At 67.9% G+C, this 55,142-nt stretch carries 54 protein-coding genes (1 of these 54 running past the window's edge); 18 read left to right on the top strand and 36 right to left on the bottom strand.

All coding sequences use genetic code 11. The features are described from left to right. Window positions 1–870 carry the 5' portion of an MFS transporter gene (locus tag DCO49_RS03605; RefSeq protein WP_165835668.1) on the bottom strand. The gene continues 288 nt to the left of window position 1, outside the view, so 870 of the gene's 1,158 nt are visible here — the first part of the coding sequence; the start codon lies at window positions 868–870; its stop codon lies off the left edge, out of view. Window positions 871–1,777: 907 nt separating this feature from the next. On the opposite strand from DCO49_RS03605, the gene DCO49_RS03600 reads away from it, so the two are divergent. Together DCO49_RS03600 and DCO49_RS03595 are read left to right on the top strand one after the other, a co-directional pair. Then, window positions 1,778–2,044: a hypothetical protein gene (locus tag DCO49_RS03600; protein WP_079224744.1), complete on the top strand. Its 267-nt coding sequence runs from the start codon at window positions 1,778–1,780 to the stop codon at window positions 2,042–2,044. 120 nt (window positions 2,045–2,164) lie between these two features. Further along, window positions 2,165–2,854, top strand: a complete 690-nt coding sequence (locus tag DCO49_RS03595) for a L,D-transpeptidase (protein WP_116862857.1) — start codon at window positions 2,165–2,167, stop codon at window positions 2,852–2,854. A gap of 78 nt (window positions 2,855–2,932) precedes the next feature. Here the strand turns inward: DCO49_RS03595 and DCO49_RS03590 are convergent, their stop codons facing one another. The 3 genes from DCO49_RS03590 to DCO49_RS03580 all read right to left on the bottom strand — a co-directional run bounded on the left by DCO49_RS03590 (window position 2,933) and on the right by DCO49_RS03580 (window position 5,596). After that, window positions 2,933–3,712, bottom strand: a complete 780-nt coding sequence (locus DCO49_RS03590; protein ID WP_116862847.1) for an SDR family oxidoreductase — start codon at window positions 3,710–3,712, stop codon at window positions 2,933–2,935. A 103-nt stretch (window positions 3,713–3,815) separates the two neighbouring features. Beyond that, entirely contained in the window at window positions 3,816–4,685 is an 870-nt protein-coding gene (locus DCO49_RS03585) for a methylenetetrahydrofolate reductase (protein ID WP_116862846.1), read from the bottom strand. Continuing rightward, window positions 4,685–5,596, bottom strand: a complete 912-nt coding sequence (locus DCO49_RS03580) for a LysR family transcriptional regulator (RefSeq protein WP_116862845.1) — start codon at window positions 5,594–5,596, stop codon at window positions 4,685–4,687. The genes DCO49_RS03585 and DCO49_RS03580 overlap by 1 nt, the downstream gene beginning before the upstream one ends. A gap of 75 nt (window positions 5,597–5,671) precedes the next feature. Between DCO49_RS03580 and msuE the strand changes: the two genes are divergently transcribed. Genes msuE through DCO49_RS03565 form a run of 3 tightly spaced genes read left to right on the top strand, consistent with a single transcriptional unit; the run spans window position 5,672 to window position 8,331 of the window. Further along, window positions 5,672–6,262: an FMN reductase gene (msuE, locus tag DCO49_RS03575; RefSeq protein ID WP_116862844.1), complete on the top strand. Its 591-nt coding sequence runs from the start codon at window positions 5,672–5,674 to the stop codon at window positions 6,260–6,262. A 17-nt stretch (window positions 6,263–6,279) separates the two neighbouring features. Beyond that, window positions 6,280–7,257 (top strand): DUF1852 domain-containing protein, encoded by a 978-nt coding sequence (locus DCO49_RS03570; protein ID WP_108767300.1) that lies wholly within the window; start codon window positions 6,280–6,282, stop codon window positions 7,255–7,257. 42 nt (window positions 7,258–7,299) lie between these two features. Continuing rightward, a complete protein-coding gene (locus tag DCO49_RS03565) occupies window positions 7,300–8,331 on the top strand; it encodes a methionine synthase (RefSeq protein WP_116862843.1) in 1,032 nt (343 codons plus the stop codon). A gap of 110 nt (window positions 8,332–8,441) precedes the next feature. On the opposite strand, the gene DCO49_RS03560 is transcribed toward DCO49_RS03565, so the two are convergent. Both DCO49_RS03560 and DCO49_RS03555 read right to left on the bottom strand, forming a co-directional pair. Further along, window positions 8,442–11,435 carry a TonB-dependent receptor gene (locus tag DCO49_RS03560; RefSeq protein WP_116862842.1) on the bottom strand — a complete coding sequence of 998 codons (2,994 nt, stop codon included), beginning with the start codon at window positions 11,433–11,435 and terminating at the stop codon, window positions 8,442–8,444. Between the two features lie 180 nt (window positions 11,436–11,615). Beyond that, a complete protein-coding gene (locus DCO49_RS03555) occupies window positions 11,616–14,267 on the bottom strand; it encodes an excinuclease ABC subunit UvrA (protein WP_116862841.1) in 2,652 nt (883 codons plus the stop codon). A 124-nt stretch (window positions 14,268–14,391) separates the two neighbouring features. Here DCO49_RS03555 and DCO49_RS03550 point away from each other — a divergent pair, with 124 nt between their 5' ends. Both DCO49_RS03550 and DCO49_RS03540 read left to right on the top strand, forming a co-directional pair. Next, the gene (locus tag DCO49_RS03550; protein ID WP_116862840.1) at window positions 14,392–14,634 is read left to right on the top strand and encodes a hypothetical protein; all 243 of its coding nucleotides are present in this window, start codon (window positions 14,392–14,394) and stop codon (window positions 14,632–14,634) included. Window positions 14,635–15,615: 981 nt separating this feature from the next. Then, window positions 15,616–15,975, top strand: coding sequence for a hypothetical protein (locus DCO49_RS03540; RefSeq protein WP_116862838.1), 360 nt, complete (start codon window positions 15,616–15,618; stop codon window positions 15,973–15,975). Between the two features lie 48 nt (window positions 15,976–16,023). Here the strand turns inward: DCO49_RS03540 and DCO49_RS03535 are convergent, their stop codons facing one another. The 6 genes from DCO49_RS03535 to DCO49_RS03510 form a co-directional block, all read right to left on the bottom strand. After that, window positions 16,024–16,695 carry an Ivy family c-type lysozyme inhibitor gene (locus tag DCO49_RS03535; RefSeq protein ID WP_116862837.1) on the bottom strand — a complete coding sequence of 224 codons (672 nt, stop codon included), beginning with the start codon at window positions 16,693–16,695 and terminating at the stop codon, window positions 16,024–16,026. A 134-nt stretch (window positions 16,696–16,829) separates the two neighbouring features. Next, on the bottom strand, window positions 16,830–17,855 hold the full coding sequence (locus DCO49_RS03530; RefSeq protein ID WP_116862836.1) for an NAD(P)H-dependent glycerol-3-phosphate dehydrogenase: 1,026 nt from the start codon (window positions 17,853–17,855) through the stop codon (window positions 16,830–16,832). A gap of 20 nt (window positions 17,856–17,875) precedes the next feature. Next, complete coding sequence (secB, locus tag DCO49_RS03525) at window positions 17,876–18,394, bottom strand: protein-export chaperone SecB (protein WP_116862835.1); 519 nt, start codon at window positions 18,392–18,394, stop codon at window positions 17,876–17,878. A 99-nt stretch (window positions 18,395–18,493) separates the two neighbouring features. Next, a complete protein-coding gene (locus DCO49_RS03520) occupies window positions 18,494–18,931 on the bottom strand; it encodes a rhodanese-like domain-containing protein (RefSeq protein WP_116862834.1) in 438 nt (145 codons plus the stop codon). 57 nt (window positions 18,932–18,988) lie between these two features. Continuing rightward, window positions 18,989–19,420 carry a hypothetical protein gene (locus DCO49_RS03515; RefSeq protein WP_108767289.1) on the bottom strand — a complete coding sequence of 144 codons (432 nt, stop codon included), beginning with the start codon at window positions 19,418–19,420 and terminating at the stop codon, window positions 18,989–18,991. Window positions 19,421–19,452: 32 nt separating this feature from the next. Next, the gene (locus tag DCO49_RS03510; RefSeq protein ID WP_116862833.1) at window positions 19,453–19,920 is read right to left on the bottom strand and encodes a YiiD C-terminal domain-containing protein; all 468 of its coding nucleotides are present in this window, start codon (window positions 19,918–19,920) and stop codon (window positions 19,453–19,455) included. A gap of 34 nt (window positions 19,921–19,954) precedes the next feature. On the opposite strand from DCO49_RS03510, the gene DCO49_RS03505 reads away from it, so the two are divergent. From DCO49_RS03505 to DCO49_RS03495, 3 genes are all read left to right on the top strand, one after another. Further along, window positions 19,955–20,743 (top strand): uroporphyrinogen-III synthase, encoded by a 789-nt coding sequence (locus DCO49_RS03505; RefSeq protein WP_116862832.1) that lies wholly within the window; start codon window positions 19,955–19,957, stop codon window positions 20,741–20,743. A 103-nt stretch (window positions 20,744–20,846) separates the two neighbouring features. Further along, a complete protein-coding gene (locus DCO49_RS03500) occupies window positions 20,847–21,824 on the top strand; it encodes a uroporphyrinogen-III C-methyltransferase (protein ID WP_116862831.1) in 978 nt (325 codons plus the stop codon). Window positions 21,825–21,830: 6 nt separating this feature from the next. Then, window positions 21,831–23,126 carry a heme biosynthesis HemY N-terminal domain-containing protein gene (locus DCO49_RS03495; protein WP_116862830.1) on the top strand — a complete coding sequence of 432 codons (1,296 nt, stop codon included), beginning with the start codon at window positions 21,831–21,833 and terminating at the stop codon, window positions 23,124–23,126. Between the two features lie 87 nt (window positions 23,127–23,213). Here DCO49_RS03495 and DCO49_RS03490 read toward each other — a convergent pair whose 3' ends face one another. Further along, complete coding sequence (locus tag DCO49_RS03490) at window positions 23,214–24,509, bottom strand: acetyl-CoA C-acetyltransferase (protein ID WP_116862829.1); 1,296 nt, start codon at window positions 24,507–24,509, stop codon at window positions 23,214–23,216. A 93-nt stretch (window positions 24,510–24,602) separates the two neighbouring features. Between DCO49_RS03490 and DCO49_RS03485 the strand changes: the two genes are divergently transcribed. Further along, window positions 24,603–25,490, top strand: a complete 888-nt coding sequence (locus DCO49_RS03485) for a hypothetical protein (RefSeq protein ID WP_116862828.1) — start codon at window positions 24,603–24,605, stop codon at window positions 25,488–25,490. Between the two features lie 105 nt (window positions 25,491–25,595). Here the strand turns inward: DCO49_RS03485 and DCO49_RS03480 are convergent, their stop codons facing one another. The 4 genes from DCO49_RS03480 to DCO49_RS03465 all read right to left on the bottom strand — a co-directional run bounded on the left by DCO49_RS03480 (window position 25,596) and on the right by DCO49_RS03465 (window position 29,423). Beyond that, the gene (locus tag DCO49_RS03480; protein WP_116862827.1) at window positions 25,596–26,225 is read right to left on the bottom strand and encodes a superoxide dismutase family protein; all 630 of its coding nucleotides are present in this window, start codon (window positions 26,223–26,225) and stop codon (window positions 25,596–25,598) included. A 31-nt stretch (window positions 26,226–26,256) separates the two neighbouring features. Beyond that, entirely contained in the window at window positions 26,257–26,826 is a 570-nt protein-coding gene (locus tag DCO49_RS03475; RefSeq protein ID WP_116862826.1) for a superoxide dismutase family protein, read from the bottom strand. Between the two features lie 94 nt (window positions 26,827–26,920). Further along, complete coding sequence (gene ntrC, locus DCO49_RS03470) at window positions 26,921–28,369, bottom strand: nitrogen regulation protein NR(I) (RefSeq protein ID WP_116862825.1); 1,449 nt, start codon at window positions 28,367–28,369, stop codon at window positions 26,921–26,923. Then, window positions 28,362–29,423, bottom strand: a complete 1,062-nt coding sequence (locus tag DCO49_RS03465; protein WP_116862824.1) for an ATP-binding protein — start codon at window positions 29,421–29,423, stop codon at window positions 28,362–28,364. Before DCO49_RS03465 ends, ntrC begins: the two co-directional genes overlap by 8 nt. Window positions 29,424–29,562: 139 nt before the next feature. Here DCO49_RS03465 and DCO49_RS03460 point away from each other — a divergent pair, with 139 nt between their 5' ends. Together DCO49_RS03460 and DCO49_RS03455 are read left to right on the top strand one after the other, a co-directional pair. After that, entirely contained in the window at window positions 29,563–29,844 is a 282-nt protein-coding gene (locus DCO49_RS03460) for a type II toxin-antitoxin system RelE/ParE family toxin (protein WP_116862823.1), read from the top strand. Between the two features lie 13 nt (window positions 29,845–29,857). Next, a complete protein-coding gene (locus DCO49_RS03455; RefSeq protein ID WP_108767277.1) occupies window positions 29,858–30,154 on the top strand; it encodes a HigA family addiction module antitoxin in 297 nt (98 codons plus the stop codon). A 90-nt stretch (window positions 30,155–30,244) separates the two neighbouring features. On the opposite strand, the gene DCO49_RS03450 is transcribed toward DCO49_RS03455, so the two are convergent. The 7 genes from DCO49_RS03450 to glnA form a co-directional block, all read right to left on the bottom strand. After that, the gene (locus tag DCO49_RS03450; protein WP_116862822.1) at window positions 30,245–32,290 is read right to left on the bottom strand and encodes a TonB-dependent receptor; all 2,046 of its coding nucleotides are present in this window, start codon (window positions 32,288–32,290) and stop codon (window positions 30,245–30,247) included. A gap of 175 nt (window positions 32,291–32,465) precedes the next feature. After that, a complete protein-coding gene (locus tag DCO49_RS03445) occupies window positions 32,466–32,759 on the bottom strand; it encodes a hypothetical protein (RefSeq protein WP_116862821.1) in 294 nt (97 codons plus the stop codon). Window positions 32,760–32,867: 108 nt separating this feature from the next. After that, entirely contained in the window at window positions 32,868–34,019 is a 1,152-nt protein-coding gene (locus tag DCO49_RS03440) for an MltA domain-containing protein (protein ID WP_116862820.1), read from the bottom strand. A gap of 123 nt (window positions 34,020–34,142) precedes the next feature. Then, window positions 34,143–34,889 (bottom strand): N-acetylmuramoyl-L-alanine amidase, encoded by a 747-nt coding sequence (locus DCO49_RS03435; protein WP_116862819.1) that lies wholly within the window; start codon window positions 34,887–34,889, stop codon window positions 34,143–34,145. Between the two features lie 156 nt (window positions 34,890–35,045). Next, window positions 35,046–36,473: an ammonium transporter gene (gene amt / locus DCO49_RS03430; protein WP_108767272.1), complete on the bottom strand. Its 1,428-nt coding sequence runs from the start codon at window positions 36,471–36,473 to the stop codon at window positions 35,046–35,048. Window positions 36,474–36,495: 22 nt separating this feature from the next. Then, window positions 36,496–36,834, bottom strand: a complete 339-nt coding sequence (locus tag DCO49_RS03425; RefSeq protein WP_004134334.1) for a P-II family nitrogen regulator — start codon at window positions 36,832–36,834, stop codon at window positions 36,496–36,498. Between the two features lie 321 nt (window positions 36,835–37,155). Beyond that, window positions 37,156–38,565 carry a type I glutamate--ammonia ligase gene (gene glnA / locus DCO49_RS03420; protein ID WP_057498133.1) on the bottom strand — a complete coding sequence of 470 codons (1,410 nt, stop codon included), beginning with the start codon at window positions 38,563–38,565 and terminating at the stop codon, window positions 37,156–37,158. 223 nt (window positions 38,566–38,788) lie between these two features. On the opposite strand from glnA, the gene DCO49_RS03415 reads away from it, so the two are divergent. The 4 genes from DCO49_RS03415 to DCO49_RS20440 all read left to right on the top strand — a co-directional run bounded on the left by DCO49_RS03415 (window position 38,789) and on the right by DCO49_RS20440 (window position 41,260). Continuing rightward, the gene (locus DCO49_RS03415; protein WP_108767270.1) at window positions 38,789–39,583 is read left to right on the top strand and encodes an undecaprenyl-diphosphate phosphatase; all 795 of its coding nucleotides are present in this window, start codon (window positions 38,789–38,791) and stop codon (window positions 39,581–39,583) included. Window positions 39,584–39,657: 74 nt separating this feature from the next. Next, window positions 39,658–40,482, top strand: a complete 825-nt coding sequence (locus DCO49_RS03410) for an META and DUF4377 domain-containing protein (RefSeq protein ID WP_116862818.1) — start codon at window positions 39,658–39,660, stop codon at window positions 40,480–40,482. A 245-nt stretch (window positions 40,483–40,727) separates the two neighbouring features. Further along, the gene (locus DCO49_RS20445) at window positions 40,728–40,985 is read left to right on the top strand and encodes an NADPH-dependent FMN reductase (RefSeq protein ID WP_243402642.1); all 258 of its coding nucleotides are present in this window, start codon (window positions 40,728–40,730) and stop codon (window positions 40,983–40,985) included. Further along, a complete protein-coding gene (locus tag DCO49_RS20440; RefSeq protein WP_243402641.1) occupies window positions 40,961–41,260 on the top strand; it encodes an NAD(P)H-dependent oxidoreductase in 300 nt (99 codons plus the stop codon). Before DCO49_RS20445 ends, DCO49_RS20440 begins: the two co-directional genes overlap by 25 nt. 156 nt (window positions 41,261–41,416) lie before the next feature. Here DCO49_RS20440 and DCO49_RS03400 read toward each other — a convergent pair whose 3' ends face one another. From DCO49_RS03400 to DCO49_RS03345, 12 genes are all read right to left on the bottom strand, one after another. Then, window positions 41,417–42,025 (bottom strand): YbhB/YbcL family Raf kinase inhibitor-like protein, encoded by a 609-nt coding sequence (locus DCO49_RS03400; protein ID WP_116862817.1) that lies wholly within the window; start codon window positions 42,023–42,025, stop codon window positions 41,417–41,419. An 11-nt stretch (window positions 42,026–42,036) separates the two neighbouring features. Continuing rightward, complete coding sequence (locus DCO49_RS03395; RefSeq protein ID WP_116862816.1) at window positions 42,037–44,109, bottom strand: tetratricopeptide repeat protein; 2,073 nt, start codon at window positions 44,107–44,109, stop codon at window positions 42,037–42,039. A gap of 56 nt (window positions 44,110–44,165) precedes the next feature. After that, a complete protein-coding gene (locus DCO49_RS03390; protein WP_207776454.1) occupies window positions 44,166–45,155 on the bottom strand; it encodes an alpha/beta fold hydrolase in 990 nt (329 codons plus the stop codon). A gap of 52 nt (window positions 45,156–45,207) precedes the next feature. Beyond that, entirely contained in the window at window positions 45,208–45,999 is a 792-nt protein-coding gene (locus DCO49_RS03385; protein WP_116862814.1) for a lysophospholipid acyltransferase family protein, read from the bottom strand. Window positions 46,000–46,204: 205 nt separating this feature from the next. Then, window positions 46,205–47,038, bottom strand: coding sequence for an MBL fold metallo-hydrolase (locus DCO49_RS03380; protein WP_116862813.1), 834 nt, complete (start codon window positions 47,036–47,038; stop codon window positions 46,205–46,207). Further along, entirely contained in the window at window positions 47,025–48,032 is a 1,008-nt protein-coding gene (locus DCO49_RS03375) for an NAD(P)-dependent oxidoreductase (RefSeq protein WP_116862812.1), read from the bottom strand. Before DCO49_RS03375 ends, DCO49_RS03380 begins: the two co-directional genes overlap by 14 nt. Next, window positions 48,032–49,051, bottom strand: a complete 1,020-nt coding sequence (locus tag DCO49_RS03370) for a 3-oxoacyl-[acyl-carrier-protein] synthase III C-terminal domain-containing protein (protein ID WP_116862811.1) — start codon at window positions 49,049–49,051, stop codon at window positions 48,032–48,034. Before DCO49_RS03370 ends, DCO49_RS03375 begins: the two co-directional genes overlap by 1 nt. A gap of 5 nt (window positions 49,052–49,056) precedes the next feature. After that, window positions 49,057–49,491, bottom strand: coding sequence for a hotdog fold thioesterase (locus tag DCO49_RS03365; RefSeq protein ID WP_108767261.1), 435 nt, complete (start codon window positions 49,489–49,491; stop codon window positions 49,057–49,059). A gap of 10 nt (window positions 49,492–49,501) precedes the next feature. Continuing rightward, on the bottom strand, window positions 49,502–51,583 hold the full coding sequence (locus DCO49_RS03360) for a phospholipase D family protein (protein ID WP_116862810.1): 2,082 nt from the start codon (window positions 51,581–51,583) through the stop codon (window positions 49,502–49,504). Next, window positions 51,580–52,071 (bottom strand): YceI family protein, encoded by a 492-nt coding sequence (locus tag DCO49_RS03355; RefSeq protein WP_243402644.1) that lies wholly within the window; start codon window positions 52,069–52,071, stop codon window positions 51,580–51,582. Before DCO49_RS03355 ends, DCO49_RS03360 begins: the two co-directional genes overlap by 4 nt. Window positions 52,072–52,213: 142 nt before the next feature. Beyond that, entirely contained in the window at window positions 52,214–52,690 is a 477-nt protein-coding gene (locus tag DCO49_RS03350) for a histidine phosphatase family protein (protein WP_079224644.1), read from the bottom strand. A 49-nt stretch (window positions 52,691–52,739) separates the two neighbouring features. Continuing rightward, on the bottom strand, window positions 52,740–53,369 hold the full coding sequence (locus tag DCO49_RS03345; RefSeq protein WP_116862808.1) for a ParA family protein: 630 nt from the start codon (window positions 53,367–53,369) through the stop codon (window positions 52,740–52,742). A gap of 123 nt (window positions 53,370–53,492) precedes the next feature. Here DCO49_RS03345 and DCO49_RS03340 point away from each other — a divergent pair, with 123 nt between their 5' ends. After that, window positions 53,493–54,977 (top strand): AAA family ATPase, encoded by a 1,485-nt coding sequence (locus DCO49_RS03340; protein WP_116862807.1) that lies wholly within the window; start codon window positions 53,493–53,495, stop codon window positions 54,975–54,977. Window positions 54,978–55,142 lie beyond the last annotated feature (165 nt).

Below are 55,142 nucleotides of genomic sequence, written 5' to 3'. Positions count from 1 at the left end.
CCACGGGGCATACATCGGTGCCACGCCGATCAGCACGTAGGTCAGTGCGGTGGCTGCCAGGAACAGCGCCAGCAGCACGCGGCGGTCACGGAAGCGCGGGGCCAGCCAGGAGACGAGGAAGCCACCGGCCACTTCGGACAGGCTCAGTGCCGCCAGCATGAAGCCGGCCTCGTTGGCGCGCACGCCGGCTTCCATCATGTACGGCGCGATCCAAGCCAAGCACAGCGTGTAGCAGCTGCTGGACACGCAGAACAGTGCGACCAGCAACCAGGTGCGGCCATGCTGCCAGGGCCGGAATGCGGAGGGCGTGGCTGCCTTGGCGGAGGTGCCGGTGGAAGGCGCATCGGCATGGCCGCTGTTGGGCAGCCACAGCGCGATGCCGGCGATGGCCAGCACCGCCCAGAACGCCATCGTGCCCTGCCAGTCCAGCCAGTGCAGCAGGGCCGACGCGCTGGCGGCGGCCAGTGCCGCGCCGCCCATGATCATGCTCACGTACAGGCCCATCAGCAGGTCGACGCGGTGCGGGAAGCGGGTCTTGATGTAGCCGGGAATGAGCGACTGCACGATGCCGATGCCCAGGCCGGCGGCAACGCTGGAGCCCATCAGCCACAGCGGCTCGTGCGAGGCCAGCTTGGCCAGCGCCGACGCCGCGGTGAGCGCGAGGCCGATGGCCACGCCGCGCCGATAGCCCATGCGATAGACCAGGCCGCCGGCCATGGCGATCAGGCCCATGGCCATCATCGGCAGGCTGGTGAGCCAGCCGATCTGTTCGAAGCTCATGCCATTGCTGGCACGGATGGAATCGGTGAGCAGGCTGACCACGGCCAGCACCGGGCGCAGGTTGAGGCCGACCAGCAGAAGGGCCAGCACCGGGATCAACCCGGGACGCGAAGTTGCAGGTGAATTCATGTATTACGGCCGCAGGCATGCGGCCGGCTTTCCTTGTTCGATCTTTACGGGGGCCCGGCTGGCGGCGCCTGGCCGGGCAAGGTTTCGCTGCGATTGGCCGCAGATGCGTCCTCTTTCGAGGAAGGAACGCGCGCGGGCGCACGATCGGCATCTGGCGGGTGGCCATCGGCGCGCATGATAGCAAACGTGGCGTGCAGGCCTTTCCGCCAAGGGCGTGGGCAGGAATACGAAAGGCTGTGCTGGAAAAACGGGCGCCATCGAGCCCGTGCAGGAGCACCTGGCAGGGCAGCCACTGCCCGCGGATTTCCCCTGCGGTTACCGGCTTTGCGCTTGCGCTCTACTTCGTCCTTCGCGCTCTGCGGCGCAGAGGCATCCGCACGGCCGCTGCTGTCGTGCTCCCTGCCTTGGTATTCGCCATGCTGGCAGCGCCGGTGCATCCTGCACGGACCGGCACTGTTCATGCAGCTATGGGCCTGGATTGCGTGCTTGCGATACGTTCGAAGCGCTGCCCCGACGCGCCCGGCATCGTCTTTGCACGACGCATCGTGAGTTGATGCCGCAACACCCTGAGCAGTGGATCAGGCTACCAGCGGCCTCCGCTCGCCACAAATGCGCAATCGCTTTTCTGCGCGCACGGCGCGATGCGCCCGCGCGTTTAACTGACACCGCACAACGAACACTGCGCTCATTCAGGGGTGGCAGCAGCTAGCGCATGCCCGGCTCAGACAGCTGAATTCGCGGGAAATCGAACATGACTGCGCACTCTTCACAGTGTCTGCACGTCCGCGAACTGCAGCTGAAAAGGCATTCATGGAACTAACAAAAAGCCCGCTATATTCCAGACTCCCCAGACGAAGGAGGGAATGCAATGACCCTTTCCACGCAGCACCTGAAGATCGCTCGTCCCCTCGGCGTGGCAATTCTTGCCCTCAGCCTCGGCGCGTGCGCCAGCTACAAAGAAGACTTCGCGAAGGTCAACACGCGTCTCGACGCGCTTGACGTGAAGGTCCAGGGCGCGGCGCAGAGCGCCGAGTCCGCCAACCAGTCCGCACAGCAGGCCAACCAGCGTCTCGACCAGATCGAAGGTCGCGTCCAGCAGCTCGAATCGGCCCCCCGGCGTACTCCGCGCGGCTAAGCTGAACCGGGAACCAGTGGTCTCCCCCGGCCACTGGTTCCCTTGAGTCACCGTATTCATTCGAGGAACCGTGCCATTCGTACGCACTCATCCCCCGCAATCCGCACCGCCTGCGTCGCGCTGACCGTTGCGCTGGCACTGGCCGGTACCGGCGTGGCCAGCGCCAAGGGCGCCAAGGATGCCGCTACGCAACCCACCGCTGCCGTCGATGAACTGCCGGAAGGACAGGAAGTGTCCGAGACGGTGATCGAACTCGCAGGCTGGGTGGTCGCAAGCAAGGACAGCGAAGGCTATCCGTTCGCGATCATGGACAAGGCCGCCGCACAGGTGCTGATCTTCGGCAGTGACGGCAAGCTGCGTGGCGCGGCACCGGCGCTGTTTGGTTCGGCAAAGGGCGATCATTCCGCACCGAACGTTGCCAAGGTCGCGCTGAGCGCGATTCCCGGCCACGACCGCACGACCCCCGCCGGCCGCTTCATTGGTGGCTACGGCCCGTCCGACGACGCCGGCCGCGTGTTGTGGGTGGACTACGATTCGGCAGTCTCGATGCACCCGCTGCCGCCAGGTACGCCGAAGGAAAAGCGCGCCGAACGACTGGCAACGCCGACCCCGGATGACAACCGCGTCACCCACGGCTGCATCAACGTCAGCGCCAATTTCTACGAGCAGGTCGTCCAGTCCACGTTCCAGAAGGGCGGCGTGTTCTACGTGCTGCCGGACAAGGATTCGCTGGAGAAGACCTTCCCCGCGTTCGCGCAGAGCCGTGCCGAACACAGCGACGAGAAGGGTTCGCGCTCAGCAAGCAAGTAAGGCCCGCCCGATCCGCGTTGCAGCGTTGCCATGGCGAACCGCAGTCCGCCATGGCACGCACGTCCAGGCTTGGCTGATTCAGACCTGACTGAAGCCGCCGTCGATCACCAGCTCATCGCAGGTCATGAAGCTGGCCGCCGACGACGCAAGGAACACCACGCCCCCCCCGATTTCTTCCGGCTTGCCGAGGCGGCCGATCGGGTGCGCCTTGTTCTGTGCCTGGATGGCCGCTTCGCGCGATTCCACGCCCCCCAGTTCCACATAGCGGTCCATGATCGCGCCCAGCATCGGCGTATCGATGCCACCGGGGTGCACCGAGTTCACCCGGATGTTGTAACCCAGCGCAGCGAATTCGGCGCCCATGCACTTGCTCAGCATGCGGATGGCCGCCTTGCTGGTGCAGTACGCCGCGTTGAAGGCCGCACCGCGCAGGCCACCCACGCTGGAAATGTTGATGACCGATGCGCCGGTGGCGTGTGCTTTGCCGCCCAGCTTCAGCAGCTCCAGCAGCACCTGGGTGCCGATGATGGCCGAATCGACGTTGATGGCGTTGACCTTGTGGAACAGGCTGAGGGTGGTGTCCTCGAAGCGTTCGACGATGGAATAGCCGGCATTGTTGACCAGCACGTCCAGGCGCCCGTAGCGCTCGTGCAGCAGCGCTTCGACCGCGCGCCAATCCGCTTCGCTGGTGACGTCGTGCTTGAGGTAGGCCGCCGCGCCTTCGATCTCCGCGCTGTCGCGCAGGTCGGTGGCGATGACCGTTGCGCCGGCCGCGTGCAGGGCCTTGACGATTTCGCGGCCGATGCCGCCTGCCGCACCGGTGACCACGGCGATGGTTTCGGGAAGGGTGATGCTCATCTGCGCTGTGTTCCTTGCAATGAAAACGTCCGCCCACGAGCAGGCGGATTCGCCTTCACTTATAGCGCTTCAACTGCGTAACCTCGATGAATCCTGCGCGGTCTCAGCGCTGCTGCGAACCGGCGCACCGCCGATACTGCGCCACCCAGTCCAGTGACGGCGCAATGCCACCGAACGGGAACAGGTGCGGGCTTACCTGACCGTGTGCCTCGGTCAGTCCACCCACCAGGCGATCCACGAACACATCGGGCCCGGCGGTGCCCAGCAGCCGGCCGATCGAGATCCCGTAGCGCGCCAGCATCGAGACGCTGGCACCCACGCCGCACATCGCCGCATAGCGCAGCAGCCGGGTGACGCTGGCCGGCCCGGGCACGCCCACCAGCACCGGGTGGTCGATGCCGCGCGCACGCAGCGCATCCAGCCAGGCCAGCACGATGTCGGCATCGAAGGCGAACTGAGTGATGATCTTCGGCGCCATGCCGCGCGCTTCGATGGCCTGGCATTTGCGTTCCAGTGCCTGCCAGCGCCCGGCAGCGTCCATTACCGGATGGCCTTCGGGGTGCCCGCCCACGGCAACCACCTTGATGCCCGCATCTTCCAGCAGGCCCGTCTCGATGATCGCCGTACTGTCTGCAAACGGACCGGCGGGCGTGGCCAGGTCACCGGCGATCAGCAGGCACTGCTCGACACCGGCCTCGCCCGCCGCGCGGGTGATGAACTGCTCCAGCGCCGCCCGCGAACCGATCCGCCGCGCGGACAGGTGCGGCATCGGCTGCAGCCCCAGTTCGCGCACGGTGCGTGCCGCGGCCAGCCGGGCCTCGTCGTCTTCGCTGGCGAGGTAGGGGATCGAGATCGTGGTCCCCGTGGCGATGCGGCCTGCCTCGGCGCGCAGCGCGGGCATGGCTTTCGCACTGACTTCCAGCGAACAGGCATCAATAAAGGCGCGTGCGCCCTGCACGGTTCCTGCAGGCATCACTTGGCCCCGCGCGGCGCGCCGGCGGTCGAGCTGCCCCGCGCCAGTTCAACGAAGGCCTGCAGGTAATCGATGGCGGTGTCGGCCTCGCGCGCACCCAGATAGATCTGCTTGGGAATGCCCTTGGCCCCCAGCCGCACCGGCACCACGTCCATACGGGCCGCGTACTCCTCCACCAGCCAGCGCGGCATGGCGGCCACGCCGCGGCCGCTGGCCACCATCTGCATCATGATGTCGGTGGTCTCGATGGCTTTGTGGCGGCGCGGGGTGACCCCGGCTGGCAGCAGGAACTGGTTATAGATGTCCAGGCGCTCGAAGGGCACTGGGTAGCTGATCAGCACTTCCTGAGTCAGCTGGCGCGGCTTCACGTACTCCACCTTGGCCAGCGGGTGGTTCTTGGCCACCACCAGCACCTGCTCGTAGTCGAACACGGGCACGAACGTCAGGCCCGGCTTCAGCAGCGGGTCGGGCGTCACCAGCAGGTCAATCTCGTAGCCGAACAGCGCACCGATGCCACCGAACTGGAATTTCTGCTTCACGTCCACATCTACGTCCGGCCACGAGGCCAGGTAGGGCGAGACGATCTTCAGCAGCCACTGGTAGCAGGGGTGGCACTCCATGCCGATACGCAGCGAGCCGCGCTCGCCTTGGGCGAACTGGCCCAGCCGCTCCTCGGCCAGGTCCAGCTGCGGCAGCACCCGGTTGGCCACTGCCAGCAGGTACTGGCCGGCCTGGGTCAGGCGCAGGCTGCGGCCCTCGCGCAGCCAGACGTCGGTGCCCAGCTGCTGTTCCAGCTTCTTCATGCTGTGGCTCAGCGCCGACTGGGTCAGATTGAGCACGCCGGCGGCTGCGGTCAGTGAACCCTGCAGTTCGACCTGCTGCACGATGCTCAGGTGGATTCTTTCCAGCATGTCGATGAATCCCACTCATGGATGTGTGAAGTAAAACCATTTTACGTCATGGGAATGCCTGACTAGGATCGGGTCATGCTTTCTCCCCACCGCCCCCTCCGTATCGTCGCCGTCTCCGGCGGCCTGCAGCGCCCCTCGCGGGCGGCCACCCTGTGCGAGCACCTGCTGGACCTGATCGGCGAGCACCTGCCGAGCGAACCGCACCTGGTCGAACTCGGCGAGCTGGCCCCGCAGCTGGCCGGTGCCCTGTGGCGCTCGCAGCTGCCTGCGGGCGCCGAACAGGCGCTGACCACGGTCGAGCAGGCCGACGTGCTGGTGGTCGCCACCCCGGTCTACCGCGGTTCGTACACCGGCCTGTTCAAGCACTTCTTCGATTTCATCCACCAGGACGCGCTGGTCGACACCCCCACCCTGCTGGCCGCCACCGGCGGCAGCAAGCGCCACGCGCTGATGATCGACCACCAGCTGCGGCCGCTTTTCAGCTTCTTCCAGGCACGCACTCTGCCACTGGGCGTCTACGCCACTGACAAGGATTTCGCCGACGGCCGCGTGCATGACGAGGCCCTGCTGCAGCGCGCACGCCTGGCCGTGCAGCGGGCCCTGCCCCTGCTGGCGCTGTCCCACCGCCCAGCGCCCGTGCCCGTCGAAACCGCCGACGCCCTCTGAGTAACCGGAACACCGCCATGACTGCCGACAATTTCACCTTCCAGATCACGCGCATCCCGTTCAACGAGGATTACCAGCCGGCCGACGGCACGCGCATCACCACCAACTTCGCCAACCTGGCGCGCGGCGCCTCGCGCCAGGAAAACCTGCGCAACACGATCGGCATGATCAACAACCGCTTCAACGATCTGGCGCACTGGGACAACCCCAGCGCCGATCGCTACGCGGTCGAGCTGGACATCATCTCGGTGGAGATGCACATCGATGGCGATGACGGCAGCGATCCCTTCCCGCTGATTGAAGTACTTCGCCCGACCATCGTCGACACGCACACCGGGGCGCGTACCGAAGGCATCGTCGGCAACAACTTCTCCTCCTACGTGCGCGACTACGATTTCAGCGTCGTGCTGCCGGCCAGCAACGAAGGCAAGGCGACGTTCGGCATCCCCGAGGGCTTCGGCGATCTGCACGGCAAGCTGTTCAAGCACTTCCTGGAGTCGGATGCCTACCGCGCCAACTTCAGCAAGGCACCGGTCATCTGCATCAGCGTGTCCAGCAGCAAGACCTACCACCGCACCGAGAACCATCATCCCATCCTCGGCGTGGAGTACCGCCAGGGCGAGTTCTCGCCCACCGACCAGTACTTCGACAAGATGGGCCTGCAGGTGCGCTACTTCATGCCGCCGGGCAGCGTCGCGCCGCTGGCGTTCTACTTCCAGGGCGACCTGCTGGGCGATTACTCGAACCTGGAACTGATCGCCACCATCAGCACCATGGAAGCGTTCCAGAAGATCTACCGCCCGGAGATCTACAACGCCAATTCGGTGGCCGGCAAGGTCTACCAGCCCAGCCTGAAGCACCAGGACTACTCGTCCACCCGCATCGTCTACGACCGCGAAGAACGCAGCCAGCTGGCGGTCAAGCAGGGCAGGTTCACCGAAGAGCACTTCATCAAGCCCTATGGCGCCGTGCTCGAGCAGTGGGCTGCCCGCTGATTCACCGCTTCTCCCTCCCGCAGGACAACGACCCCGAACACGATGAAGAAACTACTGCCCACCTCCACCGCCGGCAGCCTGCCCAAGCCCACCTGGCTGGCCGAGCCCGAAAAGCTCTGGTCGCCCTGGAAACTGCAGGATGAGGCACTGACCGAAGGCAAGCAGGACGCGCTGCGCCTGTCCCTGCAGGAACAGCAGCACGCCGGCATCGACATCGTCAGCGACGGCGAACAGACGCGGCAGCACTTCGTCACCACCTTCATCGAACACCTCGACGGCGTCGACTTCGACATGCGCGAAACCGTGCGCATCCGCAACCGCTACGACGCCAGCGTGCCGACCGTGGTCGGCGCAGTCAGTCGCCCGAAACCGGTGTTCGTCGAGGATGCGAAATTCCTGCGCCGGCAGACCGCGCAGCCGATCAAGTGGGCCCTGCCCGGCCCGATGACCATGATCGACACGCTGTATGACGCGCACTACAAGAGCCGCGAGAAGCTGGCCTGGGAATTCGCGAAGATCCTCAACGAGGAAGCGAAGGAACTGGAAGCGGCCGGCGTGGACATCATCCAGTTCGACGAACCGGCCTTCAACGTGTTCTTCGACGAAGTGAACGACTGGGGCGTGGCCACCCTGGAGCGCGCGATTGAAGGGCTGAAGTGCGAGACGGCCGTGCACATCTGCTACGGCTACGGCATCAAGGCCAACACCGACTGGAAGCAGACGCTGGGCTCGGAATGGCGCCAGTACGAGGAGTCGTTCCCGAAGCTGCAGAAATCCAGCATCGACCTGATCTCGCTGGAGTGCCACAACTCGCACGTGCCGATCGACCTGATCGAGCTGGTGCGCGGCAAGAAGGTGATGGTCGGCGCCATCGACGTGGCCTCCAGCACAGTGGAAACGCCGGAAGACGTGGCCAACACCCTGCGCAGGGCGCTGCAGTTCGTCGACGCCGACAAGCTCTACCCATGCACGAACTGCGGGATGGCGCCGCTGTCGCGTGAAGTGGCGCGCGGCAAGCTGCGTGCGCTGAGTGCAGGCGCGCAGATCGTACGCGAGGAACTGGCCGGGCGGTGATGGCGGCAGCGCCGGGCCACGCCCGGCGGCTTTGCATCCGGCTGATCGCAGCCGAGCATGGGCTCGGCTCTACACGGGGCTTCCGACCACGGTAGCGCCGAGCCCCTCCCTCAGTAGTCGTAACTTACGCTCACCCGCAGCGAGCGCGGTGCCTGGCGCACGGTCGCCGCGCCGTACAGCGGGTCAGGCTGGCCCGGGTCCAGCTCGGAGTACGGCGATTTCCACAGCGCCACCTGGCTGTTGAACACGTTGAACACATCCAGGTTGAAGCCCAGTCGACCCTCGGCCGCGGCCGGGCGGTAGGACACACCCAGGTCCAGCTGCCTCAGCCACGGCAGCCGCCCCTGGCTGCCCGGAGGCGCCGGCTGGCCGTTGTAGAAGTGGTAGGCGATGCCATAGCCGGAGGGATCTTCGAAGTCCGGGCCATACGAACCCAGTGCGCTGAACGGCGTGCCCGAGATCACCCGCACGTTGGCCGAGACCAGCCATTCCGGCGTCAGCTGGTAGTAGCCGTGCAGCTTGAACTGGTGCGTGTGGTCGTTGCTCTGCGGTCCGTTGGTGTGCTCCATCAGCTGGGCGTAATCCCAGGCCTGCGTGGTCGAAACCGCGGTCTGGCCGATGCCCGACAGCAGCTGGCCTTCGGTGGTGCCGTAGCTGCGCGACCAGGTGTAGTCCGCACGGCCGTACCAGCGCCCGTCGAACGGATGTTCCAGCGACAGGTTCACCGCGTAGTAGTTGCGCTTGAACTTCGGGAAGCCCATCTCGGCATTGGTCAGCGGCACGCTCACATAGTTGCCGCCGGTGTCGACCAGATTGAAGGTGTTCGCGCGGCCGGGGTTGATCAGCCAGCAGCTGACCGGATTGCTGTCCTTGGTCACGTTGTAGCCAAGGCTGCTGGCCTTGCCGAGCACCGCATCGATATCGCAGTAGTCATCCACGCCGCTGCGCAGCACGCGGTACGTCGCCTTCGCGCCGTACACCCAGTCCTGGCCCAGTGCCTTGGTGAAGCCGAGGATGAATTCATCCTGGAACGACGGTTTGATGCCGGAGGTGGCAACCGTCTTCGCGTCCGGCAGCAGACCGTAGTTGTTGTTGGACGACACCGCGTCGGAGAACTGGGTGAGGTCGGTCGGGTAGCCGTTGCTGTCGATGCCGCCGTACGTGTAGTAGGTAGACGTCGCCAGCGTTGCACCGGCGGCATTGAACGCCGGGTTCAGCGGCAGCGCCAGGTAGTAGCGGCCCACGTTGCCGAACACCTTGAAGCGGCCGTCACCGCCGACATCCCAGCTGAAGCCCAAGCGCGGCGCCCACTGCCCGCTGGTCTGCTTGATGTAGGCGTCGCCATCGCGGTTGTAGTTGGTGAACTGGTCCAGGCGCAGGCCCAGGTTCAACAGCAGGCGGTCGGTCACCTGCCAGTTGTCTTCGATGTACTGCGCACGCTGCGAGGCGCGCACCGAGGCCAATGCACTGTAGATGTACTGGCGCACGTAGTAACCGTCCTGGCCATTGCGGATGCCGCCGGTGGCCGGCACGCCCAGGCCGGTGTTGATCGGCACGTTCGGGTTCGACTGGCCGTAGATCCAGTAGTAGCCATCGGCCGATGCCACCGAGCCACGGTTGAGCGCGCGTGCGTTCTGGTTGTCGATGCCCACGGTGATGCTGTGGTCGCCCAGGACATAGTTCGCATCCAGGCGCAGGTTGTTGCTGCGGTTGCCGCGCGCGGGATCGACCAGCAGCGAGGTGGTCTGCGCGTTGGTGATCGGCGTGCCGCCGTTGAGCGCCGGGTTCTGCAGGTTGGCGCTGTTGATGTAGGTCAGGCTGCCGTCGTAGGCGGGATTGCCGATGTAGTCATCGGTCTTCATCTCACCGTACTGCGCACTCACGGTGAGGCGGTCGGTCAGGTAGCCGGTATACTTGGCCGTCCACAGGTCGCCGCCGGTCTTGGTGGTGTCTTCCTTGCCGCGCTGCGCGCCACGGGTCAGCGTGTCGTAGTCGTAGGCGAAGATGTCACCGCGGAACACGTTGCGGCTGGACGCGCCGGTCAGCTCCAGCAGGTGGTTGTCGGTGATGTTCCAGTCCAGCTTGGCGTACCAGCGCGGACGGTTGTACTCATACTTCGAGTAGGCGTTGGTCGCCTCGACGTTCTTGACGTCGGTGCCTTCGCGGCGCTCCAGTTCGTAGGAGCCGAAGAAGAACAGCGTGTCTTCGATCAGCGGGCCGCCGGCGTAGATGCTCTGCGTGGTCACCCACTCGCGGTCCTTGCTCTCCGGCGAATACAGCGCACCGTCGCCCGGGTAGCGCACGTCGTCCTTGTCGGAGCGGGTGGAGGCCGGTTCCCAGGTGAACTGCCCGCCGAAGTGCCAGTCGTTCGTGCCACGCTTGCCGACGGCATTGATGACGCCGCCATCGGAACGACCGTACTTGGCGCTGTAGCCGCCGGTGTAGATTTCCTGCTGGTCGATGCTGCCATAGGGCAGCGTCAGGCCACCCAGGCCACGCAGTGGATCGGTGCTGTTGAAGCCGTTGATGTAGTACGCGTTCTCGGCCGCCGACGAACCGCCGAAGCTGACCAGCTGCGCGCCGGTCGGGCCGGCATAGCTGCCGTTGCCACCGTTGCCGACCACGCCCGGTGCAAGCTGGGCGATGGCCTCGGCCGAGCGGCCCAGCGGCAGGCGCTGCAGCTGCTCGGCGGTGATCACCGTGCGCGAATCCACGCTGCTGACATCGATCGCAGCCGCCGCGCGATCAGCACTGACCTGCACGCCATCCAGGCGCGTGACCTCACCAAACGAGACCTCGGTGCTGGTACCCACGGTCAGCGCAACGCCCTCACGGGTCTGCAGCACCTTGCCGTCGGCATCGCGTGCTTCCACGGAATAACGGCCCAGCGGCAGCTGGCCGATGGTGTAGCGGCCACGCGCGTCCACCGTCACTTCACGGGTGAGGCCGGTGTCGCTGCGGACGAAGATGCGCTGCGCCGAAGGAGGCGCGAGGCCGGCGATGGCGCCGGTGGTGGACTGGGCATGCAGTGCGGGGGACGCGGTGGCAAGCAACACCGCCAACGCCAGCAATCGCGGGCGCAGTGAGGAACGAGCAGTCGTCATCGTGGGGCGTACGGGTAGTGGGGGAAGCGCTGCCTGCGCGCCGCAATGGGCGCGTCAGACATTGCACATTCATTAACCCCGCTCACGCCCCAATGCAGAAATGCCGACTGGTTATGTGCTGCTGGCCGATGGCCATACCCGGTTGCCCGGCAGGCCACGCTCGGTCATGCAGAACTCAACTCAAGCGCGCCTCGTCAGCTCCTGCGCCAGGAACGGCGCCGTCCTGCTGCCCTTCGCACGCGCGACCTGGTGCGGCGTTCCCTTTGCCACGATGGTGCCGCCCGCCCCGCCTGCCCCCGGCCCGACGTCGATCACCCAGTCCGCCTGCGCGACCGCGCGCATGTCATGCTCGATCATCACCACCGTGTTTCCCGCCTCCACCAGGCGCTGCAGCTGCACCATCAGCCGGTCCGCATCGGATGCGTGCAGGCCCGTGGTGGGTTCATCCAGCACGTACAGGCTGCGCCCACGCTGGCTGCGCTGCAGCTCGGTGGCCAGCTTGATGCGTTGTGCCTCACCGCCTGAAAGCTCGGTAGCCGGCTGCCCCAGCCGCAGATAGCCCAGGCCGATCTCCTGCAGCAGGTGCAGCGGGCGTGCGATGGCATCCTCTTCGCTGAAGAACGCATGCGCTTCGTCCACCGTCATCTGCAGGACCTCGGCGATGGTGCGCTCGTTCCACAGCACCTTCAGCGTGGCCTCGTTGTAACGCGCACCGTGGCAGGTGGGGCACGGCGCATAGACGCTGGGCATGAACAGCAGCTCGACGCTGACGAAGCCCTCGCCTTCGCAGGTCTCGCAGCGGCCCTTGGTCACGTTGAAGGAGAAGCGCCCTGCGTCGAACTTTCGACGACGCGAGGCCGGCGTTGCGGCGAACAGCTTGCGCACGTGGTCGAACAGCCCGGTGTAGGTGGCCAGGTTGGAACGCGGCGTGCGGCCGATGGGCTTCTGGTCCACCTGCACGACCCGCTGGATGGCATCCACATCGCCAGCCATCCGGCCGCGCGTTGCCTCAATCACCGTGGGGCCATCGGTCGGCGTGCTCTCGGTGGAGTCCTCCACTGGCTCATGGCCCAGGTGCAGCAGCATCAGCTCCGGCAAGGCCTGCGCCATCAGGCTGGATTTGCCCGAGCCGGAAATGCCGGTCACCGCAGTCAGCAGGCCCAGCGGCACCTGCGCATCGACTCCCTTCAGGTTGTGCCGGTGGATGTCCTGCAGCTCCAACCAGCTGTCCGCGCTACGCTGCCGGCTGGCGGGTGCAGGTACCTGGTCGAACAGATAGCGGGCCGTGCGCGAGTCCGCGATCTGGCGCAGGCCGTCGGGCTCGCCACTGTAAAGGACGCGCCCACCGTGCTCGCCCGCCTCCGGGCCCACATCCACCAGCCACTGCGCGCGGCGCATCAGCTCCAGATCGTGTTCGACCACGAACACCGAGTTGCCGCCGTCGCGCAGCCGGTCCAGTGCGTCGTACAGCGCCTTGCTGTCGGCAGGGTGCAGGCCCGCCGAGGGCTCATCGAGCACGTACAGCACGCCGAACAGCAGCGAACTCAACTGCGTGGCCAACCGCAGGCGCTGCAGTTCGCCGGCAGACAGCGTCGGTGTTGCGCGATCCAGAGACAGATAGCCCAGGCCCAGGCCACGCAGCTGATGCACGCGTGCCATGACTCCTGCAGCCAGTCGCTGTGCCGCAAGCTGCTTTTCTTCGGACATTGCCGACGTGCGCCGCACATCCGGTGCTGCCGCGTGGCTTGCACGGCCAGCGGCCGCCCGTTGGCGGCGATCGCGACCCGTAGCGGTGCGGCTGGTGCCTGCGCCCGGGTTGTGCGCGCTGAAATCCCCCGCCGCAATCGGATCCAGCAGCTCTGCCAGCTGATCCAGCGGCAACCGCATGAACTCGCCGATATCCACGCCTGCGAAGGTGACCGAGAGTGCTTCGGGCTTGAGGCGCTTGCCCTCGCAGGCCGGGCACAGCCTGCCTTCCATGTAGCGGGACACGCGCTTGCGCATCAGCGCACTCTGCGTATTGGCAAACGTGTGCAGCACGTAGCGTCGCGCGCCGGTGTAGGTGCCCATGTAACTGGGCTCGAGCTTGCGCTTGAGTGCGGCACGGGTCTCGGCAGGGGTGAAGCCGGCATAGACCGGCACGCTCGGCGTCTCCTCGGTGAACAGGATCCAGTCCCGGGCTTTCTTCGGCAGCGTCTTCCACGGCACGTCGATGTCGTAGCCCAGCGTGACCAGGATGTCGCGCAGATTCTGGCCATGCCATGCCGGCGGCCAGGACGCGATGGCGCGCTCACGGATGGTCAGCGATGGGTCGGGGACCATCAGCGCCTCGGTCACCTCGTACACGTGGCCTAGGCCATGGCAGGTGCTGCAGGCGCCCTGCGGCGTATTGGGCGAAAAATCCTCGGCGTACAGCATGGGCTGCTTGGCCGGATACGTGCCGGCCCGCGAATACATCATGCGCACCAGGCTGGACAGCGTGGTGACACTGCCCACCGATGACCGCGCGTTGCTGACACCGCGCTGCTGCTGCAGCGCCACCGCAGGCGGCAGACCATCGATCGCATCCACATCGGGCACGCCGGCCTGGTCGATCAGCCGCCGCGCGTAGGGTGCGACGGACTCGAAGTAGCGCCGCTGCGCTTCGGCATACACGGTGCCGAAGGCCAGCGATGACTTGCCGGAGCCCGAGACGCCGGAGAACACCACCAGTGCATTGCGCGGAATGGAGACGTCGACATTCTTCAGGTTGTGCTCGCGCGCACCGCGGACCTCGACGCAACCGCTGGCAGCGGCAGCGCATGACGATTCGCCAAAGGGAGTGTTGGACATCTTTGCGATCCTGCAGGCAGTGAGTGGCACGCATCGGCGCGTGCCCGGTGCCCTATTCTCGCTGCTGCGGGGGTGAACGGGGGTGACGGTTGGAGCGGTACCCACAAGGTGGTACAAGACACGCATGGACGACAAGAAATACTGGTTCACACGGAAGCGATACGGCTGGGGCTGGGGCCTGCCCTGCGCCTGGCAGGGCTGGGTGGTTTATGCCATTGCACTCGTTCTGCTGTCGGCAGGTCCGTTCCTGTTCTCCCCGATCCAACGGCCCGTGGCGTTCCAGCTGTACACGTGGGCGGTGATTCTGGTGCTTGTGCTGGTCTGCTGGCTGAAAGGCGCGCCGCCGGGATTGCGCTGGGGGAAGTAGTGGACGGCAGACGCGCATCGCCAACATGAATCAACTCGCCAGATCTGCAACCGCAAATCCAAACGCCACGACACCCGCACCCAAGGGAAGATAGGTCACCCACACAGGGCTGCCCTGGCCCAGCGCGAACGCAACGAATGCCTCTTTCAGCCTGCGACCCGAGAGAAGCGAGACAACGGCAATCGCAAGCACGGGAAGCACGGATGCCAGGCCGAAGCCCCAGAGCAGCGGCCGCCAATCCGTATTCGCGAAACCACCCAGCGGGTAGAGCGCCACGCCAGAAAAGAGGCCGACAAAGAACAGTGCATTCGCCGTCCAGATGGATGCACGATGCTCGCGGGCGAGGCGCTGGCGGGATTTACCTCTGTAGCCGCCAGGCAGATTGCGCGACCAGCGCGACCAGCGACGTCGCGAGCATTCCGCCCATCACCCCGCTGATGGCAGGGCTGATCGAATCAAACTCCATTGCCGATCCACTCCTTGGTCGCACGGACCATTGCGCCCAAGCGTATCAGCTGCCAGCGCGTACCCCGCGCGACCGCCAGACATGTCGCCATCGACCGGCAGTGGCGTCCGTGGCCTGTCCGGCAACTTCGACGCATGTCGCATATTCCCCGCACGCCGCCGGGCCTTGCGGCGCCTGGCTCTGGCGCGCCTTAACAGCGTGCAAGAATGCCGAAAGCGTCTTGCATCGAACGGGTTTGCAACTTGTCTGATGGGCGCAGCGCAAGCAAGCGAGTACAGATGACGTGCCACCGACAACGGGTGGCCGGGCTTCGAAAACCCGTGCGCTTGTTTGATTACGCTTGCCCGCCGGCGTCACCCCCTGTGGCGCCGGCGGGCAATCCGTCTGCCGGCTATGGCGGGCGGAGCGTGGAGGCCTTGTGCCTGCCGGTTTGAACAAGCGCCCGGTTTTCGAGCCACGTCTCCGCCCGCCACCTTCGTGTGGCGGCTACCAACTGTCTGCACGGAGCTCTCGCCATGACCACACCGAAGTTTCCCGCCCACACGCCTGCCAACAGCGAAGACGACGACACCCCGTCGCCCCGCCCGGGCAGCGCCTTCATCAACGCGCTGAAAGACATCGGCTGCGGTGCCGCCGCCGACGGCCAGCCGTGGCCCGAACCGGAGCTGCGCATCGGCCGGCGCATCGCCCTGGCCGATGTAGATTGCGCACGCGCCGGCCTGACCATCGCCCTGGAAATGCTGCTGGCAGGCGAACGCATCCGCCAGAACGGTCCGGATGAGGATTACCCCGGCGACCGGGTGATGGAAGGTCTGATCATGGCCTGCATGGCCATCAATCGGCAGGCCTCCGCGCGCATGCGTCCGGAGGAATGACGCGCGGTGCAGGCAATGCGCCGGGCTCGGCCCGGCGCTACCGCTGCCTCATTCGCAGAGCGCGCTGTCCTCCGTCAACGCAGCATCATCCAGCGGGCGCAGCTGCTCGATCTGCTCACGTTGTGCAGCTGTCGGCCCGCCCAGCCACCACACCCGGCAGCGCGCGGTCAGACGGCCGACCATCTTCGACTGCTCGGGCGAGTACAGCATCGCCAGCGCGGTGCCCGGACAATCGTGGGCCTGGCAGGCGGTGTAGAACCACCACGGCTCGCCCTGCAGCACCACCAGCTCACCCGGTGCGCTGGGCCCACTCAGCAGACGCTTGCGCAGCGAAGGAATGTCCTTGTCGCTGGCTTCGGCCGCTGCGGTGTTCTGCATCAGGGTGTTGAAGGCGGCCAGCACCTTCTGGTCCTTGCGGCCGCAGTCGTCCACGGTGTTGCCGCCCACCAGGGTGAAGAAGTGGGTGGCCAGCGGATTGTCCTTGCAGGTGAGTTCCGCGCCGGGGGTTTGTTCTTCCGGCTCGCCTTCGTTGTCCCACACCGAAGGGTTCACTCCGTCTTCGATGTTCGGTTCGGGTTCGACCACGGCGGCGGTGGCGGGCGCGTCAGCGGGCGTTGCAGCAGCCGGCGCGGAATCGGCGCCTGCCTGCGGTGCCGGGGCCTGCGAACACGCGGCCAGCAGCGCGATCATCCATGAGAGGCCGATATGGCGAGACGTCATTCCCTGTCCTCGGGTGTGTGGAGTGCGACGGAGAGAGTCTACGCGGTGCGGGCGTTCCGCCGGGCATGGCCCGGCGCTACCGTCGGGTTTCACTCGCAAAAAAAAACCCCGGCACGTAGCCGGGGTCTTTCGATTCACTTGAACAGCGTGTCCGGATATTCCGGTTTCTGTTCCCGCGCCAGCAGGGCGCGCAGGCCTTCTGCAGGCGTCTGCTCGCCGTGCAGCACGGCACGCACGCGATCAGAGATGGGCAGGTCGATGCCATGGCGGCGCGCCTGTCGCATCACTTCGTCGGCGGTCTGCACCGATTCCACCACCTGGCCGATTTCGCGCACGGCATCCTGCAGCGTCTGCCCACGGCCCAGGGCCAGGCCCAGGCGGCGGTTACGCGACAGGTCGCCGGTGCAGGTCAGCACCAGGTCGCCCAGGCCGGCCAGACCCATCAGGGTTTCCGGCTTGGCACCGATGGCGGCGGCAAGCCGCAGCATCTCGTTCAGGCCACGCGTGATCAGGCCGGCACGGGCGTTCAGGCCCAGCTGCATGCCATCGGCCACGCCGGTGGCCACGGCCAGCACGTTCTTCATCGCGCCGCCCAGCTCGGCACCCACCATGTCATCGCCCGTATAGGCGCGGAACGCCGGGCCATGCATGGCTTCGGCCACGGTCTGCGCGAACTCCGGCACGTCGCCGTGCACGGTGATGGCGGTGGGCAGGCCCAAGGTCACTTCCTTGGCGAACGACGGCCCGGTGACCACGGCCAGCGGCACGTCGTCACCCAGGATCTCGCGCGCCACTTCATGCAGGAAGCGGCCCGAACCGGGTTCAAAACCCTTGGTGGCCCAGGCCACGCCGGCACCCGCCGGACGCAGCGGTGCCAGCGCACGCACGGTTTCGTTGAACGCGTGCGACGGGGTCACCACCAGCACCCAGGCGGCATCCTGCAGGGCGGCCGCCATGTCGGTGGTCGCACGCAGGCTTTCCGGCAGGGGGATGCCCGGCAGGTAACGCGGGTTCTCGTGGCGCTGGTCGATGGCTTCGACCACGGCGGCATCGCGCCCCCACAGCACGGTCGGGTGGCCGTGCCGGGCAAGCAGGGTGGCCAGCGCGGTTCCCCAGGAACCCGCGCCCAGCACGGCGATCTTGTCAGCGGTAGTGCTCATCCGTGACGTCGCAGCGGGGATCAGGCGTTGCCGACCGGCTCGGAGTCAGCCAGCGACGGTGCGTCGCCCTGCTCCTGGCGCTGGCGCAGGGTTTCTGCGTACAGGCCTTCGAAGTTGATCGGCTGCAGGAAGAACGGCGGGAAGCCGCCGGCCTGGATCAGGTCGCTGACCAGCTGGCGCACGTACGGGAACAGGATGTTCGGGCACTGGGTGCCGAGCAGCACGTCGATCGACTGCGGGTCCAGGCCGACCAGACCGAACACGCCGGCCTGCTTCACTTCGGCCACGTAGGCGGTGCGCTCACCGGCCTGGCAGGTCAGGGTGACGGCCAGCACGACTTCGAAGGCGTTCTCGCCCAGGCGCTGCACCTGCTGGTTCAGGTTGAGCTGCAGTTCCGGCTGCACCTGGTCATTGAAGATGGTCGGGGCATTCGGCGACTCGAAGGAAACGTCCTTGACGTAGATCTTCTCGACGGTGAACGCGGGGCCGTTGGCGGCATCGACCGGCGCGACGGCGCCGTTGGTGGTCTCTTCGGACATTTCCAGTAACTCCAATGAATGCAATGAAAACGAGTGTCGAACTACAGGGTTGGGGGCGGCGGCAGGCCCATACAAGGCCAGTTCCGCCATCCCCTGCAATCAGTTGCGGCCCTTGACCAGAGGCAACTCGGCCTGCTGCCAGGCGGGAATGCCGCCTTCCAGCACGAAGACCTTCTCGAAGCCGGCCTTCTTCAGCGTCTTGGCTGCGGTTTCCGATGCGTTGCCGCTGCGGCACACCAGCACCACCGGGCTCTGCTTGGCGTTGGCCACCAGCTTGTGCTCGGCGCTGAAGGCGCTGGCCTGGGCACTGCGGCTGCCGGCGATGTGGCCCTTTTCAAAGTCAGCGCTGGGCGACAGATCGACCACGACCGCGCCACCGGCATTCATCAGGTGGGTCAGCTCGGCCGGCTTGATGCCCTTGTAGCCCCGGAACAGGCGGCGGGTTTCGGTGACGATGAGGGCCACGGTCAGGCCGACCAGGGCCGCGGACAGCATCGGGTTTCGGCCTGCAAAGGCCAGCAACTCTTCGTAATTCACTCAGGTCACGGGTCGATTAAGCGGGCGCCGATTGTCGCACAAGCCGCAGGCGGCCCGTCACTGCCCCTTCCACAGGTCCGGCAGACCGGCCGCCTGCCACCAGCGCTTGGCTTCCGGGTCCCAGCGCCAGCGCTCGACCACCACTACGGTGCGCTCGGCCTGGGTGTTCTGGTTGATCACCCCGATTTCCACCCGGCGCTCGACCTGGCCACCGTCCAGCGAGGCGCTGCTGCGCTCGCGGTAGGAGGACACGCGCAGCTGCGCGTAACGGTTGAGCTCGAACTCGGTGGGCGGCTTTTCCTTGCGCAGCTCCGGGTCCAGGTAAGCAATGGCATCGTCCATGCTGCCCCAGCGGATGGTCGCGCCGTAGGCGATCTGGGTCTCTTCCAGCAGCTTGCGCTGCTTGCGGGTGAGGTCGTCGGCAGCGGCGCCGGCCACGGCGCTGACCAGCAGCAGGGAGCACATCAGGAACTGGATCAGGCGGCGCATCGGTGGTTTCCCCAGGACGTCAGCCTGCCATCCTACCCTCTGGCGAAGGCAACGAAGCGACCGCTCAGCTCGGCGGCCGAACGGCCATCGGCCCCCGGCTGGCGGGCGACGATGCTGATGCGGGCCTTGCCGCGCTGGCGGAAGGTGGCCAGGAAGGTGTCCCAGCTGCTGGCTTCGGCGGTTTCGGCGTGGGCGTGCAGGTCTTCGTAGACCGGCGCCAGGTAGCGCAGGTTGCTGTCGGCCACGTAGACCTCGGCGTCGTGCCCGGCCAGGCGCAGGCGCAGGCTGACCAGCGCCCAGCCCGACAGGGTGAGCACCGAGGCCAGGCTGCCACCGAAGGCGTTGCCCTTGTCGTTGACGTTGGCAACCAGCGGCGCGGTGATGCGCAGCACACCGTCGGCATAGCCATCCAGGCGGATCTGCATCGCACGGACCGCCGGCATGCAGTCAAGCACGTCCTGCAGGGAGGCCAGCGAGGAGGTCAGGGCATCAGCGGACATCGAGCAGCAACCACGACAACGAAGGGCCCGCATAATGACGTCAATGGCCAACCATACGATACCCACTGGCTGGACCCTGATCTCGCTGCGGCCGCAGGGACAGCATGCCGGGCTGAGGCTGGCTGCGGCCAGGCTGGGCGGCGCCACCGTGGCGTTGTCGCCGTGGCGGCTGCAGCGGCTGCAGGGCGCGGCGGTCGAACAGCGGCTGAACCGGGCGCTGTCCTGCACGCGGGTGGTGTTCACCAGCCCGGCGGCGGTCGCGGCCGCTGCGGGACTGCAGCACCTGCCTGCGGCCCAGCGTGGCCCGTGGCTGACCGTGGGCGAAGGCACCGCACGCGCCCTGCACGCGCAGGGCATCACCGACGTGTATGCGCCGCAGCGGATGGACAGCGAAGGCCTGCTGGGCCTGCCGGTGCTGACCGACGTGCGCGGCACGGATATCGGTCTGGTGACCGCGCCCGGCGGCCGCGGCCTGATTGCCGCACAGCTTGAGGCGGCGGGAGCGCGGATCATCCGTGCCGACGTCTACCAGCGGGTGCCGCTGGTGATACCGCGGCGAAAACTGGCGCGATTGGCCCGCTCGGGGACGCCGTGGCTACTGGCCGTCAGCAGCGGAGAGGCCCTGCAGCGCTTCTGGCAGCAGCTGTCCCCCGGCTGGCAGCAGCGCCTGTGTGAACAGGCCATCGTGCTGGCCGCCAGCGAACGCCTGGCCGAGCAGGCGCAGGCGCTGGGGCTGGCCCGCGTGGTGCGCAGCGAAGGGCCCACCGTCACCCAGATGACGGCGGCCGCACACGCCGCGCTCACTGCCCCGGCAGCGACCTGAACAGGCACCCGGCACACGCTTGCCGGGTTCAGCGCCAACGGTAATGCTGTGTCCAACGCTGCCTGCTGGCCCCCGCCGGCGACGCCGCCGACAAGGAAGCCCGATGAACGACACCCCGCCACCTGCCCCCTCCCGCCGTCCTGCACGCTGGCTGCTGCCGCTTGCGGTGGTGGTGGTGCTGGGCGCCGCGGGCTACGCCGGCTGGCACTACTGGCAGCAACAGCAGCGCGACCGGGCGGCACAGGCACAGAGCACGGACGTGCAGCTGAAGGGGCTGGAGGCCACCGTCGAGGCCCTGCGCCGCGACCAGCGCGCGACCAGCCAGCGATTGCAGGATGCGGCCGCCACCAACCGCGTGCTGCGCGATGAAATGCTGGGCCTGTCCCAGCGCAGTGCGCTGCTGGAAGAGAACCTGACCCGGCTGACCGAAAGCGCCAACCAGGGCCGCCAGGCCGTGCAGCGCGACGAGGCCGAGCTGCTGCTGACCCAGGCCGCGCAACGGCTGGCCTTTGCCGACGATGTGGAAGGTGCGCGCCGCCTGTATGCGCAGGCCGCCACTGCATTGGCCGACCTGCCGGACAACGAAGGCCTGAACCTGCGCCAGGCGCTGGTGCAGGAACGCGACGCGCTGGATGCGCTGGGCACGGGCCCACGCGTGCAGGCGCTGCATCGACTGAATGCCGTGGCCCAGGCGCTGCAGGGGCTGCCCTCCGAGCTGCCGCCCTCGCCCGCCGAAGCGGCTGCCAAGCCATGGTGGCAATCGGCGCTGGCGCCCTTCGTGGATATCACCCCGACCCGCTTGAACGGCCCGCTGACCCAGGCCGAGCGTGCCGCCGCCGATGACGCGCTGCAGCTGGAGCTGACCCTGGCCCGTGCGGCCATCGAGCGTGGCGACCGCAGCGGCCGCGATGCCGCGCTGAACCGCGTGGCCCACTGGGCGCAGCGGCGCTGGCCGGATTCACCGGGCCTGCGCGCGCAACGTGCTGAACTTCAGGCCTTGCGCAAGGCCCCCCTGCAGGCCGAGAGCAGCGTGCTAGGCAGCACCCTGCAACAACTGCGCTCCCAGACCGACCGGAGGTAACGCCCGATGAAACCCCTGCAATCCCTGGTCGTACTGCTGCTGGCCGTGGCCATCGGCGTGGTGGCTGCGCAATGGCTCGGCACCGATGATCTGAACCGCTACGGCGAAGTGACCCTGCGCTACGGCGGCTACGACTACCACAGCAACCTGCCCAAGGTGGCCCTGCTGTCGGTGATCGGCGTGCTGGTGCTGTGGCTGCTGTGGAGCCTGGTGGCGGCGCCGTTCCGCGCTTGGGGCCGCTACCGCCGCAAGCAGGGCCGCGTGCGCCTGATCGATGGCCTGCAGGCCTACGAACACGGCCACTGGCAGCGTGCGGAAAAGCTGCTGGATGGCGCGGCGGCCGACCCGGAAGTGAGCGCGGTGGCGCTGGCCAATGCGGTGCGCAGCGCGCAGTCGCGTGCCGATGCTGCATCGGGCGAGGCACTGCTGCAGCGCCTGGGTGAACGCGATGCCACGCTGCATGCGCTGCTGCGCGCCGAACAGCTGCTGGCGCGCGACCTGCCGGTGGATGCGATCAATGTGCTGGACGTGGCGGCGATCCAGCCGCTGCCGCCGCGTGGCCTGTGGCTGCGTACCGAGGCGCTGGCCCAGGCCGGGCGCGCACACGAGGCGTACGGCCAGCTGGGCGCGCTGCGGCAGAGCAAGGTGCTGCCGACCGACGCCAGCAGCGAACTGGAAGCCCGCCTCGCTGCGCAGGCCCTGCTGGAAGCGAGCGATGTGAACGCGCTGGCCGCGCAGTGGGAAGCCACGCCGAAGGCGCTGCGACCGACCCCGGACGTGGTGGCCGCCTACGCCACCCGTGCGGTGGCCCTGGACTGGGATGAGCCGGCGCTGCTGGCCCTGGAACAGGCGCTCGACCATCGCTGGGACGATGAGCTGGTGGCGCTGTATGGCCGCGTGCCTGCCGAGCGCCTGGCCACCCGCCAGGCCAACCTGGCGCGCTGGCGCAACGTGCATGACGATTCGGCCGCGCTGCGCCTGGCGCAGGGCCGCATCGCCCTCGCCCAGCAGCAGTGGGATGCCGCCGATGCGTTCCTGCACGAGGCCATCGCCGCCGGTGCCGGTGCACCGGCCTGGGAGGCACTGGGCGAAGCGTTTGCCCAGCGTGGCGAACACGCACTGGCCGCGCAGTGCCTGGCCAATGCGCTGCGCCTGCAGCGTGGCGAGGACAGCGTGGCGCTGGTGCATGCGGGCGATGCCGTGCCGCGCAGCACGGTGGAAGACCTGCCCACCGCCGCGCAGCCGCCGGTGTATGACGCCAATGAGGTGCGCGACGAGTTCGGCAACCCGCGGGTGCCGTGAGCATGGCCGAGGCGTGCCGACCAACGGTTGGCACCCACCAAAAAAAACGCCGCCCGATGGGCGGCATTTTTTGTTTGATGGATGCGATCAGCGTTCGACGATCGCCACCACGCCCATGCCGCCGGCGGTGCAGATCGACACCAGCGCGCGGCCACCGCCGCGTTCGGCCAGCTGCTTGGCCGCCGTCGCGATCACGCGTGCGCCGGTGGCGGCGAACGGATGGCCGGTGGCCAGCGACGACCCCAGCAGGTTGACCTTGTCCGGGTCGATGCGGCCCATCGGTGCATCCAGGCCCAGGCGGTTGCGGCAGTAATCCTCGCTCTCCCACGCACGCAGGGTGCACAGCACCTGCGCGGCGAAGGCTTCGTGGATCTCGTAGATGTCGAAATCCTGCAGGGTCAGGCCGTTGCGCTTGAGCATCTCCGGCACGGCCACGGTCGGTGCCATCAGCAGGCCTTCACCGTGCACGAAATCCACCGCCGACACATGGGCATCGCGCAGGTAGGCCTGCGGTTCGTGCCCGTGCGCGCGGGCCCATTCCTCGCTGGCCAGCAGCACCGCGGCGGCACCATCGGTGAGCGGGGTGGAATTGGCGGCGGTCAGCGTGCCGCGGCCCGAGACCTTGTCGAAGGCCGGCTTCAGCGTGGCCAGCTTTTCCAGCGAGGTATCGGCGCGCAGGATGTTGTCCCGCTCGACGCCACGGAACGGTGCGATCAGGTCGTTGAAGAAGCCGCGCTCGTAAGCAGCGGCCAGCTTCTTGTGCGATGACACCGCCCATGCGTCCTGCGAATCACGCGAGATGCTCCATTCCTTGGCCATGTCCTCGCAGTGGTCGCCCATGCTCTTGCCGGTGCGCGGTTCGGCCACGCCGGGAAACTCGGGCTTGAGTTCGGAGAGCTTGAAACCGGCGGTCAGCGCGCGGATCTTGTCGCCGGTGCTCTTGGCCCGGTTGGCGGCCAGCAGGCGCGCGCGCAGCTTCTTGCCGTACACGATCGGCACATCGGAAGTGGTGTCCGAACCGCCGCCGATGCCCGATTCGATCTGCCCCAAGGCGATCTTGTTGGCCACGGTGATGATGCTGTCCAGCGAGGTGCCGCAGGCGCGCTGCAGGGTGATGCCCGGGGTCAACGGCGACAGGCCGGAGGACAGCGTGGCTTCACGGCCCAGGTTCCAATCGCTGGAATGCTTGATGACCGCGCCCATCGCCACTTCGCCGAGCTGCTGGCCGTGCAGGCCGAAGCGTTCGACCAGTGCACCCAGTGTCCGCACCGACATGCCGAGGTTGCCGACATCCGAATACGCGGTGTTCTGGCGGCAGAACGGAATGCGGACGCCACCGAGGATGGCGACGGGACGAGCGTTGGGCATGGAGATACCTGGCATGGATGAGGGTGTCTGCAACATGGCCTGCACGACGGAGCAGGCATAATGGACCCAAGTGTAGCTGCCGCCCTGTGATGGGCCAACCGTGGAACCATGAGCAAACCCGACCCCGCGATGAATGCCCTTGGCGTGCTGGCCCTGGAACTGGCCAACGGCGAAATCCCCCGCCAGGCGGTGCTCAGCGCCGAGCAGGCCGGTGAACTGGCCGACCGTGTCGGCCGTGACCTGGCCAAGCTGGTGCCGCAGGTGGCCGAGCTGGACCTGGTGTTCGCCGCCGCCCATTTCGACCCCGCTGAAGTCCTGCGCCCGGGCTGGCCGATCCACCGCCGCCTGGAAGAACTGCAGATGCGTGCCCCGGGCCGCAGCCAGGGCCCGCGCCTGCTGGCCTTCGGTGCCGGTGCCGATGGTGAAGTGCCGCTGCCGTTCCAGGCCGATGCGACACTGGTGGGCGGTGGCCTGCGCGTGGTGCCCTTCCTGCTGACCGGCAGCGACGTGGCTACCACCGCGGCCGTGGCCGATGCGCTGGAAGACGTGCTGCTGGCCAACGGCATGGCCCATGCCGATACGGCACTGATGGCGCAGAACAGCTTCGGTGCCCGCATCGAGCACGCGCGCTATTTCACCGTGAACGACCTGGCCGCGATGATGTCGATGCAGTACGACAACCAGGGCCTGGCCGCGCTGTGGCCGCTGATCGAGACCGCGATCATGGCCCCGGGCCAGGACGAGTGGCTGGAAAATGCACCCGAGCCGCTGCTGCGCTACACGCAGGGCGAGGCGCGCATGGCGCTGTTCGATCCGGCCGGCTGGTGTGCGTACTACAACCACAGCAAGGGCGACTGCGATCGCCTGCAGGGCATCTACGAACAGTTCCTGATGCGCCAGCGGCAGATGGCCGCGGTGCTTGAAGCGCACGGCGTGCCGGTGCTGTTCGTGCATTGCGAGGCCGGGCAGGACGCGCGCGAGCTGCTGGCGCGCTGATCCACAACGCCCGAGCGGGTAGTTGTAGAGCCGAGCCCATGCTCGGCTCAGGCCGCCTGCAGAGCAGCCGAGCATGGGCTCGGCTCCACAGGAAGCAATCGTGCCTTACGGGGCCTTCTGGATGACCGCGCAGGCCAGGCGCGCACCGGCGTTGCCGGTCGGCTGGGTCTTGTAGTCGTCCGCGTCGGCGTGGACGATCAGGCCGCGGCCGATGATGTCGAAGTCATCACCCTTGCCGATGTTGACGTTGCTCGAGACCGGGCTGTCGATGGTGGCCACGCCCTTGTCGTCGGCCTTGATGTTGGGCATGTCGCCGCCGTGGTGCGGATCGGCCGAGACGTTGCCGTGGTCCTGCTTGCCCGGGTTGAAGTGGCCGCCGGCGCTCATGCCGTCCGGCGCGCTGCAGTCGCCCTTCTCGTGGATGTGGAAGCCGTGCTCGCTGCCCGGCTTCAGGCCGGTGATCTGGCCGGTCACGTGCACCTTGCCGTCGACGACCTTGAAGGTGACGCTGCCCTTGGTCTCGTTGCCCTGGGTCGGTGCCAGTTCAGCACTGGCCGTGGCATCGGTAGCCGCCGCCGCGTCGGTGGCCGGTACCGTGGCCGGATCAGCCGGTGCGGCCGAGCCTTCGGCCGGGGTGGTGGCCGGTGCTTCCGGGGCTGCTGCCGGCTGCTGGTTGCAGGCCGCCAGGCCCAGGGCGGCGATGGCCGCGAACAGCGAGGTATGGATCAGACGCATGGAACTCTCCTTGGAATGATGCCCGGGGTGATCAGCGGGTGACCCGGATCACACCGCAGGCGATGCGGACGCCGGCATTGCCGGCGGGCTGGCTGCGATAGTCATCGGCGTTGGCATGCACGACCAGTGCACGCCCGACGATATCGGTGGCGGCGCCTCCCCCAAGGGTAACGCCCTTCAGGTGCACATCGACATTCGCGCGGCCCTGGGCGTCAGCCTGCAGGTTGTCGATGTCACCCAGGTGGTGCTCGCCGCTGCCGGCACGACCATGCACGCTGCCGGCGGGGTTGAAGTGGCTGCCGGCGCTGCTGGCATCCACCGCGCTGCAGTCACCGCGTTCGTGGATATGGAATCCAGCCTGCTGCATCGGCTGCAGGCCGCCGACCAGGCCGGTCAGGTGCACGCCGCCGCTTTGGGTCTTCAGCACCAGGCGGCCACTGACGATGCTGGCCGAGGCCGGCGCCAGGTTGGCTTCAGCCAGCTGGGCCACGGGGGTGGTGACCACCGGCGGCGGCGTGGGCTGCGGCTTCTGCGGCGCGCTGCCACAGGCAGACAGCAGCACGGCGGCGGACAGCGGCAGGATGGCAAAGGACAGGCGCATCAGGAAACTCCTTGCAGGGAACACTACGGACGGCATCGTCCATGGCGGATCAACAGTTCGGCAAGCGGGCGCGAGGACTGCGTGCAGGGGGCGTTCAATGGCCCCCGCGGCGGCGGCCAGCACCCAGTTTGCGGGTCAGCGTGTTACGGCCCAGGCCGAGCCGTGCAGCGGCTTCGGCGCGGCGGCCATGGGTGATCTGCAGCGCGGCTTCCAGCAGGGCGTGGTCCACGCGCTCGCGCACCTGCGCGTGCAGGCCTTCGGTGCCCTCGGCCAGCTGCCGCCGCGCCCATTCGGACAGCAGCGTTTCCCACTGGCCCGGATCGGCACCCGTGCTGCTGCCACGACGGCTGCGGCTGCGGTTCAGCGCGGTATCGACGTCGGCCACGCCGATGGTGTCGGCGGCAGCGAGTGCGGCCATGCGCCAGCACACGTTTTCCAGTTCGCGCACGTTGCCCGGCCAGTCGTGTTCGCGCAGCGCCTGCAGGGCGGCGGCGGTGAGCCGCTTCGGCGGCGTGTCCAGCTTGTGCGCGGCAGCGGCCAAGAAGGTGGTGGCGAGCTGCGCAATGTCCTCGCGGCGGTCGCGCAGCGGCGGCAGCTGCAGGCGCACCACATCGAGGCGATGCAGCAGGTCGGCACGGAATTTCCCCTGCGCGACCAGCCCTTCCAGGTCCTGGTGGGTGGCAGCGACCACGCGCACATCCACATGGATCAGTTCGCGGCCACCGACGCGGAAGAATTCGCCCTGGGCCAGCACGCGCAGCAGGCGGGTCTGCAGCGGCAGCGGCATGTCGCCGATTTCATCGAGGAACAGCGTGCCGCCGTTGGCCTGCTCGAACCGGCCGATGTGACGGCGCTGCGCACCGGTGAACGCACCGGCCTCGTGGCCGAACAGTTCGCTCTCAAGCAGTTCGGCGGGGATGGCGGCGGTATTGAGCGCGACGAACGGGCCCTGCGCACGCGGCGATTCGCGGTGCAGGGCGTTGGCCACCAGCTCCTTGCCGGTGCCGGTCTCCCCGGTGATGAGCACCGCCAGCGGTGCCTGCGCCAGGCGGCCGATGGCGCGGAACAGCGCGCGCATCGGTGGCGTGTCACCCACCAGCTGTGGCGGCTGGTCACTGGGCGTTTCGGCCACCGGTGTCGGCGCGGCCAATGCCGGTGCCACGGCGGGCAGCACGCGCTGGGCCAGCGCGACGGCATCGTCCAGGTCGAAGGGCTTGGACAGAAATTCGTGCGCGCCACCGCGGAACGCGCCCGCCGTGCTGGCCACATCGGTGTAGGCCGACATCACCACCACCGGCAGCTGCGGCAGCGCAGCCTTCAGCTTGTCCAGCAGCACCAGGCCATCGTCGCCGGGCATGCGCACATCGGTGAACAGCAGTGCCGGCGCCGGGCCTTGGTTCAAGGCCTTCAACGCGGGTGCGGCGCTGTCGAAATCGACGACCTGGTAGCCGGCCTCGCGCAGCGCGGTGCACAGCACGAAACGCACGGCGCGGTCATCGTCGACCACCCAGATGCGCTGCGCGACGGTAGGGGAATCAGACATCGCGAGGGGCCTCCTCGGCCGGGACGGCGCCGTTGCCGATCGGCAGCAGCAGGGTAAACACGGTATGGCCCGGGCGCGAGCGGTAGGTGAGCGTGCCGCGGTGTTCGCGCGCCACCTGCTGGGCCAGCGCCAGGCCCAGGCCGGTGCCTTCGGCGCGGCCACTGACCAGCGGCAGGAACAGGTGCTCGGCCAGTTCCTCGGGCACGCCGCGGCCGTCGTCGGCGATTTCCAGGCGCAGGGCCAGGGTGTGCAGCTTTTCAGCGATGCGCACGCCGTGTTCGACGCGGGTGCGCAGGATGATCCCGCCGGCGCCGGCCTGGATGGCGTTGCGCACCAGGTTCCACACCGCCTGGGTGAGGCGGTCGGCATCGCCATCGAATTCGGGAATGCTGGGATCGTAGTCGCGCTGCAGGCGCACGGCCCAGCCCGCCTCGCTCTCAGCCAGGCGCAGCACGCGTTCCAGCGAGGCGTGGATGTTCATCGGCGCATGCGGTGCGGCCGGCGCCGGCGACAGCAGCTGGTCGAGCAGGCCATTGAGGCGTTCGATTTCCGAACCGATCAGCTCGATCAGCTCGCGCTCGCTGGCATCGCGCTGGGCGGCGCGGCGGGCCAGCAGCTGCGCCGCGCCCTTCAGGCCGGCCAGCGGATTGCGCAGCTCGTGGGCCAAGCCCTTCAGCGCGGCACTGAGCGCGCTGGGCAGGGCCTGGGTCGGGTCGAGGCCCGGGAATTCGTCGACCGGATGCGCTTCCAGCAGCCAGCCGCCATCGTCGCGGCGGCTCATCCAGCCCTCGGCAAAGCGCGCGCCCTCGCCCGGCAGGGCCAGCGCCAGGCGGTTCAGCCGCAGGCTGTCGCGCTCGTCGCGGGCGAGGAAATGGGCCAGCGCCTCGCCCTGCACTTCCAGCGCGGCCAGCGGCTGGCCGATCAGGCGGCGGATGCTGACGCCCAGCCAACGGGCGAAGGCGGGATTGCAGCCGATGATGCGGCCATCGGCCCCGGCCCAGGCCAGCGGCGTGCCGAGGGCATCGAGGGACGGCGGGGGTGCGGGGTCGGACATTGCACCAATGTAGTGCAAAACGGGGGGCGGGCATCAGATCACGTCGTATGCGTCACCGGACGTCGTGCCGGGGAATGACCTGTCAGGCTTGCTGAGCTGATAATAACGCCTTACGATACTATCGACAACCGTTACTACCCTGCCGATCCAGTCGTTCGCCTGCAGACGCACGCAGGCGCTGTTCGATGGCCAACGCGTGCCGAGGTGGCGCCACATCGAAGCCGCTGCCCTGCGCAAGCTGGCGATGCTCAACGTTGCGGCCGATCTGCGGGATCTGCGCATACCTCCGGCCAATCGCTTGGAGCCGTTGCACGGGAACCGGTGCGGCCAGTACAGGATCCGCGTCAATGATCAGTTCCGATTGTGCTTCGTCTGGACCCGAGAAGGCCCCGCCGAAGTCGAAATTGTCGATTACCACTGAAGGAGCCGCGCGCATGCGAACCGTCCCCTACCCCGCTCCCGGCGAGATCCTGCTGCATGAGTTCCTGGAGCCGCTGGGAATCACCCAGTACCGCCTGGCCAAGGCAATCGGCGTGTCGCAGCGCCGGATCGGCGAGATCGTTACCGGCCAGCGTGCCGTGACGGCAGATACCGGACTGCGGCTGTCCCGCTACTTCGGCGTGTCCGACAAGTTCTGGATCGGTTTGCAGGCGGATTTCGATGCGGCGATGACGAAGGAGAAGCTGGCGGAGGTTCTGGCGCGGATCGAGCCTTACAACGCGGTGGCATGAGCCTGTCCGGGGTCGGATCCCTTTCCGTGAGGAAAGGGCTCTGCCCCCTGCAGGTCGAGCAAGCTCGACCACTACCGGATGCGTGGCCGGTTACAGCTTCATGTTCAGACCGACGAACACGCTGCGGCCCGGGGCCGGCGAGAACATCGGGCGGGCGCTGTCCCAGAAGAAGCTGTCGTACCAGGCGTAGGCGTACTCGCGGCCGGTGACGTTCTTCAGCTGCAGGTCCACGCTCCAGCGTGGGTTGATCTGGTACGCGGCGCTGAGGTCGAGCACGGCGAAGCCGCCGAACTTGCCGGCTTCGTTGCGCTCTTCCAGGTAGTAGTCGCCCTGCGCGCGGGCCTGCAGGCCGAGGCGCAGCGCGTCGCTGGCGCGGTAGTCCACGCCCAGGTTGCTGATGTGGCGCGGGGTGGCCGCCACTTCCCTGCCCTGCAGCGAAATGCTGGCATCGCGGTCATCGCGGGTGATCTTCGCTTCCTGGTAGGCGTGCGAGGCCCACACCGTCCAGTCATTGCCCAGCTGCAGGCTCAGCTGCGCATCCACGCCGCGGCGGCGGGTCTTGCCCAGGGTGACCGTGGTGCCGGTGGCCGGCATGTTGGACACCTCGTTTTCCGCATCCTGCTGCCACACCGCCAGGCGTGCCTGGCTGCCGGCGAACGGCTCGAACTTCAGGCCCAGCTCCATGCCGGTGTTGGTGGACGGCTGCATCGGCGCCTGCCCCGGCGTGAGATAAGCCGGCGCGGTGGAGCCGGTGAGCACCTGGAAGGTGCGGCCCCAGTTGGCGTAGACGTGGGTGGTCTGGCCCAGGCTGTGGATGACGCTCAGCTTGGGCTGGCCGATGGTGCCGTAGTCCTGCAGGCGGCCGCTGATGCCGTTCATCAGGTGCGTGCTGCCACTGAAGCGGTCGATACGGTAGGCCGGCACGATCTTCCACGCCTCGGCGGGCTGGTAGATGGCCTGCACGTAGGCGCCCCAGTTGTCGAAGCGGTGACGGTCGCTGTTCTGCACGCGCGCCGGCGCCTGGCGGTAGTCGGTGGGTTCGGCGTAGGCGTAGCGCTCGCGGACATAGCCGTTGTCCTGCTGCTCGTAGTTGAGGCCGCCTTCGACGGTAAGCGCGGGGCTGGCCTGCCAGGTGAGCGTGCTGAGCAGGCCGGTCTGGCGCTCGTCCCACACGCGGCGCTGGCGCGGCAGGTTGCCGGTGGGCAGGTCGCTGAAGGTCACCCGGCGATCGTCTTCATAGCGGTTGTAGTACAGGCGCGTACCGAAAGTCAGCGCATCGGACAGCTTCAGGTCCGCGTGCGCGGCGATCTGCCGCATGTCGCGGTCATCGCCATCGTTGCCGTTGCGCAGGTCGCTGCCACGGCGGTGCGTGCGCAGTTCGTCGGCCGTCATGAAGCCGGGTTCGTCCGCTTCGTGGTGGTAGGCACGCGCGGTCAGGCCCACGCGCAGGCCGTCGTCCAGCGAGCCATGGAACCATTTGCCGCCCAGCGAATACTTCTTCGAGGTGTCGTGGTCGCGGTAGCCGTCACTGGCCTGGGTGCCGACGAAGTAGTTCTGTGCGAAGCCGTTTGCTTCACGTCCCACCGCCAGCTGCGCATCGCGGGTGTTGTAGCTGCCGTAGGCCAGCCGCGCATCGGTGTAGTTGCCGCCCTGGCGCGTACCGAAGTTCACGTTGCCGCCGATGTTGTGCAGGCCGTAGCGCGGGTCGTTGGTCCCGCGCACCACTTCGATGTAGCTGATTTCCAGCGGGAACAGCATGTCGATGAAGCGCTGGTTGCCGCTGTTGACGTTGCTGGGGATGCCGTCGATGAGGGTCTTGATGGCATTGAGGTAGCCCTCGCCGTTGAAGGCGCGGAAGCTGACCTTGCCCGACTCCGCACCCTGCCGCGTTTCGGTGAGCTGGATGCCGGGCATCTGCCCCAGCAGTTCCCAGCTGTGCGAGACGTTGCGGTCTTCGATCTGGTCCGCGCCGAGCACGTCCACCGAGGTCAGCACCTGGTGTGCGCTGAGCTGGCCTTCGCCATGCTGGTGCACCTGCACCTTGCCGAGGGTGAGCGCGGCATCGGCAGACTGTGCGAAAACTTCAGGGGCGAACGGAGCGGCCGCGAGGGCGGCCACTAGCGTGGAGGTCTTCATGGGGGTGGAAGGGTGCGGATGAAATGTAATCATATAACATTTCATGCACCCGCCATGTAGAGTCGAGCCATGCTCGACTGTTCCTGACAGACGGCAGTCGAGCATGGCTCGACTCTACAAGGGCGATGGAGCAGTCGAGCATGGCTCGACTCTACAAAGCGGGGTAAAGCGGTGCTTACACCGGGTAGCCGGTGGCTTCCCTGGCCTTCTTCCAGGCGCTTTCAAATTCGCGCGCGGAGATTTCGTCGTCCTCGTCGAAATCGAGGAACGACACCGGCTGGTCGGCCAGCATGAAACGGTCGTCGCTCTGGCCGTGCTCATCGGCCCAGACCAGCTTGGTGCCGTAGATTTCCACCTGGCGCACGATCTTCTCGCCGCGGGCTTCCATCAGCACGTTGCCCTTGCCCAGGCCCGATTCGGCCCAGTGCTTGTAGTACTTCCTGGCGGTGTTGTTCTTGATGTTCTTCATTGCAGGGGTCCTGGCCGCAGCGGCGGCCGGAGAGTTCGGAATGGCGCCATTATCAGCCATTCGGGGTCAGAGCCTTTTCCTTCGGAAAGGGATCCGACCCCTCCCGGTTCAGTTCGGCAGGGGCGCGCCCTTCGGCCACAGCATCCAGAGGTTGCCGTTCTGCTTCATGTCACCGGCCAGCTTGCCGGCGGCATCGCCACTGCCCCAGTACAGGTCGGCGCGCACTTCGCCGGCAATGGCGCCGCCGGTGTCCTGCGCGGCCACCGGGCGCACCACCGGGCTGCCATCCGGGCGGGTGGTGGACAGCCACAGCAGGCTGCCCAGCGGCACCACGCTGCGGTCCACCGCCACGCTGTAGCCGGCGGTCAGCGGCACGTTCAGCGAACCGCGCGGGCCTTCCGGGCTGTCTGCGCTGCGCACGAAGAAGACGTAGCTGGGGTTGCTGCGCAGCAGCTCCGGCACGCGCGCCGGGTGCGCCTTCGCCCACGTGCGGATCGCGTCCATGGTGACGTCTTCCTTCTTCAGCTCGCCCTGGTCCACCAGCCAGCGGCCGATGGCGCGGTAGGGGTGGCCGTTCTGCTCGGCATAGGCCAGCCGCACCTGGGTGCCATCGGCCAGGCGCACGCGGCCCGAGCCCTGGATCTGCAGCAGCTGCAGGTCCATCGGGTCGGTCAGCCAGGCCAGCACAGGCGCTTTGGATCCCTTGCTGGCGATGGTGCCGGCGTCGTCATAGGGCTTGAGCACCTTGCCGTCGAGGCGACCACGCAGGCGCTTGCCCTTCAGCTCGGGGTACAGGCTGTCCAGCTGTACCACGATCAGATCGTCGGGCGTGCCATACACCGGCACCGTGGCCGTGGCCGTGCGGGTGAGGCTGCCCGGATAGATGGGTTCGTAGTAGCCGGTGATCAGGCCATCGGCCTGGTGGCCCCCGGCGCGCAGTGCGTACACGTCGAGGTCGCGCTGCAGGAACTGGCGGATCGCCGCCGGGTCCTTGTCGGACACCGTGGCCGCGGTCGCGCAGGGCTGGGCCCAGACCGCATCATTCTTCAGGCGGGTGCAGCTGCTGCGCCAGGCGACGAAGCCGGCCTGCAGGTCGGTATCGGAGACCGCCGGCAGGGCCTTCCAGTCGACCTTGCCGTAGGTGGCGGCAGCGGGCTTGGCGGCCGGTGTGCCCGGACGGGTGCCGGTGGTGGCGCAGCCGGCGAGCAGGGCAACGGCCAGGAAGGTGAGGAACGCGCGCGGCGACGTAACAGTGATCATCGTCGCAATGTAGTGGGGCCGATGGTGGCGGAGCAACCTTCGGTAGCGCCGGGCCATGCCCGGCGGAAAGCGGATCCCGCGCTGCGCGCTCGCCGGGCATGGCCCGGCGCTACCCTCAGATGGCTACGGCGTCTGCAGCAGCAGCGAATGCAGGATACGCGCGTCTTCGGCGTCCAGCGTCTTCGGCAGGTCGTCACTGCCGCGGAAGCGGCGATGGAAGGCGGCGACGGCCGCTTCGCGATCCTCCAGCGGGTAACCGAAGCGGGCCATCGCATTCCACGCATCGAAACCGTCCGGTGCGGGGCCATCGCTGGCACGCGGCCACACGCCGAAGCCGGCCTCGGCCAGCTGCTGCCAGGGGAAGAAGCGGCTGGGGTCGGCCTTGCGCGTCGGCGCGAGATCGGCGTGACCGATCACCTGCCGCGGCGGGATGTTCAGGCGCTCGGTGAGGTCACGCAGCAGCAGGATCAGCGATGTGATCTGCGCGGGCGTGAACGGCGTGCTGCCGTTGTTGTCCAGCTCGATGCCGATGGAGGCCGAGTTGAGATCGGTGATGGTGCCCCAGCGGCCGGAACCTGCATGCCAGGCGCGGCGTTCATCGCTGACCAGCTGGTAGCGGTGGCCATCGGCCCCGATGAGGTAATGCGCACTGACCCGGCCGCCGCTGTTGGAGGTGCGCAGCGTGTGAAGGCTCTGCTGCACCGAATCCTGTTCGGTGTGGTGGATGACGATGACGACCGGATCGCGCGCGTTCTGGTTTGGCGATGGCACCCAGGTCGCCAGCGGATTGCGGCTTTCCTGCGGCGCGGAAGCACAGGCGGCCAGCAGCAGGCAGGCCGAGAGCATCAGGGGGGTGCGGATCGGGTGCATGCGTTTGATTGTGCGCGATCGCGCGCGACGATGCATGCCCATGGGGTAGATCCACGCCATGCGTGGATGGCGCTGCAGGATGTGCCAAGCAAGCTTGGCACCTACCATGCCAAGTGCCAAATGGCGGGCGACCTTCGCAGGCCGCCCGCCGTTGAATCAGGCCTCGTAGGCCGATTCGCCATGCGAGGTGACATCCAGGCCGGTACGTTCGGCCTCTTCGGTTACGCGCAGGCCGACCACCACCTTCACCAGCAGCAGGATGGCCGCGGTGACCACCGCCGACCAGACCACGGTGAGGCCGACGCTGACCACCTGCACCCACACCTGGTGGCCGATATCCAGATCGGCCTTGGTGCCGCCCAGCGACTGCGCGCTGAACACACCGGTGAGGATGGCACCGACGATGCCGCCGACGCCGTGCACACCGAACACGTCGGCGGTGTCGTCCACCTTCAGCAGGCGCTTCAGGCCGGTGACGCCCCACACGCAGACCACGCCGGCGACCAGACCGATGACGATGGCGCCCAGCGGGCCCACGGTGCCGCAGGCCGGAGTGATGCCGACCAGGCCGGCCACCGCACCCGACGCTGCGCCCAGTGCCGACGGCTTGCCCTTGGTGATCGCTTCGGTGAGCGTCCAGCCCAGCACGGCCGCAGCAGTGGCCAGCACGGTGTTGAGGAAGGCCAGCGAAGCGACGGTGTCGGCCGCGGCGGCCGAGCCGGCGTTGAAGCCGAACCAGCCCACCCACAGCAGCATCGCGCCGATGTAGGTGAACGGCACGTTGTGCGGCTTCAGCGCGGTCTGGCCATAGCCCAGGCGCTTGCCGAGGAACCACGCGCCGACCAGGCCGGCCACGCCCGCATTGATGTGCACCACGGTGCCACCGGCGAAATCGATCGCGCCCATTTCACCCAGGTAACCGCCACCCCAGACGATGTGTGCCATCGGGATGTAGCTGAGGGTGAACCACAGCGCCGAGAACAGCAGCACCGCGCGGAACTTGATGCGTTCGGCGAAGGCGCCGACGATCAGCGCCGTGGTGATGCCGGCGAAGGTCGACTGGAAGGCGACGAACAGATAGTCCGGCAGGCCCTTGATGGGCGTGTTGCCGACCGAATCAGGGGTGAAGCCCTTCAGGAAGGCGAACTCGGTGAATGAGCCGAAGAACGGATTGCCCGCGCTGAACACCGCGCTGTAGCCGTAGGACACCCACAGCAGCAGCACCAGCGAGAACACCACCAGGATCTGGCTGAGCACCGACAGCACGTTCTTCGAACGCACCAGGCCGCCGTAGAACAGGGCCAGGCCCGGCACCACCATCAGCAGCACCAGCAGGGTGGAGGTGAGCATCCAGGCGACGTCGCCGTGGTCGAAGGCCGGCGCGGCGGCTTCGGCAGCAACCGGTGCCGCAGCGACCGGAGCCTGCAGCGGTTCGACCGCGACGGTTTCGCTGGGCAGCGGCGAGACCTGGGCCTGGGCGTTCGCAGTACCCGGCCAGGCGCCGGCGGCGAGCGCGCTGAGCAGCATCAACAGGCACACGAGATGGAACCGGGCTTGCCACCCGGTGAGAAGGCGCATCTTCATTTGGGGGAGTCTCCGGAAGGGGTTACAGCGCGTCGGCACCGATTTCGCCGGTGCGGATACGGATGACCTGCTCGACGGCAGTGACGAAGATCTTGCCGTCGCCGATCTTGCCAGTGCCTGCGGACGATTGGATCGCTTCGATCACTGCGTCGGCACGCTCGTCGGTGACCACGGTTTCAATCTTGATCTTGGGCAGGAAATCGACGACGTACTCGGCGCCGCGATACAGCTCGGTGTGGCCCTTCTGGCGACCGAAACCTTTCACTTCGGTCACGGTGATGCCCGACACGCCAGCGTCGGAGAGGGCCTCGCGGACCTCGTCAAGCTTGAACGGTCGGATGATGGCGGAGATCAGTTTCATGCGCATGTCCCGATGGTGGATGGGGCCACCGCGCCAGCGCGCGATGGCATCAGGCAACCACGGGCCATCGTGATGATGACCGTGGCTGTTGCACCGGACACGTAATGGGCCGGGACGGCCGTGCCTCTCTCCTTGCACGACCGACGCGGGAGGGAGGGCGGCCCATGTCGCGTATCCGGTCTCTCTCTTGCCCCTGGATCAGCGGACTAACAGTCCGCTCTACCAAGGCGGGCACGAGGCCCGCCATGCGGCTCCCCAGCCGCAAAGAACGGAGGCGATGGCGGCGGGTGGGAGGGAGGTCCCACCGCCATCGCCGCCCGGTCAGCTGGCGTAGTACAACTGGTATTCCAGCGGGTGGGTCGCCGCGCGGAACTTGGTCACTTCCTGCATCTTCAGCGCGATGTAGCCGTCGATGAAGTCATCGCTCATCACGCCGCCGGCCTTGAGGAACTCGCGGTCCTTGTCCAGCGCTTCCAGGGCCTGGTCCAGCGAGGAGCAGACCTGCGGGATCAGCTTTTCTTCTTCCGGCGGCAGGTCGTACAGATCCTTGTCGCTCGGTGCGCCCGGGTCGATCTGGTTCTTGATGCCGTCCAGGCCGGCCATCATCAGCGCGGTGAAGGTCAGGTAGCCCGACTGGATCGGATCGGGGAAGCGCATTTCGATGCGGCGTGCCTTCGGGTTGGACACCCACGGAATGCGGCACGAGGCCGAACGGTTGCGGGCCGAGTAGGCCAGCATCACCGGGGCTTCGAAGCCCGGCACCAGGCGCTTGTAGCTGTTGGTGCCCGAGTTGGCGAAGGCGTTGATGGCCTTGGCGTGCTTGAAGATGCCGCCGATGTACCACAGCGCCAGCTGGCTCAGGCCGCCGTAGCCGTCACCGGAGAACAGGTTGGTGCCGCCCTTGGACAGCGACTGGTGCACGTGCATGCCGCTGCCGTTGTCACCGACGATCGGCTTGGGCATGAAGGTGACGGTCTTGCCGTTGCGGTGCGCCACGTTCTTGATGACGTACTTCATGCGCAGCAGTTCGTCGGCCTTCTGCACCAGGGTGCTGAACTTGGTGCCGATCTCGCACTGGCCGGCGGTGGCCACTTCGTGGTGCTGCACTTCCACTTCGATGCCGACCTGTTCCAGGGTCTTGCACATTTCAGCGCGCAGGTCGTGCAGGGTGTCGGTCGGCGGAACGGGGAAGTAACCACCCTTCACGCCCGGACGGTAGCCGCTGTTGGCGCCGTCGTACTTGGCGCCGCTGTTCCAGGCGGCTTCTTCCGAATCGACCTTGAAGAAGGTGTTGCCCATTTCATTGGCGAAACGGACCGAATCGAAGATGAAGAATTCCGGCTCCGGGCCGAAGAACGCGGTTTCGGCGATGCCGGAGGACTTCAGGTAGGCCTCGGCGCGCTTGGCAATGCCGCGCGGGCAGCGGCCGTACGGCTGCATGGTGGCCGGGTCGAGGATGTCGCAGCTGATGACGATGGTCGGATCGGCGTAGAACGGATCGACATAGGCGCTGGCCGGATCCGGCAGCAGGACCATGTCCGACTCGTTGATGCCCTTCCAGCCGGCGATGGAGCTGCCGTCGAACATCTTGCCTTCTTCGAACAGCGACGGTTCGATGATGCTGACCGGGAAGGTGACGTGCTGTTCGACGCCACGCATATCCACGAAACGCAGATCGACGAACTCGATCTGGTTGTCCTTGATCAGCTTCTCAACGTTTTCCACGGACATCGGTACGACCTCGGATGGGGATGAATGCCTACTGAGGTAGAGCAATGACCGTGCCAACTTTTCTGCGTGCGCAAGTCGTTGATTTCACAAGGAGCGCCCCGGCGCGGTGCAGCGCGGCGCGCACCAAAGGGGTGCGTGCACCCCCTGCCGCACCCGTTTGGTGCGGCAGGGATCGTCTATCCTCTCGAGCTTCTTCCTTCCGCTGCCGGCGCCCATTCCACCCATGTCCGATCTGCTCTCCGCCCTGTTGCTGGGCATCCTTGAAGGCCTCACCGAATTCCTGCCGATCTCCAGCACCGGCCACCTGCTGATTGCCCAGCACTGGCTTGGCGCGCGTTCGGACTTCTTCAACATCATCATCCAGGCCGGCGCGATCCTGGCCGTGGTGCTGGTGTTCCGGCAGCGCCTGCTGCAGCTGGCCACCGGCTTCGGCCAGCGCGAGAACCGCGAGTACGTGTTCAAGCTGGGCGCGGCCTTCCTGGTGACCGCCGTGGTCGGCCTGGTGGTGCGCAAGGCCGGGTGGTCGCTGCCGGAAACCGTGGGCCCGGTGGCCTGGGCGCTGATCATCGGTGGCGTCTGGATGCTGCTGGTGGAGGCCTATACCGCACGCCTGCCCGACCGCGACCAGGTGACCTGGACGGTGGCGATCGGCGTGGGCCTGGCGCAGGTGGTGGCCGGCGTGTTCCCCGGCACCTCGCGTTCGGCCTCGGCGATCTTCCTGGCCATGCTGCTGGGCCTGAGCCGCCGCGCGGCCGCCGCCGAGTTCGTGTTCCTGCTGGGCATTCCCACCATGTTCGCCGCCAGCGCCTACACCTTCCTGGAACTGGCCAAGGAAGGGAACCTGGCCAGCGAGAACTGGACCGACGTCGGCGTGGCCTTCGTTGCCGCCGCCATCACCGGCTTCGTCGTAGTGAAGTGGCTGATGGGCTACATCAAGTCGCACACGTTCACCGCGTTTGCCGTCTACCGCATTGCCCTCGGCGCCGCACTGCTGCTGTGGTTGCCTGCCGGTAGCTGAACAACGCCGGGACCGGGCAACCCCATTCCCGGTCCCGACCCGTTTTTCCAGGTTCCTCAAGGAGACTCATCACCATGAACCGCACGCTCACCCTGCTCCTCCCGCTGGCCCTGCTGGCCGCCTGCAGCCAGACCCCGGCCCCGGCCGGTACCGGCGGCGACGACGTGGCCCCGGCCGCCAGCAAGGCAGCGGACCAGCAGACGCTGGCGCACCTGGATGCGCAGCGCCTGCAGAGCCAGCACTGGTTGCTGAAGCAGGCCACCGCGGCCGACGGCACGCGCATTGATGCGCTGTTCGCCCGCGATGACAAGCCGGTCACCCTGGACTTCGCCGATGGCCGCCTGTCGGTGAGCAACACCTGCAACCGCCTCGGCGGTGGTTACACCCTGGAGAACGGCACGCTGAAGGTGGGCGCGATGGTGTCGACCATGATGGCCTGCACCGACAAGGCGCTGATGGCGCTGGACGAAGCGGTGTCCAGCCGCCTGCAGGGCCAGCTGAAGGCCGCGCAGGATGCCGACGGCACGCTGACCCTGACCACCGGCAAGGGCGACGTGCTGGTGTTCGCACCGGAACCGACCGCCGAAACCCGCTACGGCGGCCCGGGCGAAACCGTGTTCCTGGAAGTGGCTGCGAAGACCCAGAAGTGCTCGCACCCGCTGATTCCGGATTACCAGTGCCTGCAGGTGCGTGAGGTGAAGTTCGACGACAAGGGCCTGAAGCAGGGGGAGCCCGGCAAGTTCGAGAACTTCTACGGCAGCATCGAGGGCTACACCCACGAAGACGGCGTGCGCAACGTGGTGCGCGTGAAGCGCTTCGCGGTGAAGAATCCGCCGGCCGACGCACCGTCGCAGGCGTACGTGCTGGACATGGTGGTCGAGTCGGCGACCGAGCGCTGAGGCCGAACAACGCGTGGTAGAGCCGACTGTCAGTCGGCTTGCTTCTGTAGAGTCGAGCCATGCTCGACTTTGTGGAAAGCAGCCGAGCATGGGCTCGGCTCTACAAAGGGCGCAGCCGAGCATGGGCTCGGCTCTACAAAGGGCGCAGCCGAGCATGGCTCGGCTCTACGGAAAGCAGAAAGGTACAGCCGGCCAGCGGCCGGCCCTACCCGGAGGGCGCACGCCTGCGTGCTAGCCTTGCGGCGATGAAGATTCTCGCCATCTCCGGCAGCGTGCGAAGGCAATCCACCAACACCGCGCTGCTGCGGGCGCTGCAGGCCTTCGCACCGACGGGCATGGCGCTGGAGGTCTACACCGGCATTGGCGATCTGCCCGTGTTCTCGCCCGATCTCGAAGGCGCCGATGAGCCGGGCAGCGTCACCGGCTTCAAGGCGACGGTCGCGCAGAGCGACGGCGTGCTGGTGTGCAGCCGGAATACGTGCGCGGCATTCCCGGCGGGCTGAAGAACGCCCTTGACTGGCTGGTCTCCGGCGACCAGATCGTGGGCCGGCCGATTGCGCTGGTACACGCCTCGCATGTTGGCGAGGACATGCTGCAGGCGCTGCGCGCGGTGCTGTCGACGGTGAGTTCGGCGCTCAGTGCCGATCTGTTCCTGCGCGTGCCGGTGCTGGGGCTGGAGCCGCAGCAGGTGGCGGATGTGCTGCGGTCGGAATCGCATCGTGAGAAAGCCCAAGCGTTTCTGCACGGGTTTGCGAAGTACTGCCGTTCGTCTTCGTAGCGTCGAGCCATGCTCGTCTGCGTGGAAAGCAGTCGAGCATGGCTCGACTCTACAAAAAGGAGTTGAGCATGGCTCGACTCTACAAAAAGGAGTTGAGCATGGCTCGACTCTACAAAAAAGCAACGCCGGCCAGCGGCCGGCGTTGCCGGGTTGCCGTTACAGCGCGGGATTCAGCGTGTAGGTGCCGTGCAGCGTGGCCTCAGCCAGCACGTGGCCGTGCATGGCGCGGTAGGCATCGGCGGCGGTGAAGCGCTGCGGCAGGTCCAACGTCGCCACGTCCAGCGCGAACACGCGGAAGAAGTAGCGGTGCACGCGCTCGTCGTTGAACGGCGGGTACGGGCCGTCGTAGCCGAGGTAATCACCAGCCATGTCCGGGTTGCCGGCAAACCAGCCGGTGAAGTCGTTCACGCCCTGGCGGCTGCCCGCCGGGCCGGCCGGTGCCGTCTTGCCCTTGGCAACGAAGCCATCGCTGCAGCTGCCGGCGGCGATCTCATGCACCGACGCCGGAATATCGGCCATCACCCAGTGCACGAAATCGCAACGCGGCTGGTCGCGCGGCACGGTCATGTCACTGCGGCCGACCGTGTCGGGCACGGTCGGCACGTCCGGATCCACGCACACCAGCAGGAACGCGCGGGTGCCATCGGGCACGCCGTTCCACGCCAGGTGCGGGTTGCGGTTCGGGGCGAAACCAGTGGCATCACCGGCCGCGAATTCGCGGTCGATCGGGGCGCCGGCGGTGATGCTGTTGCTGCTCAGCTGCATGGGGGGGCTCCTTACGCTTCGGGATAGCCCAGTCGCACCGCGACCGGGGTCAACAGATCGAACGCTGCACTCATCACATCGGTGTAGCGGCGCCAGTGGCCGGCCGGGAAACGCGGCGGGCCGATGCGCTCGGCCGGCGGGATCGAGGTGTTGAACAGCTCCTGCAGCATGTCGGCAACCACGCGCGGGTCATCGCCCACGTCGTCCATGCGCATCAGCATGTGCGGGTAGAGGTCCTGCTCGTGCAGCGTCGCCACCTGGGCCATCGAACGCGCCAGCCACTCGGCCACTTCGGCCACGTTGTTGACCGCGAACGGTGCCGGCGCGCCGTAGGCGATCCAGTCCAGCAGCATGTCGCGCGGGTCGCGCAGCACCACCAGCAGGCGGCCCTGCGGCAGGTGCGGGCGCAGCGACCACAGCAGGGCGTTGTCCCACCACAGCAGCCAGTCGATGACGGTGTCGTTCTGCACGCCGCGCTGGCGCAGCGTGTCGCGCCAGCCGCTCACCAGGCCCTCGGGGCTGAGGTCACCGGAAGCGAGCTTCTGCAGGGTGAAGTAGTTCTGGAAGGCGTCATCCGGCGGGGTCGGCGCGAAGCGGTCGCTGCGCATCACCGGGCTCGCGCCGGCGAAGGTGACCGCCACGCGTTCAACGCCCGAGCCCGGTGCGCCCCACAGGAAGATCGGTGCGGAGGCAGCGCTTTCGGCATCGACCTCGCCCAGGTCGGGCCAGCTCGGCGGTGCTTTGGCCTGCGGCGGCAGCGGCAGGCGCTCCGCGTTCTGCTCGGCATGCAGCTCCAGCCAGGTGCGCAGCGCTTCGCGCGGCTGGCCGGCCTGGTCCTGCACCTCGCCCAGCCAGGTGCGCAGCTCGCGGCGGCGGGTCTCGGGCACCGCGTCGACCAGGCCCTGCACGTGGGCAACGGCGGCGGCCGGGTCACGCGCCAGCAGCGCGCCGACCAGGCGGGTCTCGCCACTGATGCGGCCCGGTTCCAGCGCGACGATGCGGGCCGCCAGGGCCTCCACGGCGTCGGCTTCGCCGGCCGCTTCATGCAGGCGCAGGCGGGCTTCCAGGGCCGGGACGAATTCGGGCATGGCCTCGATCCAGCGATCAGCCACGGCAATCGCGCCCGGGCTGCCGAAGCCTTCCGGCGCCAGGCGTGCCAGCCACAGGTGCGGCAGCTGCGGCTGCTCGGCCAGCACTTCGTCCAGGTCCGCGCGGGCTTCTTCCTCGCGGCCCAGGCGCTGCCAGCAGGCCAGCAGCAGCTCGACCACGCGGCGGTCGCCCGGGTTGGCCTTCAGCATCGGCCGCAGCTGCTCCAGCGCCTGCATCGGCTGGTCGGCCTGCAGGGCGATTTCAGCACCGAGGCGCTGCAGCGCCGGCGCATCCAGGCCCGGCACCTGCAGCGCCTGCTGCAGCTGCTGGTGGGCGGCCTCGACGTTGCCCTGGCGCAGCGCCAGCTGCACCACCAGACCGTGCAGGCTGGTCATCTTCGGGTTGATGTCGAGCACGCGGCGGAAGGCCTGCTCGGCAAAGGCCAGCATGTCCTTGGCCTGGTAGGCCGACCCCAGGGCGTACAGCACGCGCGGGTCGTTGGGCATCTGCCGGGCAGCTTCGGACAGCAGCTGCAGCGCGCGGTCGGCGTCATCGCGGTACAGGGCCACCATGCCCTGCAGCGCCAGCACTTCCGGATGCTCCGGCTGCAGCTTGGCGGCCAGCGTGGCCTGGCGTGCGGCGGTGTCGATGTCGTTGCGGCCGATCGCCAGATGGGCCTGCATCAGGTACGCCTCGAAGGCGTTGGGATTGAGGTCGGTGGTGCGCAGCAGTGCTTCGTCGGCGCCCTCGAACTGGTGCAGGGCCAGCAGCAGGCCGGCCTGCTGCAGGTGCAGCTGTGCATCGTCCGGGGCCAGCAGCAGCGCCTGCTGCAGGGGCGCCTGCGCGGCTTCGGGCTGGCCCTGCTGCTGCAGCGCAAGCGCCAGCCAGCGGTGGGCCTGGGCCTGGCCGGGTTCATCGTGCACCCACGCCTGTGCCAGCTGCACGGCCTGTGCGGTGTCGTTCTGGCGCAGGGCCTGGAGAATCTGGTCTTGCATGGCAGTCCGGTTCAATGGCAAACCCGCATTGTAGCGGGCTGCGCGCCGGCGCCGGTTCAGCCCGCCAGCACCCGCTGCAGGCGCTGGGCCACCCAGCGTTCGGAGAAGCCGTCGCCGCGCCAGTTTTCCAGGAACCCGCAGTGGCCGCCCCAGCAGGCGGTTTCCAGCCGCGCGTGCTGCGGCAGCTGCCAGTCGCGGAAGGTGGCATAGGGAATGACCGGATCATCCTGGGCCATCAGGATGTCGGCCGGCACCTGCAGGGTGGACAGGCGGTCGCCGGCAATCGAGTAACCATCGAAGTAGGCCTGCAGCGTGCCGAAATCGGTATGGCGCTCGACCAGCCAGGTGGTCAGCGCGCGGATGTCCAGCTTCAGTACGCGGTCGTCGCAGTCGCTCAGTTCCGGGAACAGGTCGCGCTTGCGGCGCAGCGAGCCGGCCCACTTGCGGCGGAAGTACCAGTCGTACATCGCCGGGCCGCTCTGGATGCTGTCCATGGTCAGCGCCGGATCCAGCACCGGGCACACCGAGGCCACCCGCTGCAGCGGCACGCCGGCCGCGGGGGCACGCAGGGCCAGGCGCAGCACGAAGTTGCCGCCCAGCGAATAACCGGCGGCCACCAGCGGCAGGTCCGGCCAGCGTCGCGCGATGTCACCGGTCGCCTGCACCACTTCGTCGATGCGGTTGGAGTGGAAGATGCCGGGATTGAGGTGGTGGGTGTTGCCGTGGTCGCGGAAGTTCAGCCGCACGACGTCGAAGCCCTGGTCGATCATGCGCGCGGCCGCCATGCGCATGTAGCTGGATTCGGCGCTGCCCTCCCAGCCATGCAGCAGCAGGGCCATGCCCTTCGGCTCGCGGCCTTCGACGTAGCTGTGCCAGCCCTGCAGGCGCACGCCGTCGCCACCATCGAGTATCAGTTCTTCGCTGACCGCACCGGTGGCGGCCAGCAGCAGCAGGCCACGCTGCAGGCGCATGCGGCTGGAGCTGAGCATGGACTGCAGGTGCGGATTGCGCAGCCAGCGCGGCGGCTGGTAGTCAGCAGCATGCAGCGTCGGCGTACCGGCGTCCAGCAACGGTGGCGGGATCAGTGCCACCGCACGCTCACTGCCGGCCCATCGCCGCCACGATGCGCGCGCGCGAGGTTTCCGCGATGCGTCGACGGCCTTCCAGGTCCTGTGCACCGATCGGTGCCAGGAAGTGCACTTCCGCACGTCGCGCCGGCTCACCGAGCAGGCGCAGGAAATTGGCGAAGAAACTCTCGCCCGGGCCGAAGGCCACGATGGTCTGGGCATCGCCATGGGCGCCGTAGACCAGGGCCACCGGCTGCACCGGCACGCCGGTTTCAACCGCGGCCTGGAAGATGCGCGCATGGAACGGGCCCACTTCGTGGCCGCCCCGGGTACGCCCTTCCGGGAACACGCCTACCGCCTTGCCATCGCGCAGGCGGTCGGCCATCACCTGCATCACCCCACCGAGCGACTCGGTGTTGCCACGCTGGTGGAAGATGGTCTGCCCGCGCGCGGCCAGCCAGCCCACCACCGGCCAGCTGGCGATCTCGCGCTTGGCGACGAAGCCCATCATGCGCTGGCTGTGCAGGATGGAGATATCCACCCAGCTGACGTGGTTGGCGACGAACAGCACCGCGCCCGGCAGCGCAGAACCGATCTGCACCAGGCGGAAGCCGAAGATCCACATCAGGCCGCCCTGCCACCAGTTGACGACCTTGGCGCCGAAGGTGGCATCGCCCACGCGCAGTTCGCCCCACGGCGGAAGCATGCCGATGAGGATCAACGGCAGGAACACGAGGATGTGGACCAACAGCAGCGGTACGCGGTACAGGTAACGGCACACACGCGCCACGCCGCCACGGGGGGCCGGAGTGGGGGAAGTCATCCGCGCACGATACCGGAGGGCCGCAGCCGCTGCCAGCCGATTCTGGCCATAAGTCCTATTGACCGCGGCCATGGGCGGGAACACGGTGTCCTGTTGGCGAGGCTGTTGCGGCCGGCGGGCCCCGCTTGCGTTGGCATTTTGTGGAGTCGAGCCATGCTCGACCGCTCTTGGCGCCACATCAACAGCCGTCGAGCATGGCTCGACACTACAGGGTCGCGGCCGGCCGCCATTGCCCGCAATGGGCCGGTACCAGCTGCAGGTCGCTGACCTGGCGCTGGGTGTGCTGCAGCCGCTGCAGAGTCTGCCGGTAGGTGCCGGTGTGGCCAAGCAGGCCGGTGACCAGCCGCGGTGGCGGCACGCCATCGGTGATGGCGGCGCTGGACCAGGCGGCGTCGGCCACCAGGAACACCGGGCGGCCATCGGCCCCTTCAAAGAGCAGCCCGTGCTGGCCCACCGCATGGCCGGGCAGCGGCACCGCCAGCAGGCTGCGGTCGCCCAGCACGTCGCGGCCACGGCCGAAGGCATCGAAGGGATGCGGCAGGTCCACCTCCGGCAGGCTTTCCAGCCAGCCCATGCGCGGCGCCGCATCGCGGGTCAACGCGGGCAGCAGGCCCACGCTGAGCGCACGCAGGCGCCCGCGCGCGGCCTGGTCCTGCCACGCGGCGCGCGAACACAGCAGCGGCACGTCGGGGAAATCGAGCACGCCACCCACATGGTCACCGTGCAGGTGCGACAGCACCACCAGGCCGACGTCGGCCGCGCCGATGCCACGCTGCTGCAGCTGCGCGCGCACGCTCTGGCCCGGGCCCAGGTGCACCGGCGTGACCCAGCGGTACAGGCGCTCGGGAAGGCGCGCGGTGGCCTGCAGGAAGGCGTCCGAATAACCGGTGTCGAACAGGATGAGGCCGCGCTGCGGATGCCGCAGCAACGCCACCAACGCCGGGAATTCGCAGCGATGCCAGCTGGCCCCCTGGCGCACGGCGCGCTGCGGATGCACGCAGTGACCGGCCTCGATCAGTTCCCACTCAAGCCGTACCATCGCTGCCCCCGTGCTGCTTCCAGTGCGTGGCGAAGGCCTGCAGCGCGGCCTGCACGCCGGTGCGCGGGTCGTAGCCAAGGTCGCGCCGCGCCGCGCTGATGTCCAAGGTCTGCGAGTAGCCCAGCACGCCCACGCCATAGCGGGTCAGGCGCGGCTCGGGGCGGCCCGGGCGCAGGTTGGCCAGGGTTTCGGCCACACTGGCCGCGGCCAACGCCAACGTTCGCGGCACCGGCCGCAGGCGCACCTGCAGGTCCATCGCTTCGAACAGGCCGTTGACCAGCGCATGCACGTGCAGCGGGGTGCCGGCGCTGATGTTGTAGGCCCGCCCGCTGCAGCGCGCGTCCGCCTGCAGCGCCAGTCTCACCGCCTGCATTGCATCGTCGACGGGAGTGACATCGATGAGCGCGCGGCCGCCGTGGATCAGCGGGAAACGGCCGCTGGCCGCCACCGCCAGCAGGCGGGGCAGGATCGCGCGGTCGCCGGGCCCGAACACCGCACGCGGGCGCAGCACCACGGTGTGCAGCCCCTGGCGCGCGGCAGCGGCCACGGCCAGTTCCGATTCCCATTTGCTGCGGGCGTAGTCGGTGATCCAGCGCCGTGGCGGCTGGAAGCGTTCATCCAGACCGTACTGGTCGGCGAAGCGGAAATAGATGCTGGGCGAACCCAGGTGGACGAGGCGGGCAACACCGGCCGCCTGCGCGGCCTGCAGCAGGCGCGTGGTGGCCAGCACGTTCGCCCGCTGGAATGCAGCCGCCGTTCCCCAGGGTTGCGACATCGCCGCGCAGTGCACCACCGCATCGCAGTCCTGCAGCAGCGGCGCCAGGGCATCCTCGGCAAGATCGGCAGCAATCACTTCGATACCGTGCGCCGCCAGCGCCCGCAGCCGAAGCACATCGCGCCCGCTGCCGCGCACCTGCCAGCCCTGCGCCGCCAGCGCGAGTGCGACATGTTGGCCGATGAAGCCGCTGGCGCCGGTGACCAGGACCCTGGCCATCAGTAGCGCAGCACCGCGCCGCCCAGCGCCAGGCCGGCGCCTGTACCGATCAGCAGGGCCTGGCCGCCGCGCGGCAGGCGGCCGTCGATCAGGGCCTGGTGCAGGGCCATCGGCAGCGACGCCGCCAGCTGGTTGCCGTGCTCGCGCAGGATGCGCACCAGCCGCTGCGGCGGCAGGCCCAGCACCCGCTGCAGATGATCCAGCGCCTGCCCGCTGGCCTGGTGCGGCACGATCACATCGCACGCGGCCAGCGAGGTGCCGGCGCAGTCCAGCAGATCCTGCAGGAAACCGGGCAGGCGCCGCGCCGCTTCGCGGTACAGCGCCTTGCCCTGCATCTGGAAATGATGGGCCGCACGGTAGGCATCGACATCGTCGAACAGGCGCATGCCGGTGCCGCAGGTGGGCACCTGGCACAGTTCGGCACCGTCGCCATAGGTGCGCAGGCGGGTGGCCAGCAACGCCGAGGCCTGACCGTCGCCGGCACGCTCGACCAGCATCGCCACCGCGCCATCGCCGAACAGCGGCGCGGTCAGCGGGTCATCCGGGTCGAGCCCGGCACTGGGAATGTCGCTGCAGACGATCAGCACGCGCCGGTAGCGGCCCAATGCCAGCAGGCTGCCGGCCATTTCCAGCGCCACCACGAAGCCCAGGCAGGTGGCGTTGACGTCGAAGGACGGCACGCCGCTGTCGCCCAGGCCGAGGGCGCGCTGCACCAGCACGGCCTGGCAGGGAATGGCCTGTTCCATCACCCCGCAGGCGGAGATGATGCAGTCGATGTCGGTGATCGCCAGGCCGGCCTGCTGCAGGGCCTGGCGCGCGGCCTGCGCGCCCATCCACGAGGCCCGCTCGTCGGGCGCTGCATGGCCGCGGCTGGCCACGCCGCTGTGCCGTTCGACCCAGCCGTCCGGCTTGTTCCAGCGCTGGTCGAAGTGCTGCGACGGCACCCGCAGGCGCGGCAGGCAGGCACCGCTGGCGATGATCCGCAGCGGCAGTGCGGCGGGAGCAGGCAGCCCGGACATCGGCCTCAGCCGTGGCCTGCAGCCACCACCGCCAGGGTCAGCCGCGAGATGCACACCAGCCGGCCCTGTTCGTCTTCGATGCGGATTTCCCACAGCTGCGTGCTGCGGCCCACGTGCACCGCACGCGCAGTGCCGGTGACGGTGCCGCTGCGCACGGCGCGCACGTGGTTGGCGTTGATCTCAAGGCCTACGCAGACCTGCTTGCCGGTATCCACGCAGAGGTTGCCGGCGCTGCTGCCCAGGGTTTCGGCCAGCACCACCGAGGCGCCGCCGTGCAGGATGCCGTACGGCTGGCGGGTGCGTTCGTCGACCGGCATGGTGGCCTGCAGCCAGTCATCACCGGCGGCGGTGAAGGCGATGCCCAGGGTATCGATGGCCGTGCCACGGCTGAGCGCATTGAGCTGGTCGATGGAAACAGCTTCACGGAACACCTGGGTCATGCAAGCACCTTCAGAGGATGGGGACGAGGCCGGCGCCGAATGCGGTCAGCATGCGCACCAGCAGCCATTTCGGGCCGACGTTCACTTCGGGGAAGTCACCGACGGGCACGTAGCAGCGATGGAAATCCGGGCTCTGCCGCGGCAGCGGCTGCGGGCAGTCCACGCCGGGCTGGAACTCGTAGTCGGTGGCGTAGCGCCACGGCCAGAAATCGAGGATGGGCAGTGCTTCGGACGCCTTGCCCACGCTGTAGTTCAGCCCCGAGAGCACTGGCGGCTTGGCGCGCGGCGCCACCGTCCAGGAATTCTGCGGGTGGGTGTCGCGCAGGATGCTCTGCGCCAGCTGCTCGGCGAACACCGGGTCGTCGATGATGACCGCGCCTTCGGTGTTGTAGTTCTCGCTGCGCGGATCGAAGTTGTGGGTACCTACCACGCCGATGCGGCGATCGACCACCAGCGACTTGGCATGCAGGCCCATGCGCGCGCCCTTGCGGGTGACCGGCAGCGGCTTGTTGACCGCCTTGCTGCCCAGGAACGAGGGACGCGTTTCGGTACGCAGCAGGCGCGTTTCCACTTCACTGCCGGCGGCACGGCGGCGCGCCCGGCTGTTCTCGTAGGCGCTGCCCAGGCGCGGATGCTCCACGGCCGGACGGGTGCCCTGCCCGTCGCTGCCCGCAGTGGCCGGCGTTGACGGTGCATCGTCGTTGCCACCGCCGGCATTGCTGCCAGCCGCGCTGCCGCCGATCAGCGGATTGCGCACGCCCGCGTCGCCCACGGTGCTGCCGCCACTGCCCAGCGGGTCGGGCAGCAGGTTGCGGTAGTCGACCGGCGCATCCAGCGGGAACGGCTTGTATTCGAAGATGTTGAAGCCCAGTTCGCGCATGTTGCGCCGCTTGTACTTGTACGACAGCGCATACACGATCGGGTTGTCGGTGGCCGCCAGGCTGTTGCTGGACACCACCACGCGCGGCGGCTCGGGCCGCTTGCGCAGTTCGCGGAACAGTTTCTGCGCCGGCTTGGACAGCACCAGGTACGGCGTCTGCAGGATCACTTCCTTCTGCGCGCCGGAAATGAGCGCATCCAGCTGCGGCTCGGTGACGTGCTGGCCGGCCAGCGGCGCACTGGCGCGCTCGCGGCGGTGCTTGCGCGGCAGGTCGGCGACGTAGCGCACCGAGTGCACCGGCAGCGCGGTGTCGACGAACGAGCGGGTGATGAAGGCGGTGTCGTTGGCTTCCTCGCTGACCCGTTCCACCCGCTCGGGGCGGCGGAACTGGGCCGGCGGCATGTCCGGGACGCCGGCGTTGAGCAGGGTGCGACCGACATCGTTCAGCCGTTCGGCAGGCACGCTGCGCGGCGCGCGCCAGAACGCATCGAAGTTGGCGGCCATCGCCCGCGCTTCCGGCCCGGCGATCAGCACGTCGCGGTCGCGGAAGTTGTACTCGCGGTCCCAGTCGTAATAATCGTCCTGGTAGTTGCGGCCGCCGACCACGCCGATCGCATCGTCGATGACCAGCAGCTTGTTGTGCATGCGCTGGTTGAACCGGCGGAAGCAGCACAGCACGCTGCCGGCATAGTCGAAGTAGTTCAGCCGGGCCTTGCCGAAGGTCGGGTTGTAGACCCGCAGCTGGAAGTTCTGGTGGGCGCCGGACAGGGCGCCCAGGATCTCCAGGTCGGAGATCGCCGAGAGCTGGTCGATCAGCACCCGCACCTTCACCCCGCGGCGCGAGGCGGCCAGCAGTTCGTCGATGACCAGCCGGGCGCTGTCATCCTTGTCGAAGATGTAGGTCTGCAGGTCGATGCTGCGGGTGGCACTGCGCAGCAGGTTCAGGCGGGCGACCAGGGCGCCCTCGCCTTCGTCGAGCAGGGTGGCGTAGTGCAGCGGCTGCGCTTCGGTCGATTCGCTGAATGCGCGGCCGGCCAGGGATCGCAACGGTGAATCCAGCGCACAGCGATCGGCGCGCTGGCAGTCGACCTGGGTCGACCGGGCCTGCACGGCGATGGCCTGGGCACGGTCGCGCTCGGCGTTGGACAGCGACGCGCAGCCACTGCCCAGCAACACGGTTGCCAGCGCCAGTACACGCAGCAGGAGATTCACGGTTTCGGCGCCTCGCTCAGGCGGGCTCGCAGTACGAAGGTCACTCGGTCACTCAAGGCAAGCTGCCAGCTGTCCATGCCGTACCGGCCTCGTTGCACGGTACCGCGGCTGACGACATCGCAATCATAGCCGGGTCGGGAACATTCCGCCTTCTCCACCCGCAGGGTTTCCGGGTGGCTGACCCCGCGCAGGGTCAGCCGGCCCCGGATGTCGCCGCCGTTGCCGACGGTGTCCGGCCAGTAGGGCAGCGAATCGAACTCGACCGACGGGTAGCGCACGGCATCAAAGAACTCCGGCCCGCGCATCCAGCCGGTGTAGCGGTCCTTGCCCGGGATCTCCACCGAGCGGGTGAACATCTTCAGGTGCACCTGGTGGCGGCCATCGGACAGCACTTCGACGCGCCCCTCGAAGTGCGGGAACAGCCCTTCGATGCGCTGGCCGAAGCGGGTGCGCACCTCGAAGCCGATCCGTGAGCGCTGCGGGTCCATGTGCAGGACGCGCGGCGACTCGGCCGACGCCAGTGCCGACACCGGCGGCAGCGGCGTAGGGGGGGGAGGGGCAGCCCAGGCCGGGCTGCAGACCAGCAGCACCGGCAGCAGGCAGCGGCCGGGCCGTGCCAGGGTCATCGACTCACGGCCACCAGAAGGCGTTCAGGCTGGCCACGCCCGGCTCGATCGCCGCCTCGCGCGGGAACCCGAGCACGGCCACGGCCGCCGGCGGCATGCCCCGGTAGTCGCTGCTGGTGCCTTCGGTCATCAGTGCCACCAGCCTTTCCAGGCCAGGGTTGTGGCCGACGATCAGCACCCGGTCGAGGTCCCGGCGCTCATCCACCAGCGCGGCCAGGGTGCCGGGGGTGGCTTCGTAGATGCGGTCTTCCAGGCGCTTCTCGACGTAGCCGATGGTCGCCAGCACCGCTTCCAGGGTCTCGCGGGTACGCCGCGACGGCGAGCACAGCACGCAGTCCGGCAGCAGGTTGTTTTCCTTCATCCACTTGCCGGCCGCCTCGGCTTCGGCAAGACCCACCGGCGACAACGGCCGATCGAGGTCGGCCTGGCCGGGGGTGGCCGGTTCGGCATGGGCATGGCGCAGCAGGATCAGTTCACGCATCGCGAGGTTCCATGAAAGTGAGGGTGCAGCACAAAGGGTGACGTACGCGTCACAGCTTCAACCAGGCCAGCAGCGGCTCCCAGTCGGCCTGGTGCTCGCGCACCTGGGCCGAGCGGTAATCGAACAGGCTGCGGCCAAGGCCGGTCATCACCACGTAGCTCTGGCTGTCGCGCAGCTGGGCGACCACCGGGTACGGCCATTCGCCCAGCATCTGCAGGGCCTGTTGCGAGGTCTGGGTCCACGGCTTGGTGCGGTTGAGGACCAGGCCCACCGGCAGCCTGCGGCTGTGCACGCGCGGGTTCTGCGCCAGGCTGTTGAGGAAGCCGACGATGGCTTCGATGTCCAGCGCCGAGGGCAGCACCGGCACCACCACGGCATCGGCGGCGTCGAGGAAATGGGGGATATCGTCGGCCAGTGCGCCGGCCGGTGCGTCGATGATGACGGTATCGGTCCCGTCGGGCAGCTTCTGCGCCCACTGCTTCTTGCGGTACACGTCGATGGGCAGGACCGCGCTGTCCAGCCCGGCCCGGCGCTGTGCCCAGCGGGTGCTGGAGCCCTGCGGGTCGGCGTCGGCGATCACCGTGGCCTTGCCCTGCAATGCCGCGTATGCGGCCAGATGGGTGGCGACGGTGGTCTTGCCCACCCCGCCCTTGGAACCGGCCACCAGGATCGTCTTCATGCCAGCCTCGCTTCCGGGTACGTGCCCCGAGCGTACACCGGCGATGGTGACCTTAGGTAGAGACGGCCTGAATCAATCCGCATCGGCTTTGCTATCGTTGCGCTCCCGAAGGATCGAACCGGCATGAGCGAACTGCAGGACCTGAGCGCATTGATCCGCGCAAACACCCCCCTGATCGTCATCGAGACCCAGGACGAGGGTCGCATCGTCGAACTGTTCCGGCAGACGCTGATGCATGTCTGGCGCGCCCTGCACCGCTGGTCGATCACCGAGGGCCTGCGCCGCATCGACCTGGAGCGCGAGGACGATGCGATCGGCCCGCCCGACGCCAGCGCCGCCCTGCAGATGATCCGCCAGGCCGAACAACGCGGCATCTACCTGCTGCTCGATTTCCACCCCTACCTCGGTTACGCCAGCCACCAGCGTGCGCTGCGCGACCTGATCCAGCGCCGCCACAGCCAGCCGCACGTGCTGGTGCTGATCGGCGCCAAGGTCGAACTGCCGCCCGAACTGGAAGCGCTGGCGGTGCGCTTCAACCCGCGCCTGCCCGATGCCAACGCGCTGCTGAAGATGCTGCGCGAGGAGGCCGACGCCTATGCCCGCGAGCATGGCGGCCGCCGGGTGGAAGTGGACAGCGAAGCGGTCAAGAAGATCCTGAAGAACCTGCAGGGCCTGAGCCTGGTCGATGCCCGGCGCATCGCCCGCCAGCTGATCTATGCCGATGGCGCGCTGCGCGACGACGACCTGCCGCAGCTGGCGCGGCTGAAGTTCGAGCTGCTCAACCGCAGCGGCCACCTGTTCTTCGAACATGACAGCGCGCGCTTCGGCGACGTGGCCGGTGCCAACCGGCTGAAGCGCTGGATCAACCAGCGCCGGGTCGCCTTCATCGCCTGCTCGGCCCCGGCCGGCCTGGACCCGCCGCGCGGCATGCTGCTGCTGGGCGTGCAGGGCTGCGGCAAGTCGATGCTGGCCAAGGCCACCGCCGCCGGCTTCAACGTGCCGCTGCTGCGCCTGGACGTGGGCGCGCTGTACAACAAGTACCACGGCGAGACCGAAGCCAACCTGCGCCAGGCCCTGGCCTCGGCCGAGCAGCTGGCCCCGTGCGTGCTGTGGATGGACGAGATCGAGAAGGGCCTGGCCAGCGGTGGTGACGATGGCGGCGTATCGCGCCGCGTGCTGGGCCACCTGCTGACCTGGATGGCCGAGCGCAAGGCGCCGGTGTTCATCGTGGCCACCGCCAACCAGGTGCACGAGCTGCCGGCCGAACTGCTGCGCAAGGGTCGCTTCGACGAGATCTTCTTCGTCGACCTGCCGCCGCCGGACGTGCGGGTGGAGCTGCTGCGGCTGCACCTGGGCCGGCGCCAGCTCAACGCGGATGATTTCGCGCTGCCGGCGCTGGCAGCGGCGGCGAACGGCTTCTCCGGCGCGGAGATCGAGCAGGCGATCGTGGCGGGCTTGTACTCGGCACATGCCGAAGGGCGGCCGCTGGATACCGAGCTGCTGATGACCGAGATCCGCGCGACGCGGCCGCTGTCGGTGCTGATGGCCGAGCAGGTGGCGGCATTGCGCGAGTGGGCGTCGGGGCGGACGGTTTCCGCGGACGACTGAGGGGGTTTTCGGCCAACGGCGGAGCCCCTCGTGGCTGTTGGTTGGTGGAGTCGACTGTTGGTCGACTGGCATTAGGAGTGGGTCGGGCGGGGTGGATTGCGCAGGACACGCCGTAAACCCGTCCTTGGGGGCTCGATGGCGCCATCCATGGCGCCAACGGTCCTG

This window comes from Stenotrophomonas sp. SPM, assembly GCF_003105135.1.
Lineage (GTDB): Bacteria > Pseudomonadota > Gammaproteobacteria > Xanthomonadales > Xanthomonadaceae > Stenotrophomonas.
This window is presented reverse-complemented; position numbering and strand designations above follow the sequence as displayed.

Coding starts and splice junctions, on each gene's coding strand:
- DCO49_RS03600 (WP_079224744.1), top strand. CDS start 1,778: ATGACCCTTTCCACGCAGCACCTGAAGATCGCTCGTCCCCTCGGCGTG.
- DCO49_RS03590 (WP_116862847.1), bottom strand. CDS start 3,712: ATGAGCATCACCCTTCCCGAAACCATCGCCGTGGTCACCGGTGCGGCA.
- DCO49_RS03585 (WP_116862846.1), bottom strand. CDS start 4,685: ATGCCTGCAGGAACCGTGCAGGGCGCACGCGCCTTTATTGATGCCTGT.
- DCO49_RS03580 (WP_116862845.1), bottom strand. CDS start 5,596: ATGCTGGAAAGAATCCACCTGAGCATCGTGCAGCAGGTCGAACTGCAG.
- msuE (WP_116862844.1), top strand. CDS start 5,672: ATGCTTTCTCCCCACCGCCCCCTCCGTATCGTCGCCGTCTCCGGCGGC.
- DCO49_RS03570 (WP_108767300.1), top strand. CDS start 6,280: ATGACTGCCGACAATTTCACCTTCCAGATCACGCGCATCCCGTTCAAC.
- DCO49_RS03565 (WP_116862843.1), top strand. CDS start 7,300: ATGAAGAAACTACTGCCCACCTCCACCGCCGGCAGCCTGCCCAAGCCC.
- DCO49_RS03560 (WP_116862842.1), bottom strand. CDS start 11,435: ATGACGACTGCTCGTTCCTCACTGCGCCCGCGATTGCTGGCGTTGGCG.
- DCO49_RS03555 (WP_116862841.1), bottom strand. CDS start 14,267: ATGTCCAACACTCCCTTTGGCGAATCGTCATGCGCTGCCGCTGCCAGC.
- DCO49_RS03550 (WP_116862840.1), top strand. CDS start 14,392: ATGGACGACAAGAAATACTGGTTCACACGGAAGCGATACGGCTGGGGC.
- DCO49_RS03540 (WP_116862838.1), top strand. CDS start 15,616: ATGACCACACCGAAGTTTCCCGCCCACACGCCTGCCAACAGCGAAGAC.
- DCO49_RS03535 (WP_116862837.1), bottom strand. CDS start 16,695: ATGACGTCTCGCCATATCGGCCTCTCATGGATGATCGCGCTGCTGGCC.
- DCO49_RS03530 (WP_116862836.1), bottom strand. CDS start 17,855: ATGAGCACTACCGCTGACAAGATCGCCGTGCTGGGCGCGGGTTCCTGG.
- secB (WP_116862835.1), bottom strand. CDS start 18,394: ATGTCCGAAGAGACCACCAACGGCGCCGTCGCGCCGGTCGATGCCGCC.
- DCO49_RS03515 (WP_108767289.1), bottom strand. CDS start 19,420: ATGCGCCGCCTGATCCAGTTCCTGATGTGCTCCCTGCTGCTGGTCAGC.
- DCO49_RS03510 (WP_116862833.1), bottom strand. CDS start 19,920: ATGTCCGCTGATGCCCTGACCTCCTCGCTGGCCTCCCTGCAGGACGTG.
- DCO49_RS03505 (WP_116862832.1), top strand. CDS start 19,955: ATGACGTCAATGGCCAACCATACGATACCCACTGGCTGGACCCTGATC.
- DCO49_RS03500 (WP_116862831.1), top strand. CDS start 20,847: ATGAACGACACCCCGCCACCTGCCCCCTCCCGCCGTCCTGCACGCTGG.
- DCO49_RS03495 (WP_116862830.1), top strand. CDS start 21,831: ATGAAACCCCTGCAATCCCTGGTCGTACTGCTGCTGGCCGTGGCCATC.
- DCO49_RS03490 (WP_116862829.1), bottom strand. CDS start 24,509: ATGCCAGGTATCTCCATGCCCAACGCTCGTCCCGTCGCCATCCTCGGT.
- DCO49_RS03485 (WP_116862828.1), top strand. CDS start 24,603: ATGAGCAAACCCGACCCCGCGATGAATGCCCTTGGCGTGCTGGCCCTG.
- DCO49_RS03480 (WP_116862827.1), bottom strand. CDS start 26,225: ATGCGTCTGATCCATACCTCGCTGTTCGCGGCCATCGCCGCCCTGGGC.
- DCO49_RS03475 (WP_116862826.1), bottom strand. CDS start 26,826: ATGCGCCTGTCCTTTGCCATCCTGCCGCTGTCCGCCGCCGTGCTGCTG.
- ntrC (WP_116862825.1), bottom strand. CDS start 28,369: ATGTCTGATTCCCCTACCGTCGCGCAGCGCATCTGGGTGGTCGACGAT.
- DCO49_RS03465 (WP_116862824.1), bottom strand. CDS start 29,423: ATGTCCGACCCCGCACCCCCGCCGTCCCTCGATGCCCTCGGCACGCCG.
- DCO49_RS03455 (WP_108767277.1), top strand. CDS start 29,858: ATGCGAACCGTCCCCTACCCCGCTCCCGGCGAGATCCTGCTGCATGAG.
- DCO49_RS03450 (WP_116862822.1), bottom strand. CDS start 32,290: ATGAAGACCTCCACGCTAGTGGCCGCCCTCGCGGCCGCTCCGTTCGCC.
- DCO49_RS03445 (WP_116862821.1), bottom strand. CDS start 32,759: ATGAAGAACATCAAGAACAACACCGCCAGGAAGTACTACAAGCACTGG.
- DCO49_RS03440 (WP_116862820.1), bottom strand. CDS start 34,019: ATGATCACTGTTACGTCGCCGCGCGCGTTCCTCACCTTCCTGGCCGTT.
- DCO49_RS03435 (WP_116862819.1), bottom strand. CDS start 34,889: ATGCACCCGATCCGCACCCCCCTGATGCTCTCGGCCTGCCTGCTGCTG.
- amt (WP_108767272.1), bottom strand. CDS start 36,473: ATGAAGATGCGCCTTCTCACCGGGTGGCAAGCCCGGTTCCATCTCGTG.
- DCO49_RS03425 (WP_004134334.1), bottom strand. CDS start 36,834: ATGAAACTGATCTCCGCCATCATCCGACCGTTCAAGCTTGACGAGGTC.
- glnA (WP_057498133.1), bottom strand. CDS start 38,565: ATGTCCGTGGAAAACGTTGAGAAGCTGATCAAGGACAACCAGATCGAG.
- DCO49_RS03415 (WP_108767270.1), top strand. CDS start 38,789: ATGTCCGATCTGCTCTCCGCCCTGTTGCTGGGCATCCTTGAAGGCCTC.
- DCO49_RS03410 (WP_116862818.1), top strand. CDS start 39,658: ATGAACCGCACGCTCACCCTGCTCCTCCCGCTGGCCCTGCTGGCCGCC.
- DCO49_RS20445 (WP_243402642.1), top strand. CDS start 40,728: ATGAAGATTCTCGCCATCTCCGGCAGCGTGCGAAGGCAATCCACCAAC.
- DCO49_RS03400 (WP_116862817.1), bottom strand. CDS start 42,025: ATGCAGCTGAGCAGCAACAGCATCACCGCCGGCGCCCCGATCGACCGC.
- DCO49_RS03395 (WP_116862816.1), bottom strand. CDS start 44,109: ATGCAAGACCAGATTCTCCAGGCCCTGCGCCAGAACGACACCGCACAG.
- DCO49_RS03385 (WP_116862814.1), bottom strand. CDS start 45,999: ATGACTTCCCCCACTCCGGCCCCCCGTGGCGGCGTGGCGCGTGTGTGC.
- DCO49_RS03380 (WP_116862813.1), bottom strand. CDS start 47,038: ATGGTACGGCTTGAGTGGGAACTGATCGAGGCCGGTCACTGCGTGCAT.
- DCO49_RS03375 (WP_116862812.1), bottom strand. CDS start 48,032: ATGGCCAGGGTCCTGGTCACCGGCGCCAGCGGCTTCATCGGCCAACAT.
- DCO49_RS03370 (WP_116862811.1), bottom strand. CDS start 49,051: ATGTCCGGGCTGCCTGCTCCCGCCGCACTGCCGCTGCGGATCATCGCC.
- DCO49_RS03365 (WP_108767261.1), bottom strand. CDS start 49,491: ATGACCCAGGTGTTCCGTGAAGCTGTTTCCATCGACCAGCTCAATGCG.
- DCO49_RS03355 (WP_243402644.1), bottom strand. CDS start 52,071: ATGGACCCGCAGCGCTCACGGATCGGCTTCGAGGTGCGCACCCGCTTC.
- DCO49_RS03350 (WP_079224644.1), bottom strand. CDS start 52,690: ATGCGTGAACTGATCCTGCTGCGCCATGCCCATGCCGAACCGGCCACC.
- DCO49_RS03345 (WP_116862808.1), bottom strand. CDS start 53,369: ATGAAGACGATCCTGGTGGCCGGTTCCAAGGGCGGGGTGGGCAAGACC.
- DCO49_RS03340 (WP_116862807.1), top strand. CDS start 53,493: ATGAGCGAACTGCAGGACCTGAGCGCATTGATCCGCGCAAACACCCCC.